The organism is Pseudomonas mandelii (assembly GCF_900106065.1).
Classification (GTDB): Bacteria; Pseudomonadota; Gammaproteobacteria; order Pseudomonadales; family Pseudomonadaceae; genus Aquipseudomonas; species Aquipseudomonas mandelii.
This window is the reverse complement of the sequence record NZ_LT629796.1, coordinates 1,400,001-1,455,348: the sequence shown is the minus strand read 5'-3', so window position 1 is coordinate 1,455,348 and position 55,348 is coordinate 1,400,001. Positions and strand designations below refer to the sequence as shown.

51 protein-coding genes, 1 rRNA gene and 2 pseudogenes (2 of these 54 only partly in view) are annotated in these 55,348 nt (G+C 60.5%); 21 read left to right on the top strand and 33 right to left on the bottom strand.

The window, feature by feature from the left end:
* From BLU63_RS06675 to BLU63_RS06665, 3 genes are all read left to right on the top strand, one after another.
* On the top strand, positions 1-6 hold the 3' portion of the coding sequence (locus BLU63_RS06675) for a DUF4136 domain-containing protein (RefSeq protein WP_010463851.1). 612 nt of this gene lie to the left of the window's left edge; only the last 6 of its 618 coding nucleotides appear in the window; its start codon lies beyond the left edge, outside the window; it ends in the stop codon at positions 4-6.
* Between the two features lie 54 nt (positions 7-60).
* Entirely contained in the window at positions 61-618 is a 558-nt protein-coding gene (locus BLU63_RS06670) for a DUF4136 domain-containing protein (RefSeq protein ID WP_010463848.1), read from the top strand.
* A 141-nt stretch (positions 619-759) separates the two neighbouring features.
* Positions 760-2,601, top strand: coding sequence for a pilus assembly protein TadG-related protein (locus tag BLU63_RS06665; protein WP_083375132.1), 1,842 nt, complete (start codon positions 760-762; stop codon positions 2,599-2,601).
* On the opposite strand, the gene BLU63_RS06660 is transcribed toward BLU63_RS06665, so the two are convergent.
* Both BLU63_RS06660 and BLU63_RS06655 read right to left on the bottom strand, forming a co-directional pair.
* Positions 2,571-5,330: a PAS domain-containing sensor histidine kinase gene (locus BLU63_RS06660; RefSeq protein ID WP_083375131.1), complete on the bottom strand. Its 2,760-nt coding sequence runs from the start codon at positions 5,328-5,330 to the stop codon at positions 2,571-2,573. The two genes, BLU63_RS06665 and BLU63_RS06660, sit on opposite strands and share 31 nt — an antisense overlap.
* The gene (locus tag BLU63_RS06655) at positions 5,327-5,767 is read right to left on the bottom strand and encodes a TadE/TadG family type IV pilus assembly protein (protein WP_010463843.1); all 441 of its coding nucleotides are present in this window, start codon (positions 5,765-5,767) and stop codon (positions 5,327-5,329) included. The genes BLU63_RS06660 and BLU63_RS06655 overlap by 4 nt, the downstream gene beginning before the upstream one ends.
* A gap of 75 nt (positions 5,768-5,842) precedes the next feature.
* On the opposite strand from BLU63_RS06655, the gene BLU63_RS06650 reads away from it, so the two are divergent.
* The 3 genes and pseudogenes from BLU63_RS06650 to BLU63_RS06635 form a co-directional block, all read left to right on the top strand.
* Positions 5,843-6,313, top strand: coding sequence for a prepilin peptidase (locus BLU63_RS06650; protein ID WP_077748982.1), 471 nt, complete (start codon positions 5,843-5,845; stop codon positions 6,311-6,313).
* Between the two features lie 124 nt (positions 6,314-6,437).
* Positions 6,438-7,220 (top strand): response regulator transcription factor, encoded by a 783-nt coding sequence (locus tag BLU63_RS06645; protein ID WP_083377247.1) that lies wholly within the window; start codon positions 6,438-6,440, stop codon positions 7,218-7,220.
* 1,007 nt (positions 7,221-8,227) lie between these two features.
* Positions 8,228-8,515 (top strand): annotated as a pseudogene (locus BLU63_RS06635) (DUF6124 family protein); the annotation flags it as partial.
* 98 nt (positions 8,516-8,613) lie between these two features.
* Here the strand turns inward: BLU63_RS06635 and BLU63_RS06630 are convergent.
* From BLU63_RS06630 to cpaB, 8 genes are read right to left on the bottom strand one after another with little or no spacing between them, the layout of a single operon-like run.
* Positions 8,614-8,883 (bottom strand): DUF3613 domain-containing protein, encoded by a 270-nt coding sequence (locus BLU63_RS06630; protein ID WP_010463836.1) that lies wholly within the window; start codon positions 8,881-8,883, stop codon positions 8,614-8,616.
* 10 nt (positions 8,884-8,893) lie between these two features.
* Positions 8,894-9,607 (bottom strand): tetratricopeptide repeat protein, encoded by a 714-nt coding sequence (locus BLU63_RS06625; protein WP_083375129.1) that lies wholly within the window; start codon positions 9,605-9,607, stop codon positions 8,894-8,896.
* Between the two features lie 10 nt (positions 9,608-9,617).
* Positions 9,618-10,508, bottom strand: a complete 891-nt coding sequence (locus tag BLU63_RS06620; protein ID WP_083375128.1) for a type II secretion system F family protein — start codon at positions 10,506-10,508, stop codon at positions 9,618-9,620.
* Positions 10,505-11,389 carry a type II secretion system F family protein gene (locus BLU63_RS06615; protein WP_083375127.1) on the bottom strand — a complete coding sequence of 295 codons (885 nt, stop codon included), beginning with the start codon at positions 11,387-11,389 and terminating at the stop codon, positions 10,505-10,507. The genes BLU63_RS06620 and BLU63_RS06615 overlap by 4 nt, the downstream gene beginning before the upstream one ends.
* Positions 11,390-11,399: 10 nt before the next feature.
* A complete protein-coding gene (locus BLU63_RS06610) occupies positions 11,400-12,680 on the bottom strand; it encodes a CpaF family protein (protein WP_010463832.1) in 1,281 nt (426 codons plus the stop codon).
* Positions 12,677-13,867, bottom strand: coding sequence for an AAA family ATPase (locus tag BLU63_RS06605; protein WP_010463831.1), 1,191 nt, complete (start codon positions 13,865-13,867; stop codon positions 12,677-12,679). Before BLU63_RS06605 ends, BLU63_RS06610 begins: the two co-directional genes overlap by 4 nt.
* A complete protein-coding gene (locus BLU63_RS06600; RefSeq protein ID WP_083375126.1) occupies positions 13,864-15,126 on the bottom strand; it encodes a type II and III secretion system protein family protein in 1,263 nt (420 codons plus the stop codon). Before BLU63_RS06600 ends, BLU63_RS06605 begins: the two co-directional genes overlap by 4 nt.
* A gap of 21 nt (positions 15,127-15,147) precedes the next feature.
* The gene (gene cpaB / locus BLU63_RS06595; protein ID WP_083375125.1) at positions 15,148-16,089 is read right to left on the bottom strand and encodes a Flp pilus assembly protein CpaB; all 942 of its coding nucleotides are present in this window, start codon (positions 16,087-16,089) and stop codon (positions 15,148-15,150) included.
* A gap of 326 nt (positions 16,090-16,415) precedes the next feature.
* On the opposite strand from cpaB, the gene BLU63_RS06590 reads away from it, so the two are divergent.
* Positions 16,416-16,628, top strand: coding sequence for a Flp family type IVb pilin (locus tag BLU63_RS06590; RefSeq protein WP_083375124.1), 213 nt, complete (start codon positions 16,416-16,418; stop codon positions 16,626-16,628).
* 68 nt (positions 16,629-16,696) lie between these two features.
* Positions 16,697-17,107, top strand: coding sequence for a response regulator (locus BLU63_RS06585; RefSeq protein ID WP_010463827.1), 411 nt, complete (start codon positions 16,697-16,699; stop codon positions 17,105-17,107).
* Between the two features lie 107 nt (positions 17,108-17,214).
* On the opposite strand, the gene BLU63_RS06580 is transcribed toward BLU63_RS06585, so the two are convergent.
* Together BLU63_RS06580 and BLU63_RS06575 are read right to left on the bottom strand one after the other, a co-directional pair.
* Entirely contained in the window at positions 17,215-18,069 is an 855-nt protein-coding gene (locus tag BLU63_RS06580) for a MaoC family dehydratase (protein ID WP_077750225.1), read from the bottom strand.
* A gap of 2 nt (positions 18,070-18,071) precedes the next feature.
* Positions 18,072-19,424 carry a 3-oxoacyl-ACP reductase gene (locus tag BLU63_RS06575; protein WP_083375123.1) on the bottom strand — a complete coding sequence of 451 codons (1,353 nt, stop codon included), beginning with the start codon at positions 19,422-19,424 and terminating at the stop codon, positions 18,072-18,074.
* Positions 19,425-19,646: 222 nt separating this feature from the next.
* Between BLU63_RS06575 and BLU63_RS06570 the strand changes: the two genes are divergently transcribed.
* Positions 19,647-20,924, top strand: coding sequence for an acetyl-CoA C-acetyltransferase (locus BLU63_RS06570; RefSeq protein WP_083375122.1), 1,278 nt, complete (start codon positions 19,647-19,649; stop codon positions 20,922-20,924).
* Here the strand turns inward: BLU63_RS06570 and BLU63_RS06565 are convergent.
* Positions 20,911-21,939 carry a bile acid:sodium symporter family protein gene (locus BLU63_RS06565; RefSeq protein WP_083375121.1) on the bottom strand — a complete coding sequence of 343 codons (1,029 nt, stop codon included), beginning with the start codon at positions 21,937-21,939 and terminating at the stop codon, positions 20,911-20,913. The genes BLU63_RS06570 and BLU63_RS06565 overlap by 14 nt on opposite strands.
* Before the next feature lie 84 nt (positions 21,940-22,023).
* Here BLU63_RS06565 and BLU63_RS06560 point away from each other — a divergent pair, with 84 nt between their 5' ends.
* A complete protein-coding gene (locus tag BLU63_RS06560; protein ID WP_083375120.1) occupies positions 22,024-22,815 on the top strand; it encodes an AraC family transcriptional regulator in 792 nt (263 codons plus the stop codon).
* A gap of 165 nt (positions 22,816-22,980) precedes the next feature.
* Here BLU63_RS06560 and BLU63_RS33715 read toward each other — a convergent pair whose 3' ends face one another.
* Complete coding sequence (locus BLU63_RS33715) at positions 22,981-23,709, bottom strand: methyl-accepting chemotaxis protein (protein ID WP_370654461.1); 729 nt, start codon at positions 23,707-23,709, stop codon at positions 22,981-22,983.
* A gap of 129 nt (positions 23,710-23,838) precedes the next feature.
* A pseudogene (locus BLU63_RS33710) lies at positions 23,839-24,927 on the bottom strand (cache domain-containing protein); the annotation flags it as partial.
* A 447-nt stretch (positions 24,928-25,374) separates the two neighbouring features.
* Here BLU63_RS33710 and BLU63_RS06550 point away from each other — a divergent pair.
* Positions 25,375-26,268: a PA4780 family RIO1-like protein kinase gene (locus BLU63_RS06550; protein ID WP_010463815.1), complete on the top strand. Its 894-nt coding sequence runs from the start codon at positions 25,375-25,377 to the stop codon at positions 26,266-26,268.
* Between the two features lie 137 nt (positions 26,269-26,405).
* Positions 26,406-27,623, top strand: a complete 1,218-nt coding sequence (locus BLU63_RS06545; protein ID WP_083375119.1) for an MFS transporter — start codon at positions 26,406-26,408, stop codon at positions 27,621-27,623.
* On the opposite strand, the gene cueR is transcribed toward BLU63_RS06545, so the two are convergent.
* From cueR to BLU63_RS06530, 3 genes are all read right to left on the bottom strand, one after another.
* The gene (gene cueR, locus BLU63_RS06540) at positions 27,577-27,990 is read right to left on the bottom strand and encodes a Cu(I)-responsive transcriptional regulator (RefSeq protein ID WP_010463810.1); all 414 of its coding nucleotides are present in this window, start codon (positions 27,988-27,990) and stop codon (positions 27,577-27,579) included. The genes BLU63_RS06545 and cueR overlap by 47 nt on opposite strands.
* Complete coding sequence (locus BLU63_RS06535; protein ID WP_010463808.1) at positions 27,987-30,380, bottom strand: heavy metal translocating P-type ATPase; 2,394 nt, start codon at positions 30,378-30,380, stop codon at positions 27,987-27,989. The genes cueR and BLU63_RS06535 overlap by 4 nt, the downstream gene beginning before the upstream one ends.
* A 209-nt stretch (positions 30,381-30,589) precedes the next feature.
* On the bottom strand, positions 30,590-30,973 hold the full coding sequence (locus BLU63_RS06530) for a hypothetical protein (RefSeq protein ID WP_010463805.1): 384 nt from the start codon (positions 30,971-30,973) through the stop codon (positions 30,590-30,592).
* Positions 30,974-31,120: 147 nt separating this feature from the next.
* Here BLU63_RS06530 and BLU63_RS06525 point away from each other — a divergent pair, with 147 nt between their 5' ends.
* Both BLU63_RS06525 and BLU63_RS06520 read left to right on the top strand, forming a co-directional pair.
* Positions 31,121-31,318 (top strand): cation transporter, encoded by a 198-nt coding sequence (locus BLU63_RS06525; protein WP_010463804.1) that lies wholly within the window; start codon positions 31,121-31,123, stop codon positions 31,316-31,318.
* A gap of 219 nt (positions 31,319-31,537) precedes the next feature.
* Entirely contained in the window at positions 31,538-32,734 is a 1,197-nt protein-coding gene (locus tag BLU63_RS06520; RefSeq protein ID WP_077750216.1) for a multidrug effflux MFS transporter, read from the top strand.
* A gap of 8 nt (positions 32,735-32,742) precedes the next feature.
* Here BLU63_RS06520 and BLU63_RS33005 read toward each other — a convergent pair whose 3' ends face one another.
* The 3 genes from BLU63_RS33005 to BLU63_RS06510 all read right to left on the bottom strand — a co-directional run bounded on the left by BLU63_RS33005 (position 32,743) and on the right by BLU63_RS06510 (position 34,406).
* Positions 32,743-32,916, bottom strand: a complete 174-nt coding sequence (locus BLU63_RS33005; RefSeq protein ID WP_167362270.1) for a hypothetical protein — start codon at positions 32,914-32,916, stop codon at positions 32,743-32,745.
* A 150-nt stretch (positions 32,917-33,066) separates the two neighbouring features.
* Positions 33,067-34,080: a zinc-binding alcohol dehydrogenase family protein gene (locus tag BLU63_RS06515; RefSeq protein ID WP_083375118.1), complete on the bottom strand. Its 1,014-nt coding sequence runs from the start codon at positions 34,078-34,080 to the stop codon at positions 33,067-33,069.
* Positions 34,081-34,112: 32 nt separating this feature from the next.
* Positions 34,113-34,406: a putative quinol monooxygenase gene (locus tag BLU63_RS06510; RefSeq protein ID WP_010463795.1), complete on the bottom strand. Its 294-nt coding sequence runs from the start codon at positions 34,404-34,406 to the stop codon at positions 34,113-34,115.
* A 116-nt stretch (positions 34,407-34,522) separates the two neighbouring features.
* Between BLU63_RS06510 and BLU63_RS06505 the strand changes: the two genes are divergently transcribed.
* Together BLU63_RS06505 and BLU63_RS06500 are read left to right on the top strand one after the other, a co-directional pair.
* Entirely contained in the window at positions 34,523-35,452 is a 930-nt protein-coding gene (locus BLU63_RS06505; protein WP_010463794.1) for a LysR family transcriptional regulator, read from the top strand.
* Positions 35,453-35,749: 297 nt separating this feature from the next.
* A complete protein-coding gene (locus tag BLU63_RS06500; protein ID WP_010463793.1) occupies positions 35,750-36,484 on the top strand; it encodes an ArsR/SmtB family transcription factor in 735 nt (244 codons plus the stop codon).
* Between the two features lie 97 nt (positions 36,485-36,581).
* On the opposite strand, the gene BLU63_RS06495 is transcribed toward BLU63_RS06500, so the two are convergent.
* The 3 genes from BLU63_RS06495 to BLU63_RS06485 all read right to left on the bottom strand — a co-directional run bounded on the left by BLU63_RS06495 (position 36,582) and on the right by BLU63_RS06485 (position 39,809).
* Positions 36,582-37,535 carry an adenosine deaminase gene (locus tag BLU63_RS06495; protein WP_010463790.1) on the bottom strand — a complete coding sequence of 318 codons (954 nt, stop codon included), beginning with the start codon at positions 37,533-37,535 and terminating at the stop codon, positions 36,582-36,584.
* Between the two features lie 82 nt (positions 37,536-37,617).
* Positions 37,618-38,583, bottom strand: a complete 966-nt coding sequence (locus BLU63_RS06490) for a 2-oxoglutarate and iron-dependent oxygenase domain-containing protein (protein WP_083375117.1) — start codon at positions 38,581-38,583, stop codon at positions 37,618-37,620.
* Between the two features lie 143 nt (positions 38,584-38,726).
* Positions 38,727-39,809 (bottom strand): BMP family ABC transporter substrate-binding protein, encoded by a 1,083-nt coding sequence (locus BLU63_RS06485; RefSeq protein WP_083375116.1) that lies wholly within the window; start codon positions 39,807-39,809, stop codon positions 38,727-38,729.
* 297 nt (positions 39,810-40,106) lie between these two features.
* Between BLU63_RS06485 and BLU63_RS06480 the strand changes: the two genes are divergently transcribed.
* The gene (locus BLU63_RS06480; protein WP_010463784.1) at positions 40,107-41,195 is read left to right on the top strand and encodes a calcium:proton antiporter; all 1,089 of its coding nucleotides are present in this window, start codon (positions 40,107-40,109) and stop codon (positions 41,193-41,195) included.
* Positions 41,196-41,319: 124 nt separating this feature from the next.
* Here the strand turns inward: BLU63_RS06480 and BLU63_RS06475 are convergent, their stop codons facing one another.
* The 3 genes from BLU63_RS06475 to BLU63_RS06465 form a co-directional block, all read right to left on the bottom strand.
* Entirely contained in the window at positions 41,320-42,678 is a 1,359-nt protein-coding gene (locus tag BLU63_RS06475) for an 8-oxoguanine deaminase (RefSeq protein WP_077750219.1), read from the bottom strand.
* 187 nt (positions 42,679-42,865) lie between these two features.
* Positions 42,866-43,552 (bottom strand): SDR family oxidoreductase, encoded by a 687-nt coding sequence (locus BLU63_RS06470; RefSeq protein ID WP_010463780.1) that lies wholly within the window; start codon positions 43,550-43,552, stop codon positions 42,866-42,868.
* Between the two features lie 25 nt (positions 43,553-43,577).
* The gene (locus BLU63_RS06465; protein ID WP_077750226.1) at positions 43,578-43,928 is read right to left on the bottom strand and encodes a MerR family transcriptional regulator; all 351 of its coding nucleotides are present in this window, start codon (positions 43,926-43,928) and stop codon (positions 43,578-43,580) included.
* An 83-nt stretch (positions 43,929-44,011) separates the two neighbouring features.
* On the opposite strand from BLU63_RS06465, the gene BLU63_RS06460 reads away from it, so the two are divergent.
* Positions 44,012-44,485, top strand: a complete 474-nt coding sequence (locus BLU63_RS06460; protein ID WP_083375115.1) for a hypothetical protein — start codon at positions 44,012-44,014, stop codon at positions 44,483-44,485.
* Between the two features lie 39 nt (positions 44,486-44,524).
* Here the strand turns inward: BLU63_RS06460 and BLU63_RS06455 are convergent, their stop codons facing one another.
* The 6 genes from BLU63_RS06455 to BLU63_RS06430 form a co-directional block, all read right to left on the bottom strand.
* On the bottom strand, positions 44,525-45,451 hold the full coding sequence (locus BLU63_RS06455; RefSeq protein ID WP_010463775.1) for an ABC transporter permease: 927 nt from the start codon (positions 45,449-45,451) through the stop codon (positions 44,525-44,527).
* The gene (locus tag BLU63_RS06450) at positions 45,451-46,557 is read right to left on the bottom strand and encodes an ABC transporter permease (protein WP_010463773.1); all 1,107 of its coding nucleotides are present in this window, start codon (positions 46,555-46,557) and stop codon (positions 45,451-45,453) included. The genes BLU63_RS06455 and BLU63_RS06450 overlap by 1 nt, the downstream gene beginning before the upstream one ends.
* Positions 46,558-46,568: 11 nt before the next feature.
* A complete protein-coding gene (locus BLU63_RS06445; RefSeq protein ID WP_010463771.1) occupies positions 46,569-48,134 on the bottom strand; it encodes an ABC transporter ATP-binding protein in 1,566 nt (521 codons plus the stop codon).
* A 532-nt stretch (positions 48,135-48,666) separates the two neighbouring features.
* Positions 48,667-49,248, bottom strand: a complete 582-nt coding sequence (locus tag BLU63_RS06440; protein WP_083375114.1) for an IMPACT family protein — start codon at positions 49,246-49,248, stop codon at positions 48,667-48,669.
* Between the two features lie 7 nt (positions 49,249-49,255).
* Positions 49,256-49,906, bottom strand: coding sequence for a TetR/AcrR family transcriptional regulator (locus BLU63_RS06435; protein WP_010463768.1), 651 nt, complete (start codon positions 49,904-49,906; stop codon positions 49,256-49,258).
* Between the two features lie 207 nt (positions 49,907-50,113).
* A complete protein-coding gene (locus tag BLU63_RS06430; protein WP_010463766.1) occupies positions 50,114-51,034 on the bottom strand; it encodes a LysR family transcriptional regulator in 921 nt (306 codons plus the stop codon).
* A 139-nt stretch (positions 51,035-51,173) separates the two neighbouring features.
* Here BLU63_RS06430 and BLU63_RS06425 point away from each other — a divergent pair, with 139 nt between their 5' ends.
* The 3 genes from BLU63_RS06425 to BLU63_RS06410 all read left to right on the top strand — a co-directional run.
* Positions 51,174-52,523, top strand: a complete 1,350-nt coding sequence (locus BLU63_RS06425) for an aspartate aminotransferase family protein (protein ID WP_010463764.1) — start codon at positions 51,174-51,176, stop codon at positions 52,521-52,523.
* A gap of 64 nt (positions 52,524-52,587) precedes the next feature.
* Positions 52,588-54,081 (top strand): CoA-acylating methylmalonate-semialdehyde dehydrogenase, encoded by a 1,494-nt coding sequence (locus BLU63_RS06420; RefSeq protein WP_010463762.1) that lies wholly within the window; start codon positions 52,588-52,590, stop codon positions 54,079-54,081.
* A 627-nt stretch (positions 54,082-54,708) separates the two neighbouring features.
* A 16S ribosomal RNA gene (locus BLU63_RS06410) occupies positions 54,709-55,348 on the top strand (it continues 899 nt past the right edge of the window).

Here is a 55,348-nt window from a genome sequence, read left to right as displayed (position 1 = left end):
AGTTAACTTCTCACGTTGAGAGGGCGTTCACAGGTTCATGTCTTCAACCGGAGAACCATCATGATCCGTCGTTTCGCTTTACTGGCTGTGGCCGCGCTGCTCAGTGCCTGCGCCGCCAACCAGGTCAATAATGACTTCGATGCCAGCCGCGACTTCGCCGCCTATCGCACCTGGAGCTGGAAAGAACCTGCACTGCAATATCGCCCCGACGACCCACGGATCAAGAGCGACCTGACCGAACAGCGCATTCGTCAATCGGTGGCCGATCAACTGGATCAGCGTGGCCTGCGCCCGGCCGCCGCTGGCAGCAAGGGTAATTTGGACGTCCAGACTTACCTGATCGTCGAAGAACGCCAGCAACAGGTGACCACCAACTATGGCGGCGGTTGGGGGAATCCATGGAATGGCTACTGGGGCGCGCCGATGTACAACGAAACCCGCAGCGTCAGTTACAAGGTGGCGACCATCCAGATCGATTTGCTCGATGGCAAGGACGGCAAACTAGTGTGGCGTGGCAGCGATGAGCAACTGCTCAGCCGCACGACGAACCCCGCTGATCGCAGCAATGCGATACGCGAAACCGTCGCACGAATCCTCGCCAACTATCCACCGCACTGACCATCCACCCAGCCTGAAACACAAGCCCACTCTCACAAACGGTTGTGGGGTGGCTTGTTGCCAGCAGCCTTGCCCAGCGTTGTCTACACTGTTTTTCCATGGAGGTAACCCCACGACGGTTCACCGGCAAAGGAGTGCATGATGTCTCCACGCTTGCAATTTTGCGGCCCGTCCCGGCAACGGGGGGCGATAGGCTTGATGGCGGCGCTGACATTCGCATTGGCGCTGGTGTTCCTGCTGGTGGTGATCGACAGCGGTCGGCTCTACCTGGAAAAGCGCAACCTGCAGCGCGTCGCTGACATGGCCGCGCTCGAAGCCGCCACCCGTGGCGGTGACTGCGGCGTCGGTACAACCGCGCTCATCTACGCCACTGCCAGCGCCCAACGCAATAATTTCACCGTGCCCGGTGCGGATCGCACACTGGCCGTTGCCTGTGGTGCGCTGACCGTCGGCGCCAACAACCTTCGGGTTTTCGGCGTTGACCCGAGCAAAAGCGAAGCCATCCGCGTGATCGCCAGCCATGGGGTGCCGCAAAGTCTCGTCGGTGGAATCGGCGCAATGTTCGGGGGCGCACCCGCCAACTCGACCATCACCCTCAGCGCCACTGCGGTGGTCGGGCTGCCGGGGCCGCCGGTCGCCCAACTGACCATTCGCAGCACCCTGGTCGACGTCAATTTGTTGAACGGCTTCCTTTCCGCGCTCGCGGGAGCGTCCATCAACCTCCCTCTCGCGAGTTGGAACGGGCTGTTGGGCGCCGACATCAACTTGCTTAAATACATGGACCAGTTGGCCATTGACCTGCAGGTCACGGCAGGCGATTACACGGGGCTGCTCGGTGCTGATGCCACCGTGGGCCAGTTACTTCAGGCTGCTGCCACGGTGGCGCGACTCAATGGGGCGACGGCGGACGTGCAGGCCGGTTTCGACAGCTTGGCCATCGCGGTCGTCAGCCCGCTCAAAGTGCATTTGGGGGACCTGTTGAAACTGCAGGCAGGCACCACGTCTGCCGGCCTGAACGCCAACGTGAACGCGCTTCAATTGGTGCAGGCCTTTATCGAACTCGGCAACAGCAAGAGCGCCGTGGCAGGCACCATTCCCGTGAATCTGCTGGGGCTTGGAGTCGGGGCCAGCGCAAAGATCAAAGTCATCGAACCTCCGCAGTGGTCGGCGGTGGGCAATCCCGCACTGGCAAAAATGGCGCCCTTGGGCGCCAATCGAATCTATGTGCGCACCGCTCAAGTCCGGGTGCTGGTGACATTGGATTTGTCATTGGTCACCGGTCTGCTTGGCGCGGTGACGGGGACTTTGTCCGTGGTCACCGGGTTGCTCGGGCTCGACTTGTACGTGTTGCCCAGCCCCAACCTGGACGTCAGCCTGGAAGCCGGTGGCGGCAACAGTTACGTCACCGATTACACCTGCCCCAGCGAAATCAATAAAAGCCTGACCGTGAACACCACGACCACCGTGGCTGAATTGCGCGTTGGAAGGGTCAATGCGGACTGGGATTCATCGTCCGTGCCCCTGACGGTCACGCCGGTCACCCTGCTCGATATCCGCAAGGCGGGTGTACCCTTTTCCGGCGGTGGCGCTGAGCTGCAAATTTACAGTCCCGTGCTGCCGGCCAATGCCACCTCGACGTTCATCAACCCGCCGAAAGTGGGTTTGCCCCCGTCGGATCCGCCATACACCTTGACCGCTACCAACGCGGTTTCCGGATTGTCGCAAACCGTCAATGACGTGAACCTGATCGTCCACGCGCCGTCATTCACGCCTAACTTCCTGTTGGCCGCGACGTTCGAATTATTGAAAACACTGCTCAATGGCGTGATGTTGTTGCTGAAGACGACACTTGAATCAATCCTCGGTCCGCTGCTGGATAACCTGCTCGACACGCTTTTGAAAACCCTGGGAATCGAGGTCGGGAAAATCCAGGTCGGTGCCAACCTCAGTTGTTACTCCGGGCGGCCGGCGCTGGTGATCTGATCCACCGGGACCACCGGCAACTCAATGCAAAACAGCGCACCCTGCACCGAGTTACGCACACTCAGCCGCCCCTCCATGTTCTCGATGATGCCGTAACTCACCGACAACCCCAGCCCGGTGCCGATGCCCACCGGTTTAGTGGTGAAAAACGGCTCGAAAATCTTCTCCATCAACCGAGGATCTATCCCGCCACCGTTGTCCTCGACCCATATCCGCACGCATCGCTCATCCCGTTCGGCGTATAGCGCAATCCACGGATTGAACTCACGGTCGGCTTCGCGTTTGCTCAGCAGCGCATCCCGGGCGTTGACCATCAGGTTGATCAGCACTTGCTCCAGCTGGTCGATAAAGCCGCGGACCTGCACGGCAAAACCAATCTCGCCGATGCGCAATTCAACCCCTTTGCCGCGCATGCCTTCGGCGAGCAGCGACAGCGTGCCTTCGATCGCGTCGGCCGGGTTGAACGGTTGCTGCTCGATGTCCGAGCGACGGCCAAACACGCGCATATGATCAACCACCCGTGCGGCGCGCTGGACCTGTGAATCGATGCGGTTGAGCTTGTCTTTCAAGTAATCGATCTGCACGTCGCCATTGTTCAAGCGCTTGAGCACATTGACGATGGCCATGCGCATCACGTTCAGCGGCTGATTGATTTCGTGAGCGAGTCCCGTGGCCATTTCGCCGAGGGTGGCCATTTTCGCGCTCTGGGTGAGTTGCTGCTGCGAGCGGCGGACTTCGGTGTTGTCGCGGCCGACTGCCTGCACTTCCAGCAAGCGACCCTCGGCGTCGAACACGCCGCGGTCCGACCAGACCCACCAGGCGTGTTCCCGCCCCGGCAGTTGCAGATAGATTTCAGCGGTACTGACCGGGGCTTGCGGCGTCAGTTGGCTGAGTCGCAGCACGAATGCCTGGCGCTGATCGTCCGACATCCAGTGGCCCAGGTTCACGCCGGGCAGTTGATCGGGCTGACATTCCAGATACGTCGCCAACGGCCGGTTGCCGAAGGTCAGGGTCAGGTCCGGGCGATAGCGGCAGATCATCGCCGGGGAGTCCTCCACCAGGATTCGATAGCGCTCTTCACTCTGTTTCACCTGTTCGGTGGCGAGGGTCGCTTCGGTGACGTCCAGCCACAAGCCGACAGCTTCCACCGGCAGGCCGAGGTCGTCGCGCAACACCTTGGCTTCGTCAAGCAGCCAGTGGTACTCGCCGTGGCTGTCGCGCAACCGGTAACGGGCGCGCACCGTGCCTTCACGCAGCAGCCGTCGGGTGCGCTCGAAATAGTGCTCGCGGTCTTCTGGATGCACCCTTTCTATCAAGGCTCCTGCGGTGCAATCGGCGAGTGTCAGGCTGAGCAACGGCAGCAGGCTGGCGCTGAAAAACGTCGGCAAGAGCGCGCCTTCAACATAGCGCTGCACGTAAATCACGGCCGGCGAGCTGGCGATCAGGTTGTCCAGTCGGGCATGGGCGGTGGCGGCGTTCTGTTCCTGGTTTTTGATGTCGCTGATGTCGAGCATGAAGCCCACCAGTCGGCGGTTTTTACCCATGCCAATGGCCTGGCCTTGCAGCCGATACCAGACGGGCGCTTGCTCACAGTGCCAGCGCACGCAGAGCAGCAACGGGGTGCCGGCGTCCTCCAGGGCGTGAAGGCGGCTGCGCAGTTCTTCGCGGTCGGCAGGGTGCACGTGATCGAGCCATTCGCCGAGCGTCAGGCGGGGGCTCGCCAGGTTCAGCGAGCTGGCCAGCGAAGGGGCCAGTTGCATTTCGGCGCTGTCGCTGAACACTTCCCACCAACCGGTGCCGAGTAGCGCTTGCAGCGACGCCAGGCGCTCCAGCTGCAAATGATGCCGATGCTCGCGCAAGCGTTCCAGCAGGGGGCTGGCGAGGGCGGCGGTGAGCTGCAACCAGTCGCCATCGTTCAATTCGGGCGCCCGCTGCTGCGCGGTGTAAAAACCGCAGAGTAACCAGGTGGCCACGCCGTGAGCATCGTAATAGGGCACCGCAAGTCCTTCGGCATGCCCGAAGGTTTCTTGCAAACGCGGGTGCTCGCCACGTGTCAGGTGTTGCGGGAAAGAACCGTTCAGGCTGTCGAGCCCGGAACCCAGGCGCTGTCCGTTCTGCCACAGCATCGGTGCATCGAAGGCCGCGTAATACTGATGGATTTGCCAGCCCTGTTCCTGCTCATCAAGCAGCGCCACCGCAATGCACGGAATGTGAAAGCGCTGAGCCAATACCTGAAGCTGCTCCTGCAACACATCGGGCAGACGGGTGAGGCTGCACAGGCGCAACTGTTCGCTGATCCTGGCCGCGAGAAGCTGGTTCTGTTCGCGGCGGCACGATTGCCGACGTTCAACCAACACATCGCTGATGTCCAGCAACTGCAACAGCCAGTTGTCCGCCAGCGGAAGGACCCAGCCGCGCAAGTGCAGTGGGTGCCCGTTGACGCTGTGAAAGTCCAGGTCGAGGATTTGGCCTTGCCAGTCGGCGGGGATACCTTCGATGACCAGGCTGCTGTGGGGCATCAGGTAATCGAGCAGCGGTGGTGCCTGTGTGGAGAGCCGTTGCGGGGCGAGCGTATGGCGCAATGGGCCGGTCAGGTGCAGCACCCGGCCTTCGCCATCCAGGTGCACCTGCAAGCCGACACTCGGCACGCTCAGGGTGTCCGGCGCAACCTGAGGTGGTGGCGATTGGCGATTGAGCAGACGCCCGAAGAGTTTTTCCCCGGAATTCAAAATTGCAGGCTCGAACTGGCCGAGAGGGTCGTCGGCAGGTTAGGCACCGCGCCGATGCCCGGCAGCACCAGAAACGGCAGCACCTGGTTGAGTTTGGTGGTGGGGTAATCGATGTTGACCTTGAGCATGCCGCCGACGAAGGTGATGGTCGAATCGGTGGCGACATTGAAGTTCAGTGCGGCGGGAATCCACGCCAGTTGCCGGGTCAGTTCGGCTGAGGCTGTGGCTTGGACGTTGGCGGCGTAACCGGGCGTGCCCGGGTCCACCGCCACGCTGCGCCGCACCGCTTCGGCGGTCGACTGGTTGAACGACTGCATCAGCAACAGCGGCAGGCTGTAACTGACAATGGCGTAAAACACAGCGAAAAAAATCACGAACACCAAAGCGAACTCAATCGCTACGGCGCCTTTTTGCTGGCGGGGGAGGCTCGAATTCATGACTGCGTCTACCCTGACTGTCACTGCGTAATATCAGCATAGAATCATTCAGCCAAAAGGGACTTTTTTTACGCAATGCAAACTTTTGTCCTACTGATCTGGCTGACGCTTTGCGCAGCGCAGGATGCCCGTGAAAAGCACATTGCCAACTCGTTGACCCTTGGCGCGGGGGTGTTGGCGTTGGCGTTTCTGCTATGGACCGACACCACTTGGCTGGGGGCAGAAGGGGCGCAGGGCGGCTGGGCTGCTTTTCTGGCACTGGCCTTCACGTTGCCCGGTTACGCGCTGAGGCGATTGGGCGCCGGGGATGTGAAATTAATGACAGCCTTGGGTTTGGCGACGGACGGAATGCATCTGCTGGGCAGCTTTGTCGGGGCCGCGCTGGCCAGCGTGTGCTGGCTGCTGCTCGCGCCAAAAGTATGGCCTCATATGAGTCAACGGGTTAGGGAGCGTCTTCGATATTTAGGCCCTGGGCTGTCAAAAAAGCAGCCATTTGCGCCGTTCGTGCTGATGGGTTTTTCATTGGCCCTGCTTTGGATTCGCTAGTCATGTTGTTCCATCCCCCCTATGTACATAGTCGGAAAGTGCGTCTACTTTTCAGATTGATAGTCGTACGGCCAGTGGCTTTCGTACAGGAACGGTCAGCTGTAGACCGAGCATGGAGTGGCGCGTGAACAAATTCACCTCGGCAGTAAAAGTCCTCGTGGTTGATGATCAGGCGTTGATTGTTGAAGAACTTTGCGAGTTTCTGGAGGCGAGCGGCTATCGCTGCGTTCCCTGTGAATCGGGCAAGCAAGCCATTTCCCGTTACGGCGAGGACCTGCAAATCGGCCTGGTGCTGTGTGATTTGCATATGCCTGACATGGACGGGATTGAGCTGGTGAAGGAGTTGCAGCGGATGTCCGGCAAGCACCGGGCCTTCGAGGCGATCATGCTGACTGGGCGTGCGGACAAGCAGGATGTGATCAAGGCCTTGCGGGCAGGGATTGCCGATTATTACCAGAAGCCGATTGATCTCGATGAGTTGCTCGAAGGGGTTCAGCGACAAGAGGTGGCGTTGCAAGATCGGCAGAAGAACCTGCAGTTGGGGCATTTGAATCAGAAGCTGCAGTACCTGACTGAGTCGATCGATGATTTGTATCAGGATCTGGATAAGGTGCGGCGTGGTCCGCAGGGGGCGGATTCTTCCGGGGCTGATGTCAGTGATGTGGATCGGGTGGAGATCCCGGCGATTTTCAATCAGTTGTCGCCCCGGCAGCTGGATGTGGCGCGGTTGGTGGGGAAGGGGCAGACCAATTATCAGATTGCCTGTGAGTTGGGGATTACCGAGAACACGGTGAAGTTGTATGTGTCGCAGGTGTTGCGGTTGACGCATATGCATAATCGGACGCAATTGGCGTTGGCGTTGTCGCCCGGTAACTCCGGGATGCGCCAGCGGGTTACGGCTCACTGAGTGTGGTGGGTCGCTTTTGGCGGCCTTTGGGCCGACCATGTTCTTGGTGGTTGTGTGCATATCCATTTTTGCGGTAACGGCGGCTGGCGGTTTCGCCCTTACGGCGACTCACTTTTTTTACAAGCGCCTAAAAAAAGTAAGCAAAAAAACGCTCGCCCCAAGCGTCCGGCCCCTCGCTAAGGCTCGGCGTTCCTTCGCTCCGGTATCCATCCGGGGACACTGCCCTCCGGTCTGCTTCGCGACGACCTACATGCAGCGTGTTCGACTGCGTCGAACGGCGCTGCGCGCCACTCCCCGGATGAACACCTCCACTCAGCCTCCCGAAAGGGGCGGGTGGATCAAGATCAAGAGCTGCAGGCGAGCTAACGCTCGGCCTGATGAGTGGTGAGAATCAAAAGCTGTACGCTGAATTCTTGTAGGAGCGAGGCTTGCCCGCGAAGGTGGCCTGACAGCCGACCATTTTTTTGCAGATGTACACCAAACCCAGTGGGAGCTGGCCTGCCAGCGATAGCGGCCTGACAGCCGCCCAACATTTGCTGATGTACCTAGTTCAATTGTAGGAGTGAGCCTGCTCGCGATGGCGGCCTGACAGCCGACCATTTTTTTGCAGATGTACACCAAACCCTGTGGGAGCTGGCCTGCCAGCGATAGCGGCCTGACAGCCGCCCAACATTTGCTGATGTACCTAGTTCAATTGTAGGAGTGAGCCTGCTCGCGATGGCGGCCTGACAGCCGACCATTTTTTTTGCAGATGTACACCAAACCCAGTGGGAGCTGGCCTGCCAGCGATGGCGGAGTATCAGACGACGTGAATGCCTGATGTCGGACCGCAATCGCGAGCAGGCTCGCTCCCACAGGGGGAATGTGTGTGGATTTGAGGGCTGTGTTTAATAGTGTTTAGCGTTACTTCCTGAAAGCTACAGTTTCTTGCTCCTTTGCCTACGACTACGCCAGAATCCGCCGGCTTGTGCGCTTTGTGACGGCTCCATTAATCAGGGAGTTTCACCATGTTCAAAGCCACACCCAATCCCCCGGAAGCCAAAGACGTTTCCTCCTACGATCCGCTCAATCCCAAAAAGCTCAACGAAGCCGCCGACCGCGCGCTGGATCACTACCTCAATCCGTCTGCCCTCCGTCATCCGCAAGGTCAGCACTCTGTTCATCGTCGCCCCCGATATCGATAACGAAAGCCTGTTGGCCCACGCTTGCGAGTCCTTGGCGTGGCGATCCAGCAGGTCATCATGCTGGCTGAGTTGGCGGTGAATCGAGCGCTGGATAATGTGGATGTGCCGCAAGCGATGTACCGGTTAGACCGCGTCATCGTTCTTCGCGGGCGCGTCGGATCGCTGCACCGCTCGCGAAGGCGATGAATTCGATGCAAGAAAGCCTGACGCTACCCCCCCGCCCCACCGTTCACTGTCCCCCCTTCCTCCTGATCGAAAAACATCGGAATCTCATGCTGATAGCTCTTCAGCCAACGCTGCATGCTCAGCTCTCGTTCGGTCGCGGTTGAGGTCTGTGGGGTGTGTGAGGCGGCCTGGTGGCTGATCTGCAATTTCAACCAGCCTTCGGTTTCCTGTTGTTGTGGAGAGGCGGGGCCGTCGAGGGCGTTGGCGGTGAGTGGCAGGGCCAGCAGGGCGAGGTAAAGGAGGATCGGTTTCATCTGTCTGCTCCTATTGAAGGCCCGGCGTCGCGACGGCGGCGACCTGGTTTGCGGGTGTCGGAATCACCTTGGTCGGTGCCTTGAGTTTTTGTGCGCGTTCCTGGGCTTCGGTGACCTGGGCGGGGCTCAGGCCGACGCGGCTGACGAGTTCGGCGGCGCGGCTCCAGTCGTCCTGGTAAATCAGCAGCGTCACCATGTTCAACGCCGCCAGTCGATCGCTTTGCTTGAGCTCCATGGCCGTCAGGAATTCGAAGCGTGCATCGTCGACGCGCCGTTGGTTGAGGTAGACCACGCCGAGGTCGTTGCGGATTTTTTCATCGGTTGGCGCCAGTCGGGCGGCGCGTTGCAGGTGGGCCTGGGCCTGGCCGTTGTCGCCCCTGGCTGCCGCGAGCTGGCCGAGGCCGTGTTCGGCAGCGGCGGCGAGGCAGGTGCCGAGCAGGCTGCGGTAAAGTGGCTCGGCTTCGCTGCGACCCAGCAGCCGGTTTACCTTGGCCCGGCGCAAGCGCACGTCGGCGACGTTGTCGGGCAGGCTTTGCAGGTTGGCGAGGCTCGCGTGCAGTTTGCCGTCGTTGGCCATGTCATCGGCTAGGTTCAATTTCAGCTGTTCATCGGAGCCCAACTTGCTGCAACTGGCGCTTTGGGTCAGGGCGTTCCATGGCGCCTGGCCGTCAGTGGCGCAACCGCTCAACAGGAGCAAACTCAAACCGGCAATCATTGCTTTCATCGCGATCCCTCTATGAGCCAATGGCCCGGGCCAGGGCGGTGAAGCCCGGGCCGGCCAGGACGATCAATAACGCCGGGAAGAGAAACAGCATCATCACGACGGACATTTTGGCGGACATCTTGGAGATGTATTCCTGCAAGCGCGTGAGGCGCCGGTCATCGAACAGTTGCTTGAGCGCCAGTAGCGATTTCATCGCACCACCACCCTGGTGGATCAGCTGTTGAAGGATCACGCAGGTGTCCGTGAATTCGTCGACCGCCAACAAGCGGCTGGCCTTGCTCAGCTCTTCGCCCAACTCCAGGCCGGAATCGACACGGGCCAGAACCAGGCGCAGTTCGTGGGTCAATGCGGGCATCAGTTGCTTGCCTTCCTGGCTCAGCACGCGCAGCGATTGCTCGACGGCCATGCCCGATTCAAACAGGATGCGCAGCAGCGGAATGAAGGTCGATATCTCCAGGGCCAACTGTTTTTGCCGGCGTTGAGACGCGGCGGCGAGCAGGCGTTTGGGCAGCAGGTAACCGATGGCCGTGGCGAAGAGCGGGGCGATCCAGTGGTTTTGCACGCTGGGGTAGAACACGCTTTGAATCAGCAATGCCAAGGCCAGCGCCAGCACCGGCACTCCCACCTGGAACGCCGCGAACTGTGAGCGGCGGCGGGCGCTGCGCCAACCCAAGCGGTTGAGCAGGGTTTGGGTTTCGTTGTCCAGATTGACCGAACGCTGACCGATGCGGCTGTTGCCCAGCGCTTGTAGCCAATGACCCATGCGGTCGTGGTCAACAGCTTTGCCGTCCAGCCGTTGAGCCACCTGACGCGCACGCCGGCGCTGGTCCAGCAGGCTGACGAGCAGCAACAGCGCAGCCGCCATAAACAGCAGGGCACTGATCAGCAGCGGTATTTTCATACGCTGCGCAACATGCGCCAAAGCGCCAGACTGCCCACCGCCTGCAAGCCAAACGCGCTCGCGAGCATCATTTGCCCTGAGCTGTCGTGCCACATTGCAAGCAGGTAAGCGGGGTTGGCGGCCAGGAAATAGGTGGCCAGGCACAGCGGCAAACTGCCTAGCACCCAGGCCGTCACGCGGGTTTCACCGGTCATGGCGCTGAGCTGGCGGGCGGCCTGTTCGCGTTCACGGATCATCTTGATCAGGTTCTCCAACAATTCGCTGGCATTGCCGCCGTAGCGGTGATTGACCTTCAGGCCGAGGGCAAACAGGCGCAGTTCATCCTTCTCATACAGCTCGGCGAAGTCCGACGCGGCATCCGGCAGGCTGACGCCCAACTGCACGTTGCGTTGTACCCGGCCCATGGCCTCTTTGAGCGGGTTGTCGGCGGCATGGATAGCGCCCAGCACCGCGTCGGCCAGAGTGCGACCGGACTTCAGGCTGCGCACGGTGTGATCGAGCAACGTCGGCAGTTGTTCGATCATGCGCTTGAGCCGGCGCTGATAACGCCAGCTTATGAACAGCCGGAACGCGAGTGGCGGTACCAGCAAACACACCACGAGCCCGATCCAGCCACCGGCGGCGAAGCCGATCAACGTACCGAACGCCCACAACAGCATCCAGCGTCCCAGCTGTTCGTTCGGGCGCCCAAGGCCCGCGCGCAGGAACGCCCGTTCCAGGCCTGCCCAAGAGGTTTTTTCCACCACCAACTGCGGTTGCCCCTGGGCCAGGCGATTGAGCACGCGCTCGGTGCCAGTCTGGCGCAAGCCTTTGAGCAGCAGGTGAATCGACACGCCGAGCATGATCAGGCAAACGAGGATGAGCAACGCCGGTTTGAGCATGCCGTGAGCCTCAGTACGGTGATGGCGGGAGCGCCGACTCGCGGCGCAGTTTATCGCCGGCCGGGTTGACGGCCTCGCGCAGAAACCCGAATCCGCTGCGCCGGTCGAGGCGGAACAGCGTATTGGTGACGTAGACATCGTCACGGACGCCCACCACCTCCACCACTTCACTGACGCAGCGTCGACCATCGGGCATGCGCGTCAACTGGATGATCACGTCCAGTGCCGCGCAGATCATTTGCCGCAAGGTCTTTTCGGCAATGACGCGACCGGTCAGGCCGACCAGGGTTTCCAGGCGCAGCAGCGCATCCTGGGCGTTGTTGGCGTGCACGGTGCTCATCGAACCGTCGTGGCCGGTGTTCATGGCGGTGAGCACGTCGAGCACTTCGACACCGCGAATTTCGCCGAGGATGATCCGGTCCGGGCGCATCCGCAGGGCGTTGCGGATCAAGTCGCTGGACTTCACTTCACCGTGGCCCTCGGCATTGGGAGGACGGGTTTCCAGGCGCACGACATGCGGGTGGCCGAGTTGCAATTCGGCGACATCTTCGATGGTCACCAGCCGCTCGTGTGGGTTGATCAACTGGCTGAGAATATTCAACAGCGTGGTTTTACCGGTGCCGGTGCCGCCGCTGATCAAGACGTTGCAGCGCTTGCCCACGGCTTCCTGGAGGAAATCGAAGATCGGCTGATCGATGGTTTGCATCGTCACCAGATCGTTGCTCTTGAGCATGTCCTTGCGAAATTTACGAATTGACAGGCAGGGGCCGTCGAGGGCGATCGGTGGAATGATCGCGTTGACCCGGCTGCCATCCGGCAGGCGAGCATCGACCATCGGCGAAGACTCATCGAGCCGCCGACCCAGTGGTGCGAGAATCCGTTGCATGACGCGTTCGACGTGGTGCGCATCAATGAAGCGCAAGTCACTTTGATGCAGCACACCGTCGCGCTCGATGAATACCCGGTGCGGGCCGTTGACCAGGATCTCGGTCACCGCCGGATCGCGCAGCAGCACTTCAAGCGGACCGAAACCGGTGAGTTCGTCGACCAGTTCTTCGGCCAGTCGCTCCATTTCATAACGGGAAATCGCCAGGTGCAGTCGCGCAATGTACTCAGCCACTTTGTCGGTGACGAATTGCGAAAGTACCTGGCGCGAACCCTCCAGCAGGTTTTTTCCGGACTCTTCGATGGCGTCGATGATGAAACGGTGCAACACCAGTTTCAGGCCTTCATGGTCGGCGTTGGCGCTCGAAGCGCGTTGCGGCGCACCGAACAGTTTTTCACTGCTCATTGCGCACCTCGAAGCCGGTTGAACCAACCGGTCCTGGGTTTGGCCAAGGCTTCGGAGCGCTTGGCCAGACATTCACCGAGGGCCCGCAGGCCTTGGCTCAGGCCTTCGCGAGGGGCTAGTTCGAACAGGCTGACGCCCTGATTCTTGGCGTTGAGCCGCACTTCCGGGCTGTAGGCGAGGGTGGCGATGATCTCCATGCCGAAACTTTTACCCAGGGTTTCCGAGTCCGGCGCGACGTGGCGCAAGTAGCGGTCGATGAGCAATCTGGCGTGGTCAAGCTTCATGCCTTTCTCCCGCCACAGATTCAGCAGCGCGAGGTTGCGGCGACAGTCGAGCACGTTCTGATCGGTGTACCAGAGCAGCTTGTCGCAATGGCTGATAAATGTGCGCAGTGCCTCGCTGTCCGGCTGACCGGTGAGGTTCACCACAATGTGCTGGAAGTGTTGGCGCAGGGCGCTGAGCAGCATGTACAGCTCGGCGGCGCTGGTGTGTTCCAGCGGTTCGTCGTGACTGGCGTACGCCAGAATCCGCAGTCCGTCACCGTCGCTGGTGAACGCACTGTCGATCAGCGTTGCGTCCAGCCGCCGCAAATGGCGCAGGGCATCGCCGAAGTGAAACGAGCTCTCCAGGCCGAGCAGGGCCAGGCTGTCGCCGCGTGGCAGGCCGAGGTCGAGCAGCAAGGTTTGCTGTCCGCTCTTTTGCACCACCTGCGCCATATGGTTGGCGAGCAGCGCGCCGTCTGCACTGCTTTGCACGCCATATAGCACGGTCAGGCCACCCAGGTGGGTATTTGGAGCCACCGGTGGCAGGCGTTTACTGAGACGCCGCACCAGCCCCGCGACTTCGCTGGAGCGCGAGCCATACGCGACGAAATCCCGGGCGCCGGCCCGCATCGCGTTGAGCACGAGCTGGTTGTCCATGCCGTCGCCCAGCGCGACGATGGCCAGCATCGGTTTGGCTTCAAGTGCACCCTCGATCAAGGTGCTCTGCGCCACCACATGTTCGCGATCCAGCCCCACGAACACCAGGCTGGCGAAGGTCACGTCGACCAGCGTCAGCAGTTCGTCGAGGCTGCCGCCACCGGCACTGACGACCTGGCCCAACGGGGCGAGGGCGCCTTGCAGCCATTCAAGGTCGGTGGGGTTGCGGGTGATTGCCAGGAAGGTCTGGCTCAGGTTCTGGCTCATTGCGATAACCCGCTGCGTTTATCGAAGTTGCCGTTTTCGAGGAAGTACATGCGATAGAAACCGGGGTCGTAGTTGCGCAGTTGTTCACCGGGCAGCGACGGTAATTTCGCGTTGGCCGCCAACGGCTGCACCAAGTGCGGCGTGACGATCATCAGCAGTTCGCGCTCCTCGCGCTTGATCGATGAACTGCGGAAAAACGCACCGAGTATCGGGATGTCGCCAAGACCGGGAAATTTGTCGACCTGCGAGGCGTTTTGCGTGCTGATCAAACCGCTGATGACGAAACTTTCGCCATCGGCCAGGGAGATGCTGGTGTCAGTGCGGCGGATGGTAAGCGCCGGGACTGTGGTGCCGCCGATGGTGACGCCGTTGTTGTAATCCAGCTCACTGACTTCCGGCGCCACTTTCAGGGCGATGCGTTGGTTGCTGACGACGGTCGGCGTGAGTGTCAGGCGAATGCCGAATTCCTTGTATTCGATCGAGTAGCTGTTGCTGTTGGCGCTGGGCACCGGAATCGGGATTTCACCGCCGGCCAGAAAGCTCGCGCTCTGCCCGCTGATCGCCACCAGGCTCGGCCGCGCCAGGGTGTAGGCGAAGCCGCTGCCTTCCATGGCGTTGATGATGGCGAGGAAATTACCGCCGCCGGCGACGATGTTGTACATGTCGTTGGCCAGCGGAATGCTTGGCACGGCAATGCGTGGATCGATGTTGCGCAGCGGCAGCACACGCGGTGTGACTGCCGTATTGGGCACGGTGCCGGGTGAGCCGAACAGGAAGTTCGAGTTTTTACCGTAGATCGAGGTGCTGGCCTCTTTCAGTTTGGTCCGGCTGACCTCGACGAAGCGAATATCGGTCTGCACTTGCGACGCCAGCATCGGGTCTTCGGAGGGCATCGACGCCGCGCCGGTCATCGCTGCTGTGGCCCGGCCCTGAACGAACACCATGCTTTGGCGCGGTGTGCTGGCGCAGGCGGTCCAGACCATCAGGCTGGTGGCGCCCGGCGCCATGCCGGTGAGCAGAAACGCCTGATTGCCGTTGACGCGCACGTCGGCGATTTTCGGATCGCCCACGGCCAGTCGCGTGATCGCTACCGGCGATTGCAGTTCCTGCTGCAACCCTTCACCGACTTCCAGCACCGCCGGCAGGGGCCCTAATGCAGAGCAATTGCCCGCGGCGGCGAATGTCATGTCGAGCGGTTGAACGCCCAGCAAGGAGACACAGAGCAGGCCTTGGAACATGGACATGGAACGTCTGCGCATTTAAAGGCGTCCTTGCTCGACTCAGGGGGTTTGTTGGGAGATTTGGTTGCCGCGAATGACTTCCACGCCTGATTTGCGCGGTGCCGTGCTGCCGAGGGTAAGTGCTTTGGGGGGGCCGACGAGGGCCAGTTGGCTGAACTGCACCAGGTCGCGATCAGCCCGGGCAAGGTGGGCGTTTGAATCGTTTTCGCCGGCCCAATATTGCGCCAGGCGTTTCTCTTCGGCACTGCGCACGGCCAGGCGCAGCACCCCGGCCTGGGTCGCCAGCATCAGCCGGCTCAGCAGCGACTCGGGCACGGCGAGCACCACCGAACGGGCGTTGGTGCGCTGTGGGTCCTGCTTGAGTTGTTCTTCGTTGCTGCGCACCGGTTTGGCCGGGCGCCCATCGTTGGTCAGTCCCAGCTGTTCGCCGACGCCGAGCACCCGCAACGCGGGGATGACGACCTGAGCCGACGGCTGAACGTTGTTGGCGTCTGCACGCAGAAACAGCATCACGTCGACATAATCGCCAGGGCTCAGTTGCCCGCCGGCATTGATCACTTCATCCACCGCGACGGCGAGCGCACGTTCATCGGGCCGGATCATTCGCGACAATGCACTGCCGGCTTCGAAGCTTTCAGCGTTGAGCCAGGTGCCTGCGGTCAGTGCGCGCCACGGCGTGCGACCAATGGCCTGATCGAGTCTGGTCAGACTGCCGGCCGGGGCGGTGCGCAGTTTTTCCAGGGTCACGTCGGCGGCGGTGATTTGAACGAAGGGCGCCACATCGCGCAGCAGCACGACAACGGGTTGACGGGTGGGATCGTCTACCGGCGCAGGTGCCGGAACAGGTGCGGTGGCGACAGCGTTCGGCGGTGTGACGGGGTCGGGGGCCGGTTGTCGACTCAGTGTCAGCCCCCAATAACCGGCAATGATGGCACCCACCAGAAAAAAACCGGCCAGACCCATGGTGACTCGGCTGTTCATCACGGCTCTCCCTTTCCTGCTGCTTGATGACTCGTAAGGTCCAACGAGATAACTTCGCAATCAGGCAGCTTTGACCTTCTAACTATTTCGCTATTTGACGTTAGCGCAGGTAGATCAAAATGCCATTACTCCTTGGAAAATATCTAACGAAAGTAAGAGGCTATCGTGCCAAACCTGGTTTTTTGGCGTCGATTGGCCGGTTAATACTTAAGTATTAATACGTTCTTACAGTTGTTGGTAAGGGAAATGCCGACAATGCTGATGCTGGCACAGGGGAATCATGTTGCGGCCATGCAACACCCGGCACCCTCCAAGGAGAAAACGTCATGTCCCTCACTCAGTTTGTTCAGCGGCTGAAGTCTGAAGTCGTCTTCTACATCAACCTGGCGAAAGACACCGAAGGGGCTTCGGGTATTGAGTACGCCATTATCGCGGGGATGGCGGCGGTCGCGCTGGCAGCCTTCATGACGCCGATCTCGGGTTCGATTACTTCGATCTTCACCAGTATCAAGGCGGTACTGCCGGCGGCGGCGCCTTGATCGATGCCGTTTGCCAACGGGCCTGAGTAGTTCTAACGTCAGCGCTTAGTCCAACGCAGGAAAACCCTATGAACGCTCTCGCATTCCCACGCCAACAACTCCTTCTGGTCGATGACGAAGAGGATGCGTTGCTGGAACTGGCGGAACTGCTTGAGGGTGAGGGCTTCAATTGCTTTACCGCAACCTCGGTCAAACTCGCTCTGAATCATTTGACCCGCCATCCTGATATCGCCCTGGTGATCACCGATCTGCGCATGCCGGAGGAAAGCGGCATGTCGCTGATCAAACGGCTGCGCGAGCACACCTCCCGCCAGCATTTACCCGTGATCGTGACATCCGGCCATGCAGACATGGAGGATGTCAGCGACATGCTGCGCTTGCAGGTGCTCGACCTGTTCCGCAAGCCGATCTATCACGTGCGGTTGCTGGAGACACTCAATAACCTGTTTCCGCAGCCAAGCGCGCACTTCAATCACTGAGCCAGCCCTTTTCGCGAGCAGGCTCACTGCCTCAGACAACTCGCAAACGCGGTCCCCTGCAGGCGCGAACCTGCTCGCAACGGCGATTTCACAGATGATCAACCGGTTCAGGCAATCGGCCGCCAATGTCCCACCATATGTTCAAGATCCCCCGCCCCCAGCAGCTGGAAATCCCCACTGGACCCCGCCGCGCTGGCCAGCAATGTCACCTCACTCGGCAACCGCACCGGTTTCCTGAACTGCACCGCCATCTCGACATTCGCCGTGGGCAGATGCTCACTCAACGCTGCCAATGTCCGGGCCTTGTTCCACAACCCATGAGCAATGGCCGTCGGAAAACCAAACAGCTTGGCGCTCGCGGCACTCAGGTGAATCGGGTTGTAGTCCCCGGATACTTTTGCGTACTGCCGGCCGATGTCCGCCGGCGCATTCCAGCGAGCCACTTGCGTCATCTCCAGGGTTGATGCCAACACGTCCTCGACCGGTTCGCCTTCGAGCTTGACCCCGCGGCACAGCATCTGGCTTTCAGCTTCCCACAACGGCCCCAACTGATCGTCAAGCGACGTCACCAGATCGAACGTCGCACCCTTGGCATGGGGTTGCAGGTTCTGCACCTGCACGCTGACCCGAACGCGGTTGACCCCACCCATGGGGCGCAATACACGAATGCGATTGCTCAGGTGAATCAGCCCCAGCAGCGGGAACGGAAAGTCCTTGGCCGTGAGCAATTGCATCTGCAAGGCAAACGCCAGGATGTGTGGATAGGTCGGCGGCAGCAAACCGTTATCGGCAAAACCACAGACCTTGCGATACGCCGCCAGGCGTTTCGGATCGACCTCGAGCCAGCAGCGCAATCCCGTGTCGGGCAGCGTGGTGCCGGTGATTTTGCGCCGTGTTGCCGCCTTCACGTACAGCCCCGTCAGGCTCGGTTCGCGGTTGAGGGTGTGCCAATCGGTGATCATGTTCATGCCCCCAGGACGCTTTGGCCGCAGACTCGCAACGCTTGCCCGGTGAACGCGCCGGTCCCCGGCTGAGCGAGCCACGCGACGGCTTCGGCAACGTCTTGTGGCAGGCCGCCCTGGCCCAAAGAACTCATACGTCGCCCGGCCTCACGGATGCCGAACGGCAGGTGCGCGGTCATCTGGGTTTCGATGAACCCCGGCGCCACCGCATTGATGCTGATGCCGCGTTGACTCAGCAGCGGCGCCCAGGCCTGGGCCAGACCGATCAGCCCGGCCTTGCTCGCCGCGTAATTGGTCTGCCCGCGATTGCCGGCGATGCCGCTGATGGACGCCAACAGAATCACCCGCCCGTTGTCATGCAAGGCGCCGCTGTCGAGCAGGGCCTTGGTCAGCACTTGCGGCGCGTTGAGGTTGACGGCGAGCACCGCGTCCCAGAATTCGGGGGTCATGTTGGCCAGGGTTTTGTCGCGGGTGATGCCGGCATTGTGGACCACGATGTCGACGCCGTCGGGCAGCAGTTCGATCAACTGCGCGGCGGCGTCTTCGGCGCAGATGTCCAGGGTGATGCTGCGCCCGCCGAGGCGCGCAGCGAGTGCATCGAGGTCGGTTTTGGCCACAGGTACGTCAAGCAGGATGACCTCGGCTCCGTCACGGGCCAGGGTTTCGGCGATGGAAGCGCCAATGCCGCGCGCGGCACCCGTGACCAGCGCCTTGCGCCCGGCCAGTGGGCGAGTCCAGTCCGACACCTGCGTATCGCAAGCCTTCAAACGAACCACCTGGCCTGACACAAACGCACTTTTGGGCGAGAGGAAAAACCGTAGCGGCCCTTCGAGTTGATCCTCGGCGCCGTCACCGACATAGATCAGCTGCAAGGTGCCGCCGCTGCGCAATTCCTTGGCCAGCGAGCGACTGAAACCTTCCAACGCACGCTGTGCGCTGGTGGCGAACGGGTCGGTCAACGTCTCTGGCGCACGCCCCAGAATCACCAGGTGCGCGCTGTGATCGAGGTTCTTGATCAGCGGCTGGAAGAACTCGCGCAGCTGTTTGAGCTGATCGGTCTGCATCAGGTCACTGGCGTCGAACACCACGGCTTTGAGCTTGGGGCCGTGGCCGGGAATCCACGCGGTGGCCAGCGAGGGGTCAGTGCCGTAGCTGTAGATCGCATCGGTCAGGCGATTGGCAAAAGCGCTGACTTTCTCTGTCAGCGGGCCGCCGCCAATCAACAGCGCCCCTTCGACAGGCCGCAGTCGGCCTGCTTGCCACCGCTCCAGGCGTACCGGAGACGGCAGTCCCATGGCCCCGACCAGACGATGGCCGATGGAGGAATTGGCGAAGTCGATATAACGGTCAGACATGGAACGCACTCCGGCAGCTGGGGTTCAAAGTGTGGACCACGAATGGCAATCAGTCGTTCGATCCACGATATAAGGCCTACGCTTGAACAGTGTAGGAGCGAAGCTTGCTCGCGAAGACGATGTTTCATTCAGAGGAGATATTGAATGTGCCGGCGCCTTCGCGAGCAAGCTTCGCTCCTGCAGGGCCGGTGTTTACATCTGATTTTTTGACAGGAGCTTTTCATGACCCAGCTGCGCCGCGTCGCGATTATTGGCGGTAACCGAATCCCCTTCGCCCGCTCCAACGGGCCTTACGCCACCGCCAGTAACCAGGCGATGCTCACCGCAGCGCTCGAAGGCCTGATCGAACGCTACAACCTGCATGGCCTGCGGATCGGCGAAGTGGTCGCGGGGGCGGTCCTCAAGCTGTCCCGAGACATGAACCTGACGCGCGAGTGTGTGCTCGGTTCACGGTTGTCCCCCGGCACCCCGGCCTATGACATTCAGCAGGCGTGCGGCACGGGCCTTGAAGCGGCGTTGCTGGTGGCGAACAAGATTGCTTTGGGACAGATCGAGTGCGGCATTGCCGGTGGCGTCGATACCACCTCGGATGCGCCGATCGGCGTCAGTGAAGGTTTGCGCAGGGTGCTGCTGCAAGCCAATCGCGCCAAGACCACCGGCGACAAACTGAAAACCTTTCTGCAGCTGCGTCCCCGGGACTTGATACCGGAGTTCCCGCGCAACGGCGAACCGCGCACCGGTTTGTCCATGGGCCAGCACTGCGAGTTGATGGCCCAAACCTGGAACATCCCCCGCGAAGAACAGGATCAGCTGGCGCTGGAGAGCCATCGGAACCTGGCCGCGTCCTACGCCGAAGGCTGGCACAACGACCTGATGACACCGTTCCTCGGCCTGACCCGCGACAACAACCTGCGCCCGGACCTGACCCTGGAAAAACTCGCCTCGCTGAAACCGGCCTTCGAGAAAAGCGCCAAGGGCACGATGACGGCGGGCAACTCCACGCCGCTCACCGATGGCGCGTCGCTGGTACTGTTGGGCAGTGAAGAATGGGCGAAGGAGCGTGGCTTGCCGATCCTCGCCTATTTGCGTGACGGCGAGGCCGCGGCAGTGGATTTCGTCAACGGCGCCGAAGGGCTGTTGATGGCGCCGGTGTACGCGGTGCCCCGTTTGCTGGCGCGCAATGGCCTGACCTTGCAGGACTTCGATTACTACGAAATCCACGAAGCCTTCGCCGCGCAGGTGCTCTGCACGTTGAAGGCCTGGGAAGATCCGGAGTATTGCAAAACCCGTCTCGGCCTCGATGCGCCGCTGGGCTCCATCGACCGCAGCCGCCTCAACGTCAAAGGCAGTTCACTGGCGGCCGGGCATCCGTTTGCCGCGACCGGCGGGCGCATCGTCGCCAACCTGGCGAAGTTGCTCGACGCGGCGGGCAAGGGCCGAGGCCTGATCTCGATCTGCGCCGCTGGCGGCCAAGGGGTGACGGCGATTATCGAGCGCTGATCAGTTCGGCGTTCTGCTGCGCGACGCGTTCACGGTTGCGGTTGGCGTAGCTCTCGGCCATCACCGAGCAGACGATCAACTGCAACGGGTGATAAATCATGATCGGCAGCAGAATCAGGCCCAGGCCAGGGTTGGCGCCGAAGATCAGCGCCGCCATCGGCGCACCGGCCGCGAGGGATTTTTTGCTGGCGCAGAACACCGCAGCGATCTCATCCGCCGGGCTGAATTTCAGTGCGCGAGCGGTGCGGGTAGTCATCCACAGGATGACCGCCAGCAGGATCACGCTGCCGATCAGTGCGCTGAGAATTACGCCGTTGCCCTGTTGTTGCCACATCCCCGAGACCATCGAGTTGCAGAACGCCGAGTACACCAGCAACAGAATCACCAGCTTGTCGACGATGTTGGTGTAGCGCTTGTGGCGGGCGAAGAACTTGCCGAACATCGGCCGCAACAGTTGGCCGAGCACCAGCGGCAACAGCAACATGGCGCAGAGGTCGAGCAGCGTCGAGCCCAGATCGATGCCGCCAGCACCGCTGCCGACCACCAGGCTTACCAGCAACGGCGTCAGGAATATCCCCAGCACGCTGGACAGACTCGCATTGAGAATCGCCGCCGGCACGTTGCCGCCCGCGCTGCCAGTCAGGGCCACAGACGACGAAATGGTCGACGGCAGGGCGCAGAGGTAGAAGAAGCCAAGCATCAACAGCGAAGGCACGTGCGACCCCAGCAGCTTGTCGCTCAGCAACCAGATCAACGGGAACACCATGAAGGTGAAACCCTGGACCATCACGTGCAGCTTCCAGTTCTTCAGGCCATGGCTGATCTGCTCGCTGGAGAGATTGACCCCGTGCAGGAAGAACACGAGGAACACGCCGATGTTGATCACATATTCCGCGTGCATCCCACCACCTGTGGCGCCGAAGACCGGGAAGAAATACGCCAGCAGCGTGGCGATCAGCATGCCGCACAAGAACCAGTCGGTGACCACGCGTTTGAGGTGTTTGAAGGCATGCATAACGGCCACCGAATACATTTGTAAGAATTGATGACTTAGCCTAACGTCGGCCCTATCTGCCGTCTTGCGACATAAGGCCAATCAATGCCGGCTAACGGACAACTTTCCCTCGAACGGGCCATTCCGACGCTGAAGGCGCTACCGCGTCCGCTGTTCGCTCGGGCGGAAAGTCTGAATGCCGGGTCGTGGACGCCACCTCATCGCCACGATTGGGTGCAGTTTTCCTACGCCATCAGCGGCGTTCTCGGCGTGCACACGGCTGAGGGCAGTTTCTTTGCGCCGCCGCAGTGGGGGATCTGGATTCCGGCGGACCTCGAACACCAAGTGGTGACCTCGATGCGCGCCGAAATGCGCAGCCTTTACGTGCGCCGCGAGGACTGTGAGTGGGCCGACGGGCGTTGTCGGGTGCTGGAAGTCACGCCGCTGGCCCGGGAGCTGATCAAGCGTTTTTGCTTGCTGCCGGTGGAGTATCCGCAGGGCGATAGCCCGGAAACGCGGCTGGTGAATGTGCTGCTGGATCAGTTGGCGAATCTGCCGGAGGTGGGGTTTTCCCTGCCGTTGCCGCGTCATGAACGGCTGCTCGGGTTGTGCAATGAGCTGATCGAACGTCCGGAGCTCAGTGTGACGTTGCAGGAATGGGCGCAACGCCTGGGCACCTCGGAAAAGACGCTGATGCGCTTGTTCCAGCGCGAGACCGGGCTGAGCTTTCGCGGGTGGCGACAGCGAATGCGGTTGCTGTCGTCGCTGAGTTTGCTGGAGGAGGGCGACAGCGTGACCCATGCCGCGCTGTCTTGTGGGTATGACTCGACGTCGGCGTTTATTGCGGCGTTCAAGGGGTTGTTCGGCTTCACACCCGGTGAATTGTTCAAACAGTAATTGTGGCGAGGGAGCTTGCTCCCGCTGGAGCGCGAAGCGGTCCCAATCCAGTAAACACGCTGTATCAGGTATTCCGTGTTTACCGGTTTGCGACCGCTTCGCGGCCGAGCGGGAGCAAGCGCCCTCGCCACAGGTATCGGTTTTCGACCCGTTAGATCAGCGACCTCAGGTCCTGAAGCGACGAACCAACCCGTCCAGTTCATTCGACAACCCGGCCAGGCTCTGCGAGTCCAGGCGCGCCGAGTTCGCCAGTTCTGCCACCAACTGCGCGTCGCCATGGATCTGGCTGATGTGCCGGTTGATGTCTTCGGCCACCTGATGCTGTTCTTCCGCCGCCGTGGCGATCTGCGTGTTCATGTCGCGAATCACATCCACCGACTCACGAATCAGCCCGAAACTGCTGCGCGCTTCACCGATGCGGGTCACCGATTGTTGCGACACTTCCAGGCTCGCATGCATCTGTTGAGTCACTTGGCTGGTGCGCTTGGCCAGGTTGCCCAGCAAGCCATCGATTTCCGCCGTGGAATCCGCCGTGCGTTTGGCCAGTGCCCGGACTTCATCCGCCACCACTGCAAACCCGCGACCTTGCTCACCGGCCCGTGCAGCCTCAATGGCGGCGTTCAGGGCCAGCAGGTTGGTCTGTTCGGCAATCGAGCGAATGGTCCCCAGGATCGACTGGATGTCGTTGCTGTCGCGTTCGAGCTGTTGCATCGACTGCGCCGACTGTTCGATTTCCTGGCTCAGGCGATCAACGCTGGTCACGGCCGCATCAATCTGTTGCTGACCTTGACGCGCCTGGCGCTGGCCACTGTCGGCGGATTCTGCCGCCTGGCTGCATGAGCGCGCGACTTCGTTGGCGGTGGCGACCATTTCATGGAACGCCGTGGACACCATGTCCACCGCCTCACGCTGGCGCCCGGCGGCTTCAGCCATGTCGCTGGAAACCTGAGTCGAGCTCTTCGAGGTGGCGAGAATCTTGGTCGCGGCACCGCCGATGCTTTGGATCAGGTTACGAATCGCCGTCAGGAACTGATTGAACCAGTTGGCCAGTTGCGCGGTTTCGTCGCTGCCACGGATTTCCAGGTTTTTGGTCAGGTCGCCTTCACCTTGGGCGATGCCTTCCAGGCCGCTGGCCACGCTGCGGATCGGTCGCACGATGACACTGGCGAAACTGGCGCCAATGATGGCGAAGAACACTGCCAGAACGGCGGCGATGATTGCGATCAGCCAAGTCAGTTGAGTCGCGGAGCTCATCACATCGTTTTGCTTGATCAGGCCGATAAAGGTCCAGCCCAGTTGCTCCGACGGCCAGACGTTGGCCATGTAGCGTTCGCCGTTCAACTCGACTTCCACCAGGCCTTTGCCGGCCTTGGCCAGTTGCGCATAACCTTCGCCGAGGCTGCTCAGGGCTTTGAAGTTGTGTTCCGGTTGTTTCGGATCGACCAGCACGGTGCCGGTGTTTTCCAGCAGCATCAGGTAGCCGGTTTCACCCAGTTTGATCTGCTTGACGATCTCGGTGAGCTGCTTGAGCGTCACGTCGATACTGACCACGCCGCCGTTGGTGCCCAATTGGTTGTCGATGGTGCGCACGGTGCTGACGTAGGTCGCATCGTCCTGGGCCCAGTAATAGGCCTCGGTGCGAAATGGTTTGCCCGGCTTGGCCTGGGCCGCCTTGTACCAGGGGCGCTGGCGCGGGTCGTAATTGTTCAGCTTCGCGTCGTCCGGCCAGGACACGTAACCGCCCGCCGCAGTGCCGAGGATGGCATAGGCGTAGGACGGATGGCTGTTGCCCAGGTCCTGCAGGAGGCTGAAGACCTTTTTGTCCATCTCGCCTTGGGGAATGCTCTCGGCGTTGGCGCTCATGTAGGTCTTGAGGCTGTCGTCGGAGTTCTTGATCAGCGGTTGTCTGGCCAGGTAGTCGACGTTCTGGCTGATGCCGTCGAAGAACAATTGCATGGCGTTGCTGACCTGACGAATTTCACGACCACTGCTGTCGACGAAATTCTCCTTGGCGTCACTGCGCAGATTCAGCACCACGAGGGTGGCGACCAGCACCACGGGCAGGCAGGCGATGATTGCAAACGCCCAGGTCAACTTCTGTTTGATGTTCATCCGCGCTCCAGATTTTTCTTGTAGGCCCACGCAGTGCAGATGACTCGCGGATTATTGGCAGCCGTAAACGTATTTGATCAACCCGGATCCCTGAGCGCGCCATCGTTTTTGTAGTCGGAACGATTGTCGGACAAATCACTCTGTCACTGAGGACTTCGGCTGAATTAATGGGAAATTGAGGCTTGGTGAGAAATATCCTACGAAGGGTGTGAATTAAGGTGTCAGCTTCTGTCGCAAATGCCCTCGCACCCCTTCGCCACACAGTGGTGCAGGCTCAGCTATGATCTCGGGCGGCCGATGACGACCGAAAGGAGTTGGCCGATTAATTCGGCACATTGTGTGCATCACGACGTTCATAGGTCGGCAACCCCTCCCCCGAACGAGTGGATTGCCGTATAACGAAAGACTTTCGCGTGTTTGGTAATAAAGGACCCACAATAAAAGCTGATGAAGACTCCAAAACGCATTGAACCCCTGATCGAGGACGGTCTGGTCGACGAGGTGCTGCGCCCACTCATGAGTGGTAAAGAAGCAGCTGTTTATGTGGTGCGCTGCGGTAACGAGCTACGTTGCGCGAAGGTCTACAAGGAGGCGAATAAACGCAGTTTCCGTCAGGCGGCCGAATATCAGGAAGGCCGCAAGGTGCGCAACAGCCGCCAGGCTCGAGCGATGGCCAAAGGCTCGAAATTCGGCAAGAAAGAAACCGAAGACGCCTGGCAGAACGCCGAAGTGGCGGCGCTGTTCCGTCTGGCCGGTGCCGGTGTTCGGGTGCCCAAGCCGTATGACTTCCTCGAAGGCGTACTGCTCATGGAGCTGGTGGCCGACGAGTACGGCGATGCCGCGCCGCGTCTGAACGACGTGGTGCTGGAGCCGGACCAGGCGCGCGAATATCACGCGTTCCTGATTTCGCAGATCGTGCTGATGCTGTGTACCGGTCTGGTGCACGGTGACCTGTCCGAGTTCAACGTGCTGTTGACTCCGACGGGCCCGGTGATCATCGACTTGCCGCAAGCGGTAGACGCGGCGGGCAACAACCACGCGTTCAGCATGCTGGAGCGGGACGTGGGCAACATGGCGTCTTACTTCGGCCGGTTTGCGCCAGAGTTGAAAAAGACCAAATACGCCAAGGAAATGTGGGCGCTGTACGAAGCCGGCACCTTGCACCCGGCCAGCGTGTTGACGGGCGAGTTCGACGAACCGGAAGAATTGGCCGACGTCGGCGGTGTCATACGCGAAATCGAGGCGGCACGCCTGGATGAAGAGCGTAAACAGGCGGTGCGCGCGGCAGATGACGCGCCACCGGGCAAAACCGAAGAACCGCCTCCACCGTGGATGCAGTGATCGGTTGACGAAAACCCGGCTTCGGCCGGGTTTTTTGTAAATGCTGATCCCTAAACACTGGAGATCATTTGTGGGAGTGAGCCTGCTCGCGCCTACAGTGGATTGTTCCCTGCGACTCCCACACTCAAGGACTGAATGTGAACCCCTCCACCCGCAATGCCCAGCTGATCATCGCGGCCCGTCTGGTCTCGGACTTCGGCGCCTTTCTCAACATGGTCGCCCTGGCCACTTACGTCTACCTGCTCAGCAACAGCGCCATGAGCGTTGGCATTTTCCTCGCCAGCCGGGTGGGCGGAGGGGTTTTCGCCAGCTTGATCGGCACCTCGTTCTATCGCCGCTGGGCCGGGCGCATGCCGCTGATTGCCTTTGATTTGCTGCGCGCAGGGTTGTTGGGCCTGTTGCTGGTGCTGCCGGTCGCCCAGCAAGCGCTGCTTTTACCGTTGATCGCGTTCGGCCTGGGGTTCGGCAACTCAATGTTCGCCATCGGCCTCAACAGCCAGTTGCCGCACCTGATCGAAGGCGAGCACTTGCTCAAGACCAACGCCTGGATCACCTCGGCCTCGTCGGCGGCCATGGTCGGTGGGAGCCTGGTGGCAGGACTGTTGGTGGCGGCCTTCGGCTTTGAAACGGTGTTCGCATTGAACGTGGTCACTTATCTGCTGGCCGCGTTGTTCATCCTGCCGTTGCGGTTTTCCCGACCAGCACCCGATCCCGAACCAACCCAGCCTCGTAGTGAGTGGCACGCTTTGCGCCAAGGCTTGCGCAGTACGCCCGTGGTGGCCGCGATGCTCGCCGTCACCATGGCCGACACCTTGGGCAGCGCGGCGCACAACGTCGGCTTTCCGATCATTTCCCGGCTACTGACGCCCGAGTCGGCCAGCACCACGCTGGGCCTGATGCTGGCCGTCTGGGCGTGCGGAAAGCTGATCGGCGCGCGAATCGCCAGTCGCCTGAAAGGGGCGGACAATGCACACCTGGAGCGGCGATTTTTCTTCGGGGTATTGCTGATGTCCTGCGGTTTTATCCTGATGTTCCAGCAGCAGACCCTCTACGGTTTGCTGTTGTTCTCGTTACCGGCCGGATTGGGTGACGGCTTCTCCGAGGTCGGCCTGATGTCGCGTCTGCAACGTGAACCGGACAGCCTGCGCCTGCCGATCTTCAGCTTGCTGACACTGCTGCAAATGACCGGTTTCGGGGTCGGCATGTTGATCGCCGCGCCGTTCTATTCGTGGTGGACGCCGGGGGCCGTGGTGCTGCTGTTCCACGGCGTTCCCCTGACCACGTTGCTGGTGGTGAAGGTGCTCGCGATCAGGGGCGAACGGGTGACGCGCAGCAGCCCGACTCCAGGTTCTTGAGGATCGGACAATCGGGACGATGGTCGCCCTGACAGTGTTCGACCAGGTCCTGCAGGGTGTCGCGCAACTGACCCAACTCGCGGATCTTCTGGTTCAGCTCGTCGATGTGCTGGCGGGCCAGGGCTTTCACGTCGGCGCTGGCCCGTTGGCGGTCCTGCCAGAGGGTCAGCAACTTTCCCACTTCTTCCAGCGAAAACCCCAAGTCCCGGGAGCGTTTGATGAACGCCAGCGTGTGCAGGTCATCGTCGCCATAAATGCGGTAGCCGCTGTCGGTGCGGTGGGCGGCCTTCAGCAAGCCGATGGACTCGTAATAACGAATCATCTTCGCGCTCAGGCCGCTGTGCCGCGCTGCTTGGCCGATGTTCATCGATTGTCCTCCAGGTCCTTGGGTTTCCAGGTTTTCAACAGTAACGCATTGCTCACCACGCTGACGCTGGACAGCGCCATCGCCGCGCCGGCCAGCACCGGATTGAGGAAGCCGAACGCAGCCAGCGGAATGCCGATCAGGTTATAGACGAACGCCCAGAACAGGTTTTGCCGGATCTTTGCGTAGGTCTTGCGGCTGATTTCCAGCGCGGCGGGCACCAGTCGTGGATCGCCGCGCATCAGGGTGATGCCGGCTGCGTGCATGGCAACGTCGGTGCCACCGCCCATGGCGATGCCGATGTCGGCGGCCGCCAGGGCCGGGGCGTCGTTGATGCCGTCGCCGACCATCGCCACCACGCCGGTTTTTTTCAGTTCGGCGACGGTGGCGGCTTTGTCTGCCGGCAAGACTTCGGCGTGGACATTGGTAATGCCCAGCGCTTCGGCAACCACTTTGGCACTGCCGCGGTTGTCGCCGGTCAGCAAGTGGCTGCTGATGTGGCGTGCGCTGAGCTGTTGCACAGCGTGCAGCGCGCCGGGTTTGAGGGTGTCCCCAAACGCGATCAGGCCCAGTACCTTTGGCTCGGGGCTTTGTTCGATCAACCAGGAGAGGGTGCGGCCTTCGGTTTCCCACGCAGTTGCGGAGTCGGCCAGATCCCCTGCGCTCAAACCGCTTTCTTCCAGCAGCCTGCGATTACCCAAGGCCAAACGACGGCTGTCGAGCGTTCCGGCGATGCCGCGACCGGTCAGCGATTGACTGTCGCTAACGTCGGCCACGGTCAAAACCCGTTCGGCGCAGGCGTCCAGAACCGCCTTGGCCAGCGGGTGTTCACTGCCGCGTTGCAGGGCGCCGGCCATTTGCAGCAGGGCGGCTTCGTCACCGTTAGTGGCACTCAGATGAGCGATTCGCGGCGAACCCGAGGTCAGCGTGCCGGTCTTGTCGAACACTACGGCGCTGACTTCATGAGCGCGTTCGAGCGCTTCGGCGTCCTTGATCAGAATCCCATAGCGGGCCGCGACGCCGGTGCCGGCCATGATCGCGGTCGGCGTGGCCAGCCCGAGTGCGCAAGGGCAAGCGATGACCAGCACGGCGACGGCGTTGATCAACGCGGTTTCAATCGGCGCGCCGTACAACCACCAGCCAATCAGCGTCGCCAACGCGATCAACAGAACGGTAGGCACAAATACCTGACTGACTTTATCCACCAGCTTCTGAATCGGCGCTTTGGCGGCTTGGGCGTCTTCGACCAGACGGATGATCCGCGCCAGCACGGTTTCCGCCCCCAACGCTTGAGTGCGAACCAGCAACCGGCCTTCGCCATTGATGGCACCGCCCGTGACCTTGTCACCGGGCTGCTTGGGCACCGGCAGGCTTTCGCCGCTGATCAGCGCTTCGTCGGCGTGGCTCTGGCCTTCGACCACTTCACCGTCCACCGGGAAGCGTTCGCCGGGTTTGACCATGACCAGGTCGTTGAGGCGCAAGGCGCTGATGGCAACGTCCTGCTCGCGGCCGTCGATCACCTGAATGGCGCGTTCCGGGCGCAAGGCTTCGAGGGCGCGGATGGCGCTGGCGGTCTGGCGCTTGGCACGGCTTTCCAGGTATTTGCCCAGCAACACCAAGGCAATCACCACCGCCGAGGCTTCGAAATATAGATGAGGCATGCGCCCGGCCGCCGTGGCCCATTCATAAAGACTCAAGCCATAGCCGGCGCTGGTTCCGAGGGCGACCAGCAAATCCATGTTGCCAGCCCCGGCGCGCACGGCTTTCCAGGCGGCCACATAAAAACGTGCGCCGAAAATGAACTGCACCGGCGTGGCCAGCGCGAATTGCACCCAGGCCGGGAGCATCCAGTGCACGCCAAACGGTTGCAGGAGCATTGGCAACACCAGCGGCAGGGCGAGGGCGATCGCCATGATCAACGCCCAGCGCTCACGGTGCAGGCGCTGCTGTTGCTGATCGGTTTGCGGGTGTTCGACTTCCCAGACGCTGGCGCTGTAACCGGCTTTGGTGACCGCTGCGATCAAGGTTTGCGGATCGATGTGTCCGAGCAGTTCCAGATGCGCCCGTTCGTTCGCCAGGTTGACGCTGACGCTTTTCACCCCGGGCACTTTGGCCAGCGCCCGTTCGACGCGACCGACGCAGGAAGCGCAGGTCATGCCGTCGATGCTCAACTCCAGACTTTGCTGCGGCACGCTGTAGCCGGCCTGCTGCACCGCGTCGATCAAGGCCGGCAGGCTGTCGCCGGGCGCCTGGACCCGCGCCTGCTCGGTGGCGAGGTTGACGCTGACGGCAGAAGCGCCGATGACTTTGCTCAAGGCACGCTCGACACGCCCCGCGCAACTGGCGCAGGTCATGCCGGCAATCGGCAGATCGAACGTAGTGGATTCGGACATCGGTCGCGCTCCCTGTAGAAGATGTCTACAGGATCAACCTTGCCATGCTGGCAAGGTCAAGCGCCATGTCTCAGATCAAAAGACCTGATCGTTCCCACGCTCTGTGTGGAAATGCAGCCGGGACGCTCCGCGTCCCATTTAAAAGCCCAACGCAGAGCGTCCGTTGAAGTGTTTCCCGCCGCAGAGCATGGGAACGATCGGTGTGGCGATTAGTAGTCGAGAGCGGTGGGCTTCAGGTACATCCCTTCCTGCGTCATCGCAATCCGGAACTTCAACACGTCCCCGGCCTTGAGCGTGATGTTCTGCGAACCCGGTGCGAGCATGCCCGGGTTGCAACCCGGTGCCTGGCCCGGCAACAGTTTGAGGCGCAGGGACACAGTGCCCGGCGGCAGGTTGAACGAGGTGCTTTGTTCCTGGAACAGCCGCGCCGACAGTTGGTCCTGGATGTAGACGCCGATCTCGCAGGAGGTCGCGACTTCGAGGCGCTCGCGAGAAATGATCAGTACGCCATAGTCCTCCCCGGCGGCTTGAACCGAAGGTGTCGCGGCAAATAGGCTGAGGAAGCCAAACAGGCTGAGAGCTGACCAGCGCATGGCTGAATCTCCTGAAGTCGAGTCATTGATGCACGCAGCTTGGCCGAGCGCGACACCGATTGCCAGCCCGGCAGATTTCGGCAGAACTTGACCTTGCCATGGTGGCAAGCCCGAGACTGCTCGCAACCTCATAAAAGGAGCCACACCATGCAAGTGTTCAACGTTCAAGGCATGTCCTGCGGTCACTGCGTCAAAGCCATTACCCAGGCGCTGCAAGCCAAGGATCCGGCGGCCAGCGTGCGGGTCGATCTGGCAGCCGGGGAAGTCGGTGTGGAAAGCGCGCTGACGACCGAGCAAGTGATCGCAGCGATCACGGAAGAAGGCTACGACGCCAAACTCGCTTAAGCCCAGGCACAATCCCCTGTAGGAGCGAGCCTGCTCGCGATAGCGGTGTGTCATTCAGCGTTGATGTTGACTGGCACTGCGCTATCGCGAGCAGGCTCGCTCCTGCAGGTTTTATATTTATTCAATGATATTTAATAGTTAGCGAGCTATCGGAATGTTCAAGGCGTCCATGCGCGGCTAGACTGTCGGGCTGCAGACCCATGCCCAACTGGATGCCTGATGAACTTCCGTACCATTTTGATTCTTGGCGCCCTGAGCGCTTTCGGTCCGCTGGCAATCGATTTCTATCTGCCGGCGTTCCCGGCGATGGCACTCGCGTTCGGTACCGATGAGAAACACGTCCAGCTGACCCTGGCCGCGTACTTCCTGGGCCTGTCCCTGGGTCAACTGGCATACGGACCGGTGGCGGATCGCTTCGGGCGAAGGATTCCGTTGCTGACAGGCGTCGGGTTGTTCACCGCGGCGTCCCTGGCCTGCGCGTTTGCGCCAAATCTGGAATGGTTGATCGGCGCGCGATTCATCCAGGCCCTTGGTGGTTGCGCCGGGATGGTGATCGCCCGTGCGGTGGTCAGTGACAAATGCGATGCGGTGGGCTCGGCGAAAGTCTTTTCGCAACTGATGCTGGTGATGGGCCTGGCACCGATTCTCGCGCCCATGCTCGGTGGACTGCTGGTCAACACCACCGGCTGGCAGTCGATCTTCCTGGTGCTGACCGGATTCAGTGCGCTGGCAGGGCTGGCCGTGGCAATCGGGTTGCCGGAAAGCCTGCCGGCCCACGTACCGCGTCAACCGCTGTCGGGGGCGTTGCGTCAGTACGGTCGGCTATTGTCGGATCCGGTCTATCTCGGCCACGCCTTGACTGGCGGTATCGCCATTGCCGGGATGTTTGCCTACATCGCCGGTTCGCCGTTCGTCTTCATCAAACTCTACGGGGTCCCGGCCGAGCATTTCGGCTGGCTGTTCGGGACCAACGCGGCGGGTTTCATTCTGGTGGCGCAGGTCAACGCACGACTGCTGGCCAAGCGTGGCCCTGCATTTCTGCTGGTGCGTACCGTGTGGATTTACCTGGGGGCGGGCCTGACGCTGCTCGCCGTCAGTGCGCTGCACACCGAACAGTTATGGCCGCTGCTGATTCCGCTGTTTATCTGCATCGCCAGCCTCGGTTGCATCCTCCCCAATGCCTCGGCCTGCGCCATGAACGGGCAGGGCGCTCGCGCCGGCAGTGCGTCGGCGATGCTCGGGTGCCTGCAATTCAGCGTCGCCGCCGGAGCGGCTGCATTGGTCGGTGTTTTACACGATGGCAGCGCCGTGCCGATGGCCATGGTCATCAGCCTGTGCGGGATTCTGGTGGTGAGCGCGGCGATGCTCACCCGGCGTTTGCAAAATGCCCGGGCATTGGCGCAAACCCAGGTCTGAGGGCGGACTCAGCCAGCGGCGCGCTGTTGTTGGTGGTCGGGAATTTGATGGGGCGCGAGCAATCGCGCTTCAAGGGTCTTGGTGAAGGCTAGCGCTTCAGCTTCGCTGCGGAACGTAACAGCGTGTTGGTCCAGACGAACCTGCCACTGGGATTTAGCCACTTCTTTAATCAGGATCTTCATTGCTGAACTCTCCTCTCTTAAAAGATGTTGCGTAAAAGATTGCATCGCAGAGGTTTCGATTGTAGACCCGAATACGATCGTAATTGTGACATGGGTCAATTCTCGGACTGACGGTGTCGTCCATCCGGACGACACTTGTCTCAATCTGTTTCAGAACCCTTCGAGCACAATCTTGCCCTTGGCCTTGCCGCTTTCCAGCAGCTCATGGGCGCGTCGCAGGTTGGCCGCGTTGATAGTCCCGAAGTGCTCGCCGACCGTGGTTTTCAGCGTCCCGGTGTCGATCAGCCCGGCCACGCGGTTGAGCAAGTTGTGCTGCTCGATCATGTCCGCCGTTTCGAACAGCGAGCGGGTGTACATGAATTCCCAGTGCAGCGACAGGCTCTTGCGCTTGAGCTTGGTCACGTCCAGCGCTTTCGGATCATCGATCAGCGCCAGTTTGCCTTGTGGCGCCAATGCCTCGACCAATTGATCCAGGTGATGATCGGTCTGGGTCAGGCTGGCGACGTGGGTCACATTGTCCACGCCGGCACGTTTGAGTTCTTCACTCAAAGGCTGGCTGTGATCAATCACCAGATCGGCGCCCAGTTCGCGTACCCAGCTCTGGGTTTGCGCACGGGAAGCGGTGCCGATGACCTTCAGCCCGGTGAGTTGGCTGGCCAGTTGCGTGAGGATCGAACCCACACCGCCCGCCGCGCCGACGATCAGCAGGCTCTGGCCTTCATCGGTTTTACCTTCGCGCACTTGCAGGCGTTCGAAGAGCAATTCCCAGGCGGTGATGGCGGTCAGCGGCAGTGCGGCGGCTTCGGCGAAACCGAGGGTTTTCGGCATATGGCCGACGATGCGTTCATCCACCACGTGCAATTCGCTATTGCCCCCCGCACGGGCGATAGAGCCCGCGTAAAACACCTTGTCGCCAGCCTTGAACAGCGTGACTTCGCTGCCGACAGCCTTGACCACACCGGCCACGTCCCAACCCAGCACTTTCGCCGCGCCGCCTTCAGGCTGGACGTTCTGGCGGACCTTGGTGTCGACCGGGTTCACCGAGATGGCTTTGACTTCCACCAACAGGTCGCGCGGACCGGCAACCGGTTCTGGCAGTTCGATGTCTTGCAGGGCATTGGCGTCGATGATCGGCAACGAGGTGTAGTAGGCGATGGCTTTCATGTGGGGCTCCTGAACAGTAATAGATGAAGGGATCAAGCCACGGTGCGCAGGCGCTTGAGGTCGAAGTGCTCGAGAAAGTCGCCGGCCTTGGCGCGGAAGTTCTGTACATGGGCGCTGGCGTCATGGGCTTGCAGGGCTTCGTCACTGCTCCAGTGTTCAATCATGTAGAACGCCAGTGGATTGGCCAGGTCCTGATGCAAATCGTATTGGCCGCAACCGGCCTCGGCGCGGGTCGGTTCCACCAGCGCACGCAGGTGTTGTTCGAGGGCGTCTTGCTGGCCGGGTTTGGCAATGAGGGTGGCAATGGCGGTGAAAGGCTGGGACATGGTCGCTCCGCAAACAGGTTGATTTCGATGGGACAGATGATTGGCTATTTCTCTGCAAGATAAAACCCGCTAAAAGAGCAGTCTCTTTCAATATTTTTTTGATAATCGGGGCTGAAATGCTGCGTTTCGATGACTTGCAGTTATTTGTCCGGGCTGCGGACCTGGGGAGTCTGTCGGCGGCGGCTCGGGTGATGGACATGTCGGCGGCGGTGGCCAGTGCGGCGTTGAAGCGCATCGAACAGCAACTCGGCGCGCGCTTGTTGGCGCGCTCCACCCGCAGTTTGCGTCTGACCGCCGAAGGTGAGGGCTTTCTGGAATATGCCCGGGCCGCCCTGAGCAATCTCGACGAGGGTCGTCGCTTATTGGCCAGCGGTCAGGATCAGGTCAGCGGGATTCTGCAGTTGTCGGCACCGTCGGACTTTGGCCGCAACCTGTTGCTGCCGTGGCTCGACGAGTTCCAGCGCGAGCACCCTAAACTGACCGTGCGCCTGTTGCTGGGGGACCGCATCGCCGACCTGTTCCGCCAACCGGTGGACATTGCCCTGCGTTACGGCGAGCCGGAAGACTCAAGCCTGGTGGCACTGCCCATCGCGGCGCAGAACCGCCGAGTGCTCTGCGCCGCGCCGAGTTATCTGGCGAGGCACGGCGAGCCGCGGCATCTGGAACAACTGGCGCAGCACAATTGTTTGTTGTTCATGCTCGGTAGCCGGGTCCATGACCATTGGAGTTTCCACGACGGCAAACGCGAAGTCGGGCTGACCGTCAGCGGCGATCGCTTCAGTGACGACGCCGATGTCGTGCGGCTGTGGGCAGTGGCGGGGGCCGGGATTGCTTACAAGTCCTGGCTCGATGTCGCGGCCGATGTGCTCGCCGGCCGGTTGAAAGTGCTGATGCCGGAGTTGCTCTGTGAGCGCGCACCGCTGAATTTGCTGTGCGCCCATCGCGCACAATTGAGTAAGCCGGTGAACCTTCTACGGGAAATGCTTGCCAGCCGATGCGCTCTTTTAGGCAGTCAATTTCCGACAATATCGGGCATCGATCATTAGTCGCAGGCAAATAGCGAAATTTCTGTCAGGAACTATCACCACCCGCGCTTTCCCAAGGGCAGGAACCGGCGGTTAACCCGCTTATACTAGCGCCCGCCTCATGTACGCACCGTCGATCTCGCAATGGCGATGGCCTAACGGTCAAGCATCCGACCTTCGGCGCACCTGCGAAGCGATGGCATGGGGGAGAAGGGGCTTTGCCCGGCTTATGGCGGTTTCCGCGTCTTGGCCGACGACACATTACTGGTCAAGATGTCTCTGAGCAGCAGACGAAACGATTCAACAGGGAGTGAATACATGGAACATGCACCTTGCATCAGCCAGATCGCCACGTTGCTGGCTGACCCCAAGCGCAGCGCAATGATGTGGGCCTTGATGGATGGCTCGGCGCGGCAGACCGAAGAGCTGGCGCTATTGGCCGGCCTGTCACCGTCTTCGGCCAGTGCACACCTGGGGCGTTTGTCCGCCGGAGGTCTGTTGAAAGTCGAAATCCGTGGGCGCAAACGCTTTTTCCGCCTGGCCGCGCCTGAAGTGGGCGCGGCAATCGAAGCACTGGCCAGCGCGACGCTGGCCAGCACGCCGCAACCCGTCCCGGACGTCTTCAAACGCACCAGCCCCATTGCCAAACCTCAGGCGGCGCCATCGTCGTTGTTGCGGGCCCGACTGTGCGACGACCATTTGGGAGGCACCCTGGCCGCCGATCTTTACCAGCGGTTGCTGGATGCCGGCTGGATCGAGCAGTTCGAACAGCGCGTCATGATCACCCACAAGGGTTCCACACAACTGGCCTCGCGCGGGGTGTTCATCCAGGCCCTGGCTCATCGCAACAGTCGAGTGGCCTGTGCGTGTCCCGACTGGAGCGAAAGACGCCCGCACATGGGCGGTTCGCTGGGCGCTGCATTGTTGCAGCTGTTCATGCAGTCCGGCTGGCTGAGCCTGCCCAATGATTCGCGCGCCTTGCAGATCACGGCCGCGGGGCAGCGGGAGATCCATCGATTCGCCAAGGAAACCGAGCTGGAAATGGCGCTTTAGAGCTGTTTGATTGACTGAATCGCTAGCTGGCTGAACACAGAGCCTGTGGGAGTGAGCCTGCAACAAAGACTCTCCCACAGGGGGGCTGCGCTAAGGCTTATGGTTTTACCAACCGCGCATCCAGGCTGTTTTGCGCCAAACGCTTGGCCTGATCCTGGGTCATGCCCAGGTCGGTGTACAGCGCATGGAAGTTCTCGGTCACATACCCGCCAAAGTACGCCGGGTCATCCGAGTTCACGGTCACTTTCACGCCACGCTCAAGCATGTCGAGGATGTTGTGCTGGGACATGTGATCGAACACCCGGAGCTTGGTGTTGGACAGCGGGCACACGGTCAGCGGGATCTGCTCGTCGATGATCCGCTGCATCAAACGCTCGTCTTCGATGGCGCGCACGCCATGGTCGATGCGCTGGATTTTCAGCAGGTCGATGGCTTCCCAGATGTACTCAGGCGGGCCTTCTTCACCGGCGTGGGCGACGGTCAGGAAGCCTTCGTGGCGGGCACGATCAAACACACGCTGGAACTTGCTCGGCGGGTGGCCCATCTCCGAGCTGTCCAGGCCCACGGCCACAAACGCTTCGCGAAACGGCAGCGCCTGGTCGAGGGTTTTCTGCGCTTCGTCTTCGCTCAGGTGGCGCAGGAAGCTCAGGATCAAACCGCTGGTGATGCCCAGTTGCTGCTCGCCATCCTTGAGCGCCGCCGCGATGCCGTTGAGCACCACTTCAAACGGGATGCCACGGTCGGTGTGGGTCTGCGGGTCGAAGAACGGTTCGGTGTGAATCACGTTCTGCGCCTTGCAACGCAACAGGTAGGCCCAGGTCAGGTCGTAGAAATCCTGCGAGGTGCGCAACACGTCGGCGCCCTGGTAATACAGGTCGAGAAACTCTTGCAGGTTGTTGAAGGCATACGCCTTGCGCAGGGTTTCTACATCGCTCCAGGGCAGGGCGATCTTGTTGCGTTCGGCCAGGGCGAACAGCAACTCGGGCTCCAGCGAACCCTCGAGGTGCAGGTGCAGTTCTGCCTTGGGCAGGGCGTTCAGCCAGTCGTACATAGTCTTTTCTCATCAGGTGCAGATGGCGAGCATTCTACAGATGCCCGTAGAAACAATTAGCAAAACCTGACCAGCCGGTTCATCACACCACCGTCTGTTCCCGTCGATAGGCGTAGGTCTCGGCGAAGCGCGAGAGCAGGAATTCAGCGCAGGTAGTGGCCGGGTACTTCGCCGGGTGCGATTCGTCCTGGCAACCGGGCAGGCATTCAATGGGCGTATCGGGGTGTGGTTCGGCGAAGAATGGCATCGAGTAACGATCGACGCCCAGCGGGCTGATCACCCGGTGCGGCGTCGACAGGTAACGGTCATTGCTCCAGTGGGCCATCATGTCGCCGAGGTTGACCACGAACGTGCCTTCGATCGGCGGCGCGTCGATCCATTCGCCTTTGACGTTGCGCACTTGCAGGCCACCGGCGGCGTCCTGGTACAGCAGGGTAATGCAGCCGTAATCGGTGTGGGCGCCGGCGCCTTGCTGCTCCTCGGAGCTGGCGGTATGGCGCGGCGGATAATGGATCATCCGCAGCACGCTGACCGGTTCATTGAAGCGCGTGTCGAAGAAGTCGCGCTCGATGTTCAGCGCCAGGGTCATGGCACGCAGCAGGGTTTGGGCGAGGGCCTGCATGTCGATGTAATGTTGTTCCATCAGCACTTCCCAGCCGGGCATCGAGGGATGGCGGTTGGGACCGCGCAGCGGTTTTTCCGCCAGTACTTGCGGGTGGTCGGCCGGCAGGTGCAGGCCCATGTCGAAGGTTTCTTTCAGGTCGCTGGGTTTGCTCGGGTCGAGTTGCTCGGTGGCAATGGCACCGTAGCCGCGATGGTGGCGAGTCTGGGTGATGTCGATCTTGAGCTTTTCGGCGGTGGGCAAGGCGAAGAAGCGTTGGGCATGGTCGAGCACAGCGTGGATGCGTGACGCGGAGATCGGATGCCCCTTGATGTAGAAAAAGCCCCAGTCGCGGCAGGCGCGATCGATCTTTTCGGCAACGGACTTCCAAGCGTGTTGGTCTTCGCTGTAGAGCGGGGCAATGTCGATGATCGGGAGTTGGTTCATGCGGAATTCTCAAGAACGCTGAAAATTCATTGTAGGAGTGAGCCTGCTCGCGATCGCGGCGTGTCAGTCGACATTGATAGCGTCTGACACTCCGCCATCGCGAGCAGGCTCACTGCTACAGGGTTTTGTGTTGGGTTGGGGAGCTACTTCGGAATGTCGGCCTTCATCCCTTCAACGTAGTAGTTCATCGACGCCAGTTCCGCATTGCTTGCCGTCGCGCCCGTCGGGATTTTTTCGGTTCCGGCCTGATCCTTGATCGGCCCGGTGAACGGGTGGAAGGCGCCGCTCTTGATGTCCGCAATGATCTGCTCGGCCTCGGTTTTCACCGCCGCTGGCACCAGGTCGCTGATCGGCAGTTCAACTGTGCCTTCTTTCAAACCGCCCCAGTAATCCTGCGATTTCCAGGTCTGGTCGAGCACGCTTTGGGTCGCTTGAATGTAATGCGGCCCCCAGTCGTTGACGATCGACGTCAGCACCGCTTTCGGCCCGAAGTGCGCCATGTCCGAAGCGTAGCCCACGGCATACACGCCGCGGCGTTCGGCTGCCTGAATCGGTGCCGGGCTGTCGGTGTGCTGGAACACCACGTCGACGCCCTGGTCGATCAGTGCGTTGGCGGCGTCGGCTTCCTTGCCCGGATCGAACCACGAGTTGACCCATACCACCTTGATCTCGGTGCCTGGGTTGTATTTGTTCAGGGCCAGTTGAATAGCGTTGATGTCGCGGATCACTTCCGGGATAGGGAAGGACGCGACGTAGCCGATCTTCTTGGTCTTGGTCATCTTCGCCGCGAGGAAACCGCCGACGTAGCGACCTTCATACGTGCGCGCCAGGTAGGTGCCCAGGTTCTTGTCCTGCTTGTAGCCGGTGGCGTGTTCGAAGGTCACCTTGGGAAACTGCTTGGCGACTTTCAGGGTCGGGTTCATGTAGCCGAACGACGTGGTGAAGATCAGGTCGTAGTTGTCCTTGGCCATGTTGCGGATCACTCGCTCGGCGTCGGCACCTTCGGCGACGTTCTCCACATAGTTGGTGGTGATCTGATTGCCGAACTTCTCGGCCAGCGCCTTGCGCCCCTGTTCATGCTGATACGTCCAGCCGTGGTCACCAATCGGGCCGATATAGACGAAGCCGACTTTCAGCGGGTCGGCGGCGCTGGCGGTCAGGCTCGCGCTCAGACCAATAGCCGCGGCAACGGCGCAAAGCAGCTTCTTCAACGGACGTTTGTGCATGAATTCGAACTCCATGTTGTTGTGAGGTGGGCAGAGGCAATGCAAATTGCTGACCAACAGGACAACAAAAACGCCGAAACCGTGTAATGGCCTTCGCGGGCAAGCCTCGTTCCTACAAGAGCGACGCCAACCTGTAGGAGCGAGGCTTGCCCGCGAAGAGCCCGCAAGGCCAATAAAAGTGCACGTGTCAAACCTGCTGCCATCCACTGGTGCGCTAAGGTGTAACGAAACGTTAGCGCCGCCCCGCAGTCAGTAGCTCATCACCCTGATCGCTTCACTCGGCACAAAAGGCCCGCAATGCTCACACTCCTCAAGCAAGAAAAGTTTCTGTTGCTGGCCGTGATTGCCGCGCTCGTCGCTTATCCACTGGAACACTGGATGCTGCACAGCGGCCAGCCCATCGCGCTGACCGCTGGCCTGGTGCTGATTGCCTTCATCGTCGTCGCCTCCATGCGTGTCGCCCATCACGCCGAACTGCTCGCGGAAAAAGTCGGCGACCCTTACGGCACCATGATCCTGACCCTGGCCGCCGTGCTGGTGGAAGTGGTGATCCTGGCGATCATGATGAGTAACGAAGCCTCGCCAACCCTGGTGCGCGACACGATTTACTCGGCGGTGATGCTCGACATCAACGGCATCCTCGGCCTGGCCGCGTTGATGGGTGGGATCAAGCACGGTGAGCAGTCGTACAACGACGACTCGGCCCGCAGTTACAGCGTGATGATCCTCACCGCCATGGGCGTTTCCATGGTGGTGCCGGAGTTCATTCCCGAAGCTAACTGGAAGCTGTATTCGGCGTTCACGATTGGCGCGATGGTCGTGCTCTACACCCTGTTCCTGCGTATGCAGGTCGGGCCGCACAGTTACTTCTTCAGCTACAGCTACCCGGAAAAACGCCGCAGGAAAGTCCCGGAGGAGGAACCTGAACCGGTCAATCTGGCGCTGAGTATCGGTACGTTGGTGTTCGGCGTTGTGGTGATCGGCGCCTTGGCCGAAGTGATGTCCAAGACCCTCGACCTGGGCCTGGAAGGCACGGGTGCTCCGCCGGTGATTACGGCGATTCTGGTGGCGGCCATTTCCGCGGCGCCGGAGATCCTGACGGCATTGCGCGCGGCCTTGGCCAACCGGATGCAATCGGTGGTCAACATCGCCATGGGCGCGTCATTGTCGACGGTGATCCTGACGGTGCCGGTGATGGAAGCGATGGCGCTCTACACCGGCCAGCCGTTTCAGATGGCGATGACCCCGGTGCAGACGGTGATGATCTTCCTCACCCTGATCGTCAGCGCGATCAACCTCAACGACGGTGAAACCAATGCCATCGAAGGCATGACCCATTTTGTGTTGTTTGCGACGTTCATCATGTTGTCGCTGCTGGGCCTCTGAACACACCACAAATCCCCTGTAGGAGTGAGCCTGCTCGCGATAGCGGTGTGTCAGTCGACATTGAGGGTGTCTGACACACCGCTATCGCGAGCAGGCTCACTCCTACAGTTTGATTTGTGTTGTATCAGACGCCGGCGATTAGCTGCCGGGCCGCCTGGCTGTGATCGGCGATCAGGCCTTTGAGATCCAGCCCTTCAACCTGCCCGTCAATCACCCGCCATTTGCCACCAATCATCACCCGATCCGCGCGATCAGCACCGCACAGCAGCAACGCCGACACCGGATCATGACTGCCGGAGAAGCGCAGCTCATCGAGCTTGAACAACGCCAGATCCGCCTGCTTGCCCACCGCCAGTTCGCCGATATCGGAACGCCCCAACAAACTCGCCGAACCCTTGGTTGCCCAACCGAGAACCAGTTCCGGGGTGATCTTCTGCGCGCCATAACGTAGCCGCTGAATGTATAGCGCCTGACGGGTTTCGAGCATCATGTTCGACGCATCGTTGGACGCCGATCCATCCACGCCCAGGCCGAGCAACGCACCGGCAGCGGTCAGGTCCAGGGTCGGGCAAATGCCGGAGGCCAGGCGCATGTTCGAACTCGGGCAATGGCAAATCCCGGTGCCGGCGGCGCCGAGGCGGGCGATTTCGTCCGGGTTGAAGTGGATGCCGTGCGCGAGCCAGGTGCGCGGGCCGAGCCAGCCGACGCTGTCCAGATAATCCACGGTGCGCAGGCCGAAGCGTTGCAGGCAGAAGTCTTCTTCGTCGAGGGTTTCGGCCAGATGCGTGTGCAGACGCACGTCGAGTTTGTTCGCGAGTTCGGCGCTGGCGGACATGATTTCCGGTGTCACCGAAAACGGCGAACACGGCGCCAGGGCGATCTGGATTTGCGCACCATCACCACGCTCGTGGTACTCGGCGATCAAGCGCTGGCTGTCCGCGAGGATCACTTCGCCTTCCTGCACGGTCTGCTGCGGTGGCAGGCCGCCGTCCTTTTCACCCAGGCTCATGGACCCGCGCGTCAGCATGGCGCGCATGCCCAGTTCGCGAACGCTTTCGACTTGCACGTCGATCGCGTTTTCCAGGCCTTCCGGGAACAGGTAGTGGTGATCGGCGGCGGTGGTGCAGCCGGACAGCAGCAACTCAGCCAGCGCGACTTTCGTGGCGAGGGCGAGTTTTTCAGGGGTGAGGCGGGCCCAGACCGGGTAGAGGGTTTTCAGCCACGGGAACAACGGCTGATTGACCACCGGCGCCCAGGCGCGGGTCAGGGTTTGATAGAAGTGGTGATGGGTGTTGATCAGTCCCGGCAGGATCACATGCTCGCGGGCATCGAAGACGTGTCCGCAGGGCGCGGACGGTTGCTGGCCAGCGGCGAGCACTTCGACGATCACGCCGTCTTGCACCACCAGGCCGCCACGGGCATCGAGGTCATTGGCAGTGAAAATGGCGAGGGGATTTTTTAGCCAGGTACGGGTCGCAGGCATGTTGGCCGGCTCCTCTGAAAGTGGGGTTCAGGTTAGCCAGCTCAGTGATTACCCTGTCTGCTGATCCAGGGTCGCCGCGGGGACGAGGTGCGGAGTTTCAAACAAAACCGCCTGGCCGGCAAGTCCTGCCCGACCAGACGACGCAAACCTTATGTGGAATGAAATCCTGTAGGCGCGAGGGTGGTGTTTACCAGGGAATGGTTTCGCCTCTGTAGTTCACGAAGTGATGTCCACCCTTGCCGGTGTACGCATTCACCTGATCGACCAACCCGCGCGTACTGGTTTCCACGTCGATATCGGCGCCTTCACCGCCCATGTCGGTCTTCACCCAACCCGGATGCAACGACAGCACGGTGAGTTTCTGCTCGCCCAGTTGCGTAACGAAGCTGTTGGTCATGGAATTCAGCGCCGCTTTACTGGCCTTGTACAACGCCAGCTCCGGCGCGTCCGGCATGGTCACGCTGCCCAGCACCGAGCTCATGAACGCCAGCACGCCGGTCTCCGGGCGAATCTGCCCGGCAAAACGTTGTGCCAGGTTGATCGGCGCCACGGCGTTGGTGAAGAACAATTGACCGACCTCGGCCAACGTCGCGCCGCCCGGCGTCTGAACGTCCGGCCCCTTGACCCCGGCATTCACGAATAGCAAATCGAACACTTCACCCTTGAGCTGTTGGCTCAGGGCGATGACCGCCTGCTGATCGTCCATGTCGAGCTTCTCGATCCGCACCTTGCCCAACGCCTGCAGCGCCTCGGCGTTCTGCGGGTTGCGCACGGTGGCGGTGACTTGCCAGCCGTCGGCCAGCAGGGTTTTCACCAGGCCGAGGCCCAGGCCCCGGGAGGCACCGATGATGAGTGCGGTTTTTGCCTTGGACATGAGTGGCTTCCTTGATAAATGAGGATCATGGGCTCAGTGGACAACGCTGACCGAGCCGTTGTTGCAACTCGTGGCGCAATGCACCGAGTTCGTCCATACGGGTTTCAATCAGCTTGAGTTTGTCTTGCAGCAACTGCGTGACGGCGCTGTCAGGATCCGGCGATTGCCATATCGTGGCGACGCTGTTGCCGATCTCGCCGAGGGTAAAGCCCAACCGTTGAGCTGTCTTGATGTACAACACCAGTTGCACCATGTCTGGCGGGTAGTCGCGATAGCCGTTGGCACTGCGTTGTGCGGCGATCAGTCCGCGCTGCTCGTAGAAGCGCAGCGTGTCGCGGCTGACGGCGCTGGCCTGGGCTAATTCACCGATGCGCATCATGACGTCTCAAGAGGGGCTTGACCCTGGAGCATACTCCAGGCTTTAGCCTTGTTGCTCCCTGAATTTATGGAGCAAGGCCGATGTGGACTTCAACGCAATATCGCCGGGTGGTGCGGGGCAGCGCCTGGTATGACTTGATCGTGACGGCAGCGTTTATCACGCCGTGGAGTTTTGCCGCGTTGCACGGGGTGTTGTTGAGTGTGAGTCAGGCGTTCGATTTGCCGGGCGATTTGCCGCCGTTCGCGCCGATGCACATGTTGATGGCGAATCTGCTGGGGTCGATTGTGTGCGTGTGGGCGGTGCTGCGGATTCGTGATCCGCAGCAGGTGTTTGGTCGGTATGACGCGGTGGGGCGGTTTCTGTTTTCGGCTTGGCAGCTTTATGCCTTGGTCCATGGCGCCAGTTCGCTGTTGGTGATTTTTCTGGTCTTTGAATTGGCGTGGGGCGTGGCTCAAGTGTTGCCGGTTCGACAGCCTTCGCGGGCAAGTCGGATCGCCGCGCCGCTCGCTCCTACAGGTCCAGTGCCGATTTCAGCGATTGCGCAAAACCTGTAGGAGCGAGGCTTGCCCGCGAAGAGGCCGGCCGGGTCAACCTTAATGCCCCGCCTGCCACGGCTGCCCCAACGACACCGGCGCATACAACCGTGTGCGCACCGCGTCCCGCGACAACAGCACCAACACCACAATGGTCGCGACATACGGCAACATCGCCAACAGGCTCGACGGAATCGCCAGCCCCAACCCCTGCGCCACCAGGTGCAGGATGCTCGCGAGCCCGAACAGGTACGCCCCCAGCAGCAATCGCCACACTCGCCAACTGGCAAACACCACCAGCGCCAAGGCAATCCAGCCACGGCCGGCACTCATGTTTTCCGCCCACATCGGCGTATAGGCCAGGGACAAATAAGCCCCCGCCAAACCGGCCATCGCGCCGCCAAACAGCACCGCCAGTGCACGCACACCCAACACCGGCAAGCCCATGGCACTGGCCGCCTCCGGGCTTTCCCCGACCGCTTGTAAGATCAGCCCGACGCGACTTTTCAGAATCACCCACGCCACCAGCGCAAACAACGCGAACGACAGGTACACCAGCAGATCCTGGGCGAACAGCATTCGCCCGATCAAAGGGATTTCACTCAGGTAAGGAATCGCCACCGGCTCAAAACCGGCCAGCGGTTTACCGACCCACGCCGCGCCAACAAACGTCGACAGGCCCACGCCGAAAATCGTCAGCGCCAATCCGGTGGCCACCTGATTGGCATTGAACACCAGCGCCACCAGCGCAAACAGCGACGACAACAGCATCCCGGCGAGCATCGCCAGCAACACGCCAAGCCACAGGTTGCCGCTGTTCAGGGCGACGATAAAACCGATCACTGCGCCAAACAGCATCATGCCTTCCTGACCCAGATTCAGGACGCCGCTTTTCTCACAGATCAATTCGCCCAGGGCCACCAACAGCAACGGCGTGCCGCAACGGACCATGGCGTAGAAAATATTGCTCAGCAGATCGATATCCATCACAGCGCTCCGGCGTGTGCAGCGGTGGCTTGTGTGCGGCGAGTCCAGCGCAGGTTCAAACGCGGTCGGTAAAGAATCAGCACGTCACTGGCCAACAGGAAAAACAGCATCATTCCCTGGAACAACTGGGTGATGGCTTGCGGCAGGTTCATGCTCATCTGCGCGCTCTCGCCGCCGATGTACAGCAACGCCATCAGCAGGCTGGAAAACAGAATGCCGATGGGGTTGAGCCGCCCTAGAAACGCCACCGTGATAGCGGCATAGCCATAACCCGGCGAGACCTGCGGCACCAGTTGGCCGATCGGCCCGGTGACTTCGCTCACTCCGGCCAGCCCTGCCAATCCGCCGCTGATCAACAGCGCCAGCCAGATCAGCCGCTTCTCGCGAAACCCGACGAAACCCGCCGCGCGCTTGTCCAGCCCGAGCACTTTTATCTGGAAACCGACAAAGCTTTTCTGCAGCAAAACCCAGACCGCCACCAACGCGAGCAGGGCGAAATACACCCCGGCGTGAACCCGGCCGTCTTCCATCAACAGCGGCAAACGGCTGGCATCGCCGAACATCGCCGACTCCGGAAAGTTGAACCCGGCCGGGTCCTTCAACGGCCCATGCACGCAGAACAGCAGCAGGTTCAGCGCGATGTAATTGAGCATGATGCTGGTGAGGATTTCGTTGGCATTGAAACGCGTGCGCAACCACGCCGTCAGCCCGCCCCACGCGGCACCGGCCAACGTGCCGACCAGCAGGATCAGCACCAGCGCCCAGCGACTTTGCATATTGATGATATTCACCGCCAGCGCACTGCCGGCCAGGGCGCCGAGCAGCAATTGGCCTTCGGCGCCGATGTTCCAGATCCGCGCCTGATACGCCACGGCCAGCCCCAGCGCGCAGAGCAAAATAGGCAACGCTTTGACCAACAGTTCGGAGACACCATACAAGTCGCTGACCGGCGCAATCAGCAGGGTGTGCAGCGTGAGCAGCGGGTCATGACCCAACGCAATAAACAACAGCGAGCCGCAGCCCAAAGTCAGGGCCGCGGCCAGCAACGGCGAGCACCACAGCATCAGGCGCGATTGCTGGCCACGGGGTTCGAGAGAAAGCAGCATGTGAAACTCCGTTAAACCGTTGCGGATGCGAGTGTTTGAGGGGCGTCGAACTGGCCGGCCATCCAGCCGCCGACATCGATCAGGCGCGTGTCGACCGTGGCCCTGAGCGGCGACAGGCGTCCGCTGCACAAGGCACCGAGCCGGTCGCTGATCTGGAACAATTCGTCGAGGTCTTCGCTGATCACCAGGATCGCCGCACCGGCATCGCGCAAGGCAATCAACGCTCGGTGAATGGTGGCGGCGGCGCCGACGTCAACGCCCCAGGTCGGGTGCGCGGCCACCAGCAATTTCGGTTGCTGAAGGATCTCGCGGCCGAGGATGAACTTCTGCAAATTGCCGCCGGACAAGCTGCGGGCCGGCGCTTGGGTATCGGGTGTTTTCACGCCAAAACGGCGGATGATTTCTGCCGCCAAGGCTTCGACCTTGGCCCTCTGAATCAGGCCGTTGCTGACCAGCCCTTGTTGAAACGCGGTGAGCAGGGCGTTGTTGGCGAGGCTCAGTTCGGGCACCGCGCCGTGGCCCAAACGCTCGGCGGGAACGAACGCGAGGCCGAGGTGGCGTCGCGCATCAGGCCGCAAATCGGCGACGGGCTGCCCGCCGAAACGGATCGTCCCGTTATCGTTTCGGCTCAACCGTTCTTCACCACTGAGCAGGGCCAGCAATTCATCCTGACCATTGCCTGCAACACCGGCGATTCCGACGATCTCGCCGCTGCGCACTTCGAGACCAATGTCCGTCAGGGAGCAGCCGAACGGGTCCGGGTTGTGCCACGACAATCCGCTCACATTCAAAAACGAGTCACCGCCGATCACCTTCGGATAATCGGTAATCAGCTCGGCGGCTTCCCCCACCATCAACCTCGCCAATTGCTGATCCGAACACTCGGACGGCACGCAATGCCCGGCCACCCGACCGCCGCGCAGCACCGTAGCGCTGTGACATAACGCGCGCACTTCACCGAGCTTGTGGCTGATAAACAGAATGCTGCATCCCTCGGTCGCGAGCCGGCGCAGGGTGATGAAGAGGTCGTCAGCCTCCTGCGGCGTAAGCACGGAAGTCGGCTCATCGAGAATCAGCAGGCGGATGTCCTGCATCAGGCAACGAACGATTTCCACCCGTTGCCGCTCGCCGATCGACAGGCTATGGACAAGGCGCTCCGGTTCCAGCGCCATGCCGTAGCGTCGGGAGACTTCACGAATTTTTGGCTCAAGCTGCTTCGGCGTGCCGGACGCCGCACCCATTGCTAGGGCAATGTTCTGCGCCACGCTTAGGGTTTCGAACAGCGAGAAGTGCTGGAACACCATGCCGATCCCCAGTGCGCGAGCCTGCGCTGGATTGCGCATGTTCACGCGGCCGTCCTGCCAGATCATTTCCCCGGAATCGGCGTGTGTGACGCCATAGATGATCTTCATCAACGTACTTTTGCCCGCGCCGTTTTCGCCGAGCAGGGCGTGGATTTCACCGGGAGCAATGCTCAGGTCGATGGCGTCGTTGGCCAGGCAGCCGGGGTAACGTTTGCTGATTTTGCGCAGTTGCAGTCGAGGCGTTTGATCGGGGATCGGCACGGGGTTGGGCATGACAGGCTCGGGTCGATAGGAGTTATGCCTGTGGATAAAGCAATTTCCTGGCCATTGAGTCAGGAAAACCGAAAATCCTTGCTGGCAAAGGCATTGAGGGCGCGGCCTCGCCATCTTTTGATCGTCGATCAAGCACTACTTAGGGGCAAAGTGCTTGATCAGGCTCTGATTTTGCCCGTCGGGTATTGATCAAAAAACGAGCAACACACCGCAACCTATGCCGGATATAGGGCAGAGCCAGTCATGAACGGGTTATCCACAGGTTGTTCCACAGTATTTGTGCGCAAGCCGAAAGCACGGGCATAAGCACTGTGCGGCTATCTTCTAAAGGTGATAACCGACGCTAACTGTTTGTTTTTTCGTGAAATTAGTGGTTTGTATGGAAAGTTGGACGAAAAATGAGCAAAGCCCGCAAAGCCGCATGACAGAAGGGTTACAGCAGGATGTGCTCAGGTTATCCACAGCCGGGTGCACAGCAGATGTGGGCATCTGAACAGGCTCGATAAAAGGGCGGTGAACGGTGTTGGTGCGATCAGTGCTGCAACACAATGCGCCCGCGACTCAGGTCGGCGAGCTGAGTTTGCAGGGTTGTGATGTGCTCTTTGCCGATCGCCAATTGCAAGTCCACGCCGTTGGCGGTGAAGGTTTCTTCCACCACCAAACCACCCGATTCAGCGACGCGCAGTTTCACCAGCGCCAACTCACCAAAGGCACAGGTACAGCTCACCGGCACCCGACTGATCAGCTCGACTTTCGCCGCGCCTTGCAGGCACTTGTTGGCGCCACCGCCATAGGCCCGGGCGAGGCCGCCGGTGCCCAATTGAATGCCGCCGTACCAACGAATCACCAGCACTGCGACCTGATCGCAATCCTGCGCTTCGATGGCCGCCAGAATCGGTCGTCCTGCGGTGCCGCCCGGTTCGCCATCGTCATTGCTGCGGTATTGGTCGCCGAGCTTCCAGGCCCAGCAGTTGTGCGAGGCATTCAAGTCGCTGTGCTGATCGATGAACGCCTGGGCGTCGGCAGGGCTTACGATCGACGTGGCGAAAGTGATGAAACGGCTTTTGCGAATCTCTTCGCGGTATTCGCAAAAACCGCTGAGGGTAAAAGGCATAAGTGTCTTAGATAGCTGGCGTGAGGCCGCAGCCCTTGAGGATGATGCGGATCAGGTTGTTGCCGGCGTCTTCCATGTCTTGCTTGGTCAGCTTGGTGCGGCCGCTGACACGGCAGATTTGGGTGGCGAAGTCGGCGTAATGCTGGGTACTGCCCCACAGCAGGAAGATCAGGTTTACCGGGTCGACCGGGTCCATCTTGCCGGCGTCGATCCACGCCTGGAACACCGCCGCGCGGCCCTGGAACCAGGCGCGATAGTCCTGATTGAAATACTCGGTCAGGCATTCGCCGCCACTGATCACTTCCATGGCGAAGATCCGCGAGGCTTGCGGCTGGCGACGGGAGAATTCCATTTTGGCGCGGATATAACGCGTCAGCGCTTCGGCCGGATCATCCTCGGCAGTCAAGGTATTAAAGGTGCTGTCCCATAACTCAAGGATGTTGCTCAACACCGCCACGTACAAACCGAGTTTGTTGGTGAAGTAATAATGCAGGTTCGCCTTGGGCAACCCGGCATTCAAGGCGATGGTGTTCATGCTGGTGCCTTTGAAACCGTGACGGGCAAATTCGTCTTCGGCGGCTTTGATGATGGTCTCTTCGTTCTTCTGACGAATGCGGCTGGCGGGTTTGCCGCCGTGAGCGGGGACTTCAAAGGTCATAGGCACTTCCGGACAAGTGGATGGGTGTAGCCACTGCGTTGATAGCGCACCCACAAGCTCCAGACAAGTCCTGACGCAATAAAACCTGAACACCACAATTCCTGTAGGCGCAGTGCTTGCTCGCAAAAGCGATGTGTCAGTCGACATTAATGTAGCTGACACACAGCCTTCGCGAGCAAGCTTCGCTCCTGCAGGCTTTCGCCACTTTCAACGTGTCGCGGCCAGGCTTTCGAGGAAGCTTTCCAGCACCAAATGTGGGCGCCGGCCCTTGCGCGTGACCGATGCGAGGCTCAGGTCATAAAAGCGCACGTTGGGTTTCAGCGCCCGCAATCGACCTTGCTGCACCCAGAGGCTGGCGTAATGGTCCGGCAGGTAGCCGATGAAGCGTCCGGTCAGGATCAGGAAGGCCATGCCCTCACGGTCCGAGGCACTGGCGGTGCAATTGAGCGCCTGGTAATGGGCCTGGATTTCCGCGGGCAAACGGAAAGTCGGCGCGATGGCGTCCTGGCTATTGAGGCGCTCGTCATCCAGTTGTTTATCGTCGACATAAAACAACGGATGACCGACTGCGCAATACAGCAGCGAGCGTTCGCTATAAAGCGGCTGATATTCCAGCCCCGACAGCGCGCTGGCCTGCGGCACCACGCCGACATGCAATCGACCGTCGAGCACCCCTTGTTCAACTTCATTTGGCGCGATCATGCGGATCTGAATCTGCACGTCCGGCCCGCGTTCCTTCAGCTGTGCCAGCGCATGGGTGATGCGCATGTGGGGCAGGGTGACCAGGTTGTCGGTCAGGCCTATGGTCAATTCGCCGCGCAAGTGTTGGTGCAGGCCGTTGACCTCAGTGCGAAAACTTTCCAGCGCACTTAATAGCTGCAAGGCCGATTGATAGACCTCGCGACCTTCCTCGGTCAGGGAAAATCCGGCGCGACCGCGTTGGCATAAACGCAGGCCGAGGCGCTGTTCCAGATCGCTCATCTGCTGGCTGATGGCCGAGCGGCCGATCCCCAATACCGACTCTGCCGCAGAAAAGCCTCCGCACTCCACCACACTGCGAAAGATCCGAAGCAGGCGGATATCAAAGTCACTGACTTGCGCCAGCGGATCGGGGCGACGGCTGCTCATGCTTTAATTACTCAAAGTTTAGTGGATGGCTGACTGAACGTTAGAAGAGTTGGATTTCACCGACTTTATCCTCGTGGCAATTTAGCTGCAAGAACGCTTTTGATCTCTATGCCGCTTATTGCCCTGCGAGGTTTTGCCCATGAACTTGCCCGAAAACGCCCGATCTCCTTTGGCCAGCCAGCTCAAGCTCGATGCCCACTGGATGCCCTACACCGCCAACCGTAATTTCCAGCGCGATCCACGACTGATCGTTGCTGCTGAGGGCAGTTGGTTGACGGACGACAAGGGGCGCAAGGTCTACGATTCGCTGTCGGGTCTGTGGACCTGCGGCGCCGGGCACACTCGCAAGGAAATCCAGGAAGCGGTTGCCAAGCAGTTGGGCACCCTCGATTACTCGCCAGGCTTCCAATACGGCCATCCGTTGTCGTTTCAACTGGCCGAGAAAATCACCGATCTGACGCCGGGCAATCTGAATCACGTGTTCTTCACTGACTCGGGCTCCGAGTGCGCTGACACGGCGGTGAAGATGGTGCGTGCTTACTGGCGTCTGAAAGGCCAGGCCACCAAGACCAAAATGATCGGTCGTGCCCGTGGCTATCACGGTGTGAACATCGCCGGCACCAGCCTCGGTGGCGTGAACGGCAACCGCAAAATGTTCGGTCAGGCGATGATGGACGTCGATCACCTGCCGCACACCTTGCTGGCGAGCAATGCCTATTCCCGTGGTATGCCGACGGAGGGCGGTATCGCCTTGGCCGATGAACTGCTCAAGCTGATCGAGCTGCATGACGCTTCGAACATAGCCGCCGTATTCGTCGAGCCAATGGCCGGTTCCGCTGGCGTGCTGGTTCCGCCGCAGGGTTATCTGAAGCGTCTGCGCGAGATCTGCGATCAACACAACATCCTGCTGGTGTTCGACGAAGTGATCACCGGTTTCGGCCGTACCGGTTCGATGTTCGGCGCCGACAGCTTCGGTGTGACCCCGGACCTGATGTGCATCGCCAAGCAAGTCACCAACGGCGCGATTCCGATGGGTGCGGTGATTGCCAGCTCCGAGATCTACCAGACCTTCATGAACCAGGCGACGCCAGAGTACGCGGTGGAATTCCCGCACGGTTACACCTACTCCGCGCACCCGGTGGCTTGCGCCGCTGGCCTGGCTGCACTCGACCTGCTGCAAAAGGAAAACCTGGTGCAGAACGTGGCTGAAGTCGCGCCACATTTCGAAAATGCGCTGCACGGCCTGAAGGGCTCGAAAAACATTATCGATATTCGCAACTACGGTCTGGCGGGCGCGATCCAGATCGCACCGCGTGATGGCGACGCCATCGTGCGTCCGTTCGAAGCCGGCATGGCTCTGTGGAAAGCCGGGTTCTACGTGCGCTTCGGCGGCGACACCCTGCAGTTCGGCCCAACCTTCAACAGCAAGCCGCAAGACCTTGATCGTCTGTTCGACGCGGTCGGCGAAGTGCTGAACAAAATCGACTGATTTTCCCTTCTATATAGAGGCGCCCGTTGACGGACGCCTGTGGACAACTTTTCTGGAGCCCCGCATGAGCCTTATCCCGCATTTGATCAATGGCGAACTGGTGACCGAAGACGGTCGCACGGCCGACGTGTTCAACCCGTCCACCGGCCAGGCCATCCACAAGCTGCCGTTGGCCAGCCGCGAAACCATTCAGAAAGCCATCGACTCGGCCAAGGCTGCGTTCCCGGCCTGGCGTAACACGCCGCCGGCCAAACGTGCTCAGGTGATGTTCCGCTTCAAGCAACTGCTGGAACAGAACGAAGCGCGTATCGCCCAGTTGATCAGTGAAGAGCATGGCAAGACCCTGGAAGATGCTGCCGGTGAACTGAAGCGCGGAATCGAGAACGTTGAGTTCGCCTGCGCAGCGCCGGAAATCCTCAAGGGCGAGTACAGCCGTAACGTCGGTCCGAACATCGATGCCTGGTCGGACTTCCAGCCGTTGGGCGTGGTGGCGGGTATTACTCCGTTCAACTTCCCGGCCATGGTTCCGCTGTGGATGTATCCACTGGCGATCGTCTGCGGTAACTGCTTCATCCTCAAACCGTCCGAGCGCGATCCAAGCTCGACGCTGTTGATTGCTCAACTATTGATCGAAGCCGGCCTGCCTAAAGGTGTGCTGAGTGTGGTGCATGGCGACAAGGCGGCGGTGGACGCGCTGATCGAAGCGCCGGAAGTCAAAGCGCTGAGCTTCGTTGGCTCGACGCCGATTGCCGAATACATCTACGCCGAAGGCACCAAGCGCGGCAAACGCGTCCAGGCACTGGGCGGCGCGAAGAACCATGCGGTGCTGATGCCGGATGCGGATCTGGACAACGCGGTGAGCGCACTGATGGGCGCGGCTTACGGTTCTTGCGGCGAGCGTTGCATGGCGATCTCGGTGGCCGTGTGTGTGGGCGACCAGGTGGCGGATGCGTTGGTGGCCAAGTTGGTACCGCAAATCAAGGCACTGAAAATCGGTGCGGGTACTTCCTGTGGGCTGGACATGGGGCCACTGGTTTCCGGTCAGGCTCGCGATAAAGTCAGTGGCTATATAGAAGACGGCGTTTCTTCGGGCGCGTCCCTGGTGGTTGATGGTCGTGGATTGAGCGTGGCCGGTCATGAGGAAGGTTTCTTCCTGGGTGGCTGCCTGTTCGACAACGTCACGCCAGAGATGCGCATCTATAAAGAAGAGATCTTCGGGCCAGTGTTGTGTGTGGTTCGGGTCAACAGCCTGGAAGAGGCGATGCAACTGATCAACGATCACGAATATGGCAACGGCACCTGCATCTTCACCCGTGATGGGGAAGCGGCGCGGTTGTTCTGTGATGAGATCGAAGTCGGCATGGTCGGCGTCAACGTGCCGTTGCCGGTGCCGGTTGCTTATCACAGCTTCGGTGGCTGGAAGCGTTCGCTGTTTGGCGATCTGCATGCGTATGGCCCGGATGGCGTGCGCTTCTATACCCGTCGCAAGGCCATTACCCAGCGCTGGCCGCAGCGTGCGAGCCATGAAGCGTCGCAATTCGCATTCCCTAGCTTGTAAGTAGAAGGGCAGAAGGCCGAGCCCCTTGGGGCTCGGCCTTCGTGTTTTCGGGCTTTTTTAATCTATATGACAGAAATGTGAAGATAGGTGTTGACGGCAGATTCTGGAAGTCTATAATTCGCCCCACTTCCGGCGCAGTCGAAACGGAAAACTCCTTGGTAAACAAAGAGTTACGCAGTTTTCGACAGCGAGTTGCTTCAGGTCATCGAAGCCCAGAAGGAGTTGATCAAGCAAGGTTGTTTGGCTTGATTGACGGTTCGATCTTCTCGGTCGAAAGCGGAGAAAAAGAGGTGTTGACAGCAGCGAGTAACGCTGTAGAATTCGCCTCCCGCTAACGAGAGATCGGAAGCGCAAGTGGTTGAAGTTGCAAAGGAAACTTTGAAAACTTCTGAAAATAACCGCTTGACAGCAACAGAGGCTGCTGTAGAATGCGCGCCTCGGTTGAGACGAAAGATCTTAACCAACCGCTCTTTAACAACTGAATCAAGCAATTCGTGTGGGTGCTTGTGGAGTCAGACTGATAGTCAACAAGATTATCAGCATCACAAGTTACTCCGCGAGAAATCAAAGATGTAACCAACGATTGCTGAGCCAAGTTTAGGGTTTCTTAAAAACCCAAAGATGTTTGAACTGAAGAGTTTGATCATGGCTCAGATTGAACGCTGGCGGCAGGCCTAACACATGCAAGTCGAGCGGCAGCACGGGTACTTGTACCTGGTGGCGAGCGGCGGACGGGTGAGTAATGCCTAGGAATCTGCCTGGTAGTGGGGGATAACGCTCGGAAACGGACGCTAATACCGCATACGTCCTACGGGAGAAAGCAGGGGACCTTCGGGCCTTGCGCTATCAGATGAGCCTAGGTCGGATTAGCTAGTTGGTGAGGTAATGGCTCACCAAGGCGACGATCCGTAACTGGTCTGAGAGGATGATCAGTCACACTGGAACTGAGACACGGTCCAGACTCCTACGGGAGGCAGCAGTGGGGAATATTGGACAATGGGCGAAAGCCTGATCCAGCCATGCCGCGTGTGTGAAGAAGGTCTTCGGATTGTAAAGCACTTTAAGTTGGGAGGAAGGGCAGTTACCTAATACGTATCTGTTTTGACGTTACCGACAGAATAAGCACCGGCTAACTCTGTGCCAGCAGCCGCGGTAATACAGAGGGTGCAAGCGTTAATCGGAATTACTGGGCGTAAAGCGCGCGTAGGTGGTTTGTTAAGTTGGATGTGAAATCCCCGGGCTCAACCTGGGAACTGCATTCAAAACT

What these genes read in the sequence shown, in the direction of transcription:
- BLU63_RS06670 (WP_010463848.1), top strand. Translation starts at nt 61, where the DNA reads ATGATCCGTCGTTTCGCTTTACTGGCTGTGGCCGCGCTGCTCAGTGCC.
- BLU63_RS06665 (WP_083375132.1), top strand. Translation starts at nt 760, where the DNA reads ATGTCTCCACGCTTGCAATTTTGCGGCCCGTCCCGGCAACGGGGGGCG.
- BLU63_RS06655 (WP_010463843.1), bottom strand. Translation starts at nt 5,767, where the DNA reads ATGAATTCGAGCCTCCCCCGCCAGCAAAAAGGCGCCGTAGCGATTGAG.
- BLU63_RS06650 (WP_077748982.1), top strand. Translation starts at nt 5,843, where the DNA reads ATGCAAACTTTTGTCCTACTGATCTGGCTGACGCTTTGCGCAGCGCAG.
- BLU63_RS06630 (WP_010463836.1), bottom strand. Translation starts at nt 8,883, where the DNA reads ATGAAACCGATCCTCCTTTACCTCGCCCTGCTGGCCCTGCCACTCACC.
- BLU63_RS06625 (WP_083375129.1), bottom strand. Translation starts at nt 9,607, where the DNA reads ATGAAAGCAATGATTGCCGGTTTGAGTTTGCTCCTGTTGAGCGGTTGC.
- BLU63_RS06620 (WP_083375128.1), bottom strand. Translation starts at nt 10,508, where the DNA reads ATGAAAATACCGCTGCTGATCAGTGCCCTGCTGTTTATGGCGGCTGCG.
- BLU63_RS06615 (WP_083375127.1), bottom strand. Translation starts at nt 11,389, where the DNA reads ATGCTCAAACCGGCGTTGCTCATCCTCGTTTGCCTGATCATGCTCGGC.
- BLU63_RS06610 (WP_010463832.1), bottom strand. Translation starts at nt 12,680, where the DNA reads ATGAGCAGTGAAAAACTGTTCGGTGCGCCGCAACGCGCTTCGAGCGCC.
- BLU63_RS06605 (WP_010463831.1), bottom strand. Translation starts at nt 13,867, where the DNA reads ATGAGCCAGAACCTGAGCCAGACCTTCCTGGCAATCACCCGCAACCCC.
- BLU63_RS06600 (WP_083375126.1), bottom strand. Translation starts at nt 15,126, where the DNA reads ATGCGCAGACGTTCCATGTCCATGTTCCAAGGCCTGCTCTGTGTCTCC.
- cpaB (WP_083375125.1), bottom strand. Translation starts at nt 16,089, where the DNA reads ATGAACAGCCGAGTCACCATGGGTCTGGCCGGTTTTTTTCTGGTGGGT.
- BLU63_RS06590 (WP_083375124.1), top strand. Translation starts at nt 16,416, where the DNA reads ATGTCCCTCACTCAGTTTGTTCAGCGGCTGAAGTCTGAAGTCGTCTTC.
- BLU63_RS06585 (WP_010463827.1), top strand. Translation starts at nt 16,697, where the DNA reads ATGAACGCTCTCGCATTCCCACGCCAACAACTCCTTCTGGTCGATGAC.
- BLU63_RS06580 (WP_077750225.1), bottom strand. Translation starts at nt 18,069, where the DNA reads ATGATCACCGATTGGCACACCCTCAACCGCGAACCGAGCCTGACGGGG.
- BLU63_RS06575 (WP_083375123.1), bottom strand. Translation starts at nt 19,424, where the DNA reads ATGTCTGACCGTTATATCGACTTCGCCAATTCCTCCATCGGCCATCGT.
- BLU63_RS06570 (WP_083375122.1), top strand. Translation starts at nt 19,647, where the DNA reads ATGACCCAGCTGCGCCGCGTCGCGATTATTGGCGGTAACCGAATCCCC.
- BLU63_RS06565 (WP_083375121.1), bottom strand. Translation starts at nt 21,939, where the DNA reads ATGCATGCCTTCAAACACCTCAAACGCGTGGTCACCGACTGGTTCTTG.
- BLU63_RS06560 (WP_083375120.1), top strand. Translation starts at nt 22,024, where the DNA reads ATGCCGGCTAACGGACAACTTTCCCTCGAACGGGCCATTCCGACGCTG.
- BLU63_RS33715 (WP_370654461.1), bottom strand. Translation starts at nt 23,709, where the DNA reads ATGGTGTCCACGGCGTTCCATGAAATGGTCGCCACCGCCAACGAAGTC.
- BLU63_RS06550 (WP_010463815.1), top strand. Translation starts at nt 25,375, where the DNA reads ATGAAGACTCCAAAACGCATTGAACCCCTGATCGAGGACGGTCTGGTC.
- cueR (WP_010463810.1), bottom strand. Translation starts at nt 27,990, where the DNA reads ATGAACATCGGCCAAGCAGCGCGGCACAGCGGCCTGAGCGCGAAGATG.
- BLU63_RS06535 (WP_010463808.1), bottom strand. Translation starts at nt 30,380, where the DNA reads ATGTCCGAATCCACTACGTTCGATCTGCCGATTGCCGGCATGACCTGC.
- BLU63_RS06530 (WP_010463805.1), bottom strand. Translation starts at nt 30,973, where the DNA reads ATGCGCTGGTCAGCTCTCAGCCTGTTTGGCTTCCTCAGCCTATTTGCC.
- BLU63_RS06525 (WP_010463804.1), top strand. Translation starts at nt 31,121, where the DNA reads ATGCAAGTGTTCAACGTTCAAGGCATGTCCTGCGGTCACTGCGTCAAA.
- BLU63_RS06520 (WP_077750216.1), top strand. Translation starts at nt 31,538, where the DNA reads ATGAACTTCCGTACCATTTTGATTCTTGGCGCCCTGAGCGCTTTCGGT.
- BLU63_RS33005 (WP_167362270.1), bottom strand. Translation starts at nt 32,916, where the DNA reads ATGAAGATCCTGATTAAAGAAGTGGCTAAATCCCAGTGGCAGGTTCGT.
- BLU63_RS06515 (WP_083375118.1), bottom strand. Translation starts at nt 34,080, where the DNA reads ATGAAAGCCATCGCCTACTACACCTCGTTGCCGATCATCGACGCCAAT.
- BLU63_RS06510 (WP_010463795.1), bottom strand. Translation starts at nt 34,406, where the DNA reads ATGTCCCAGCCTTTCACCGCCATTGCCACCCTCATTGCCAAACCCGGC.
- BLU63_RS06505 (WP_010463794.1), top strand. Translation starts at nt 34,523, where the DNA reads ATGCTGCGTTTCGATGACTTGCAGTTATTTGTCCGGGCTGCGGACCTG.
- BLU63_RS06500 (WP_010463793.1), top strand. Translation starts at nt 35,750, where the DNA reads ATGGAACATGCACCTTGCATCAGCCAGATCGCCACGTTGCTGGCTGAC.
- BLU63_RS06495 (WP_010463790.1), bottom strand. Translation starts at nt 37,535, where the DNA reads ATGTACGACTGGCTGAACGCCCTGCCCAAGGCAGAACTGCACCTGCAC.
- BLU63_RS06490 (WP_083375117.1), bottom strand. Translation starts at nt 38,583, where the DNA reads ATGAACCAACTCCCGATCATCGACATTGCCCCGCTCTACAGCGAAGAC.
- BLU63_RS06485 (WP_083375116.1), bottom strand. Translation starts at nt 39,809, where the DNA reads ATGCACAAACGTCCGTTGAAGAAGCTGCTTTGCGCCGTTGCCGCGGCT.
- BLU63_RS06480 (WP_010463784.1), top strand. Translation starts at nt 40,107, where the DNA reads ATGCTCACACTCCTCAAGCAAGAAAAGTTTCTGTTGCTGGCCGTGATT.
- BLU63_RS06475 (WP_077750219.1), bottom strand. Translation starts at nt 42,678, where the DNA reads ATGCCTGCGACCCGTACCTGGCTAAAAAATCCCCTCGCCATTTTCACT.
- BLU63_RS06470 (WP_010463780.1), bottom strand. Translation starts at nt 43,552, where the DNA reads ATGTCCAAGGCAAAAACCGCACTCATCATCGGTGCCTCCCGGGGCCTG.
- BLU63_RS06465 (WP_077750226.1), bottom strand. Translation starts at nt 43,928, where the DNA reads ATGCGCATCGGTGAATTAGCCCAGGCCAGCGCCGTCAGCCGCGACACG.
- BLU63_RS06460 (WP_083375115.1), top strand. Translation starts at nt 44,012, where the DNA reads ATGTGGACTTCAACGCAATATCGCCGGGTGGTGCGGGGCAGCGCCTGG.
- BLU63_RS06455 (WP_010463775.1), bottom strand. Translation starts at nt 45,451, where the DNA reads ATGGATATCGATCTGCTGAGCAATATTTTCTACGCCATGGTCCGTTGC.
- BLU63_RS06450 (WP_010463773.1), bottom strand. Translation starts at nt 46,557, where the DNA reads ATGCTGCTTTCTCTCGAACCCCGTGGCCAGCAATCGCGCCTGATGCTG.
- BLU63_RS06445 (WP_010463771.1), bottom strand. Translation starts at nt 48,134, where the DNA reads ATGCCCAACCCCGTGCCGATCCCCGATCAAACGCCTCGACTGCAACTG.
- BLU63_RS06440 (WP_083375114.1), bottom strand. Translation starts at nt 49,248, where the DNA reads ATGCCTTTTACCCTCAGCGGTTTTTGCGAATACCGCGAAGAGATTCGC.
- BLU63_RS06435 (WP_010463768.1), bottom strand. Translation starts at nt 49,906, where the DNA reads ATGACCTTTGAAGTCCCCGCTCACGGCGGCAAACCCGCCAGCCGCATT.
- BLU63_RS06430 (WP_010463766.1), bottom strand. Translation starts at nt 51,034, where the DNA reads ATGAGCAGCCGTCGCCCCGATCCGCTGGCGCAAGTCAGTGACTTTGAT.
- BLU63_RS06425 (WP_010463764.1), top strand. Translation starts at nt 51,174, where the DNA reads ATGAACTTGCCCGAAAACGCCCGATCTCCTTTGGCCAGCCAGCTCAAG.
- BLU63_RS06420 (WP_010463762.1), top strand. Translation starts at nt 52,588, where the DNA reads ATGAGCCTTATCCCGCATTTGATCAATGGCGAACTGGTGACCGAAGAC.